Annotated in this window: 41 protein-coding genes and 2 tRNA genes (2 of these 43 running past the window's edge); 15 read left to right on the top strand and 28 right to left on the bottom strand. The window is 61.1% G+C overall.

Annotation, left to right across the window (positions count from 1 at the left end; translation table 11 throughout):
• Nucleotides 1-878, bottom strand: partial view of a Xaa-Pro peptidase family protein gene (locus A37A_RS0106505; protein ID WP_018290714.1) — the 5' portion only. Its footprint begins 226 nt before the window's first position; 878 of the gene's 1,104 nt are visible here — the first part of the coding sequence; it begins with the start codon at nucleotides 876-878; its stop codon lies beyond the left edge, outside the window.
• 6 nt (nucleotides 879-884) lie between these two features.
• A complete protein-coding gene (locus A37A_RS0106500) occupies nucleotides 885-2,561 on the bottom strand; it encodes an efflux transporter outer membrane subunit (protein ID WP_196799521.1) in 1,677 nt (558 codons plus the stop codon).
• Between the two features lie 258 nt (nucleotides 2,562-2,819).
• Here A37A_RS0106500 and uvrA point away from each other — a divergent pair, with 258 nt between their 5' ends.
• The 6 genes from uvrA (at nucleotide 2,820) to A37A_RS0106465 (ending at nucleotide 16,004) form a co-directional block, all read left to right on the top strand.
• Complete coding sequence (uvrA, locus tag A37A_RS0106495) at nucleotides 2,820-8,393, top strand: excinuclease ABC subunit UvrA (RefSeq protein WP_018290712.1); 5,574 nt, start codon at nucleotides 2,820-2,822, stop codon at nucleotides 8,391-8,393.
• A 60-nt stretch (nucleotides 8,394-8,453) separates the two neighbouring features.
• A complete protein-coding gene (locus A37A_RS0106490; RefSeq protein ID WP_018290711.1) occupies nucleotides 8,454-10,103 on the top strand; it encodes an alpha-keto acid decarboxylase family protein in 1,650 nt (549 codons plus the stop codon).
• 88 nt (nucleotides 10,104-10,191) lie between these two features.
• Complete coding sequence (locus tag A37A_RS0106485; protein ID WP_018290710.1) at nucleotides 10,192-10,878, top strand: response regulator transcription factor; 687 nt, start codon at nucleotides 10,192-10,194, stop codon at nucleotides 10,876-10,878.
• Nucleotides 10,875-11,843 (top strand): HAMP domain-containing sensor histidine kinase, encoded by a 969-nt coding sequence (locus A37A_RS0106480; protein WP_018290709.1) that lies wholly within the window; start codon nucleotides 10,875-10,877, stop codon nucleotides 11,841-11,843. Before A37A_RS0106485 ends, A37A_RS0106480 begins: the two co-directional genes overlap by 4 nt.
• Before the next feature lie 326 nt (nucleotides 11,844-12,169).
• Nucleotides 12,170-12,898, top strand: coding sequence for an energy transducer TonB (locus A37A_RS0106470; protein WP_018290708.1), 729 nt, complete (start codon nucleotides 12,170-12,172; stop codon nucleotides 12,896-12,898).
• 286 nt (nucleotides 12,899-13,184) lie between these two features.
• On the top strand, nucleotides 13,185-16,004 hold the full coding sequence (locus tag A37A_RS0106465) for a TonB-dependent siderophore receptor (protein WP_018290707.1): 2,820 nt from the start codon (nucleotides 13,185-13,187) through the stop codon (nucleotides 16,002-16,004).
• Nucleotides 16,005-16,054: 50 nt separating this feature from the next.
• Here the strand turns inward: A37A_RS0106465 and A37A_RS0106460 are convergent, their stop codons facing one another.
• Both A37A_RS0106460 and hpnE read right to left on the bottom strand, forming a co-directional pair.
• Nucleotides 16,055-16,588, bottom strand: a complete 534-nt coding sequence (locus A37A_RS0106460) for a hypothetical protein (protein ID WP_155996502.1) — start codon at nucleotides 16,586-16,588, stop codon at nucleotides 16,055-16,057.
• A 26-nt stretch (nucleotides 16,589-16,614) separates the two neighbouring features.
• Nucleotides 16,615-18,855, bottom strand: a complete 2,241-nt coding sequence (hpnE, locus tag A37A_RS18235; RefSeq protein WP_155996501.1) for a hydroxysqualene dehydroxylase HpnE — start codon at nucleotides 18,853-18,855, stop codon at nucleotides 16,615-16,617.
• Nucleotides 18,856-19,111: 256 nt separating this feature from the next.
• On the opposite strand from hpnE, the gene A37A_RS0106450 reads away from it, so the two are divergent.
• From A37A_RS0106450 to A37A_RS16185, 3 genes are all read left to right on the top strand, one after another.
• Nucleotides 19,112-20,083, top strand: coding sequence for a deoxyhypusine synthase family protein (locus tag A37A_RS0106450; RefSeq protein ID WP_018290704.1), 972 nt, complete (start codon nucleotides 19,112-19,114; stop codon nucleotides 20,081-20,083).
• A 25-nt stretch (nucleotides 20,084-20,108) separates the two neighbouring features.
• A complete protein-coding gene (locus tag A37A_RS0106445) occupies nucleotides 20,109-21,464 on the top strand; it encodes an MFS transporter (RefSeq protein ID WP_018290703.1) in 1,356 nt (451 codons plus the stop codon).
• Nucleotides 21,465-21,777: 313 nt separating this feature from the next.
• Nucleotides 21,778-22,569 (top strand): inositol monophosphatase family protein, encoded by a 792-nt coding sequence (locus A37A_RS16185; protein WP_018290701.1) that lies wholly within the window; start codon nucleotides 21,778-21,780, stop codon nucleotides 22,567-22,569.
• 48 nt (nucleotides 22,570-22,617) lie between these two features.
• Here A37A_RS16185 and tal read toward each other — a convergent pair whose 3' ends face one another.
• From tal to A37A_RS0106395, 9 genes are all read right to left on the bottom strand, one after another.
• Nucleotides 22,618-23,703: a transaldolase gene (tal, locus tag A37A_RS0106435; protein ID WP_020494110.1), complete on the bottom strand. Its 1,086-nt coding sequence runs from the start codon at nucleotides 23,701-23,703 to the stop codon at nucleotides 22,618-22,620.
• Nucleotides 23,704-23,879: 176 nt separating this feature from the next.
• Complete coding sequence (locus A37A_RS0106430; protein WP_018290699.1) at nucleotides 23,880-25,931, bottom strand: sodium-translocating pyrophosphatase; 2,052 nt, start codon at nucleotides 25,929-25,931, stop codon at nucleotides 23,880-23,882.
• Between the two features lie 73 nt (nucleotides 25,932-26,004).
• Nucleotides 26,005-26,076 (bottom strand) — tRNA-Val (locus A37A_RS0106425).
• 29 nt (nucleotides 26,077-26,105) lie between these two features.
• Entirely contained in the window at nucleotides 26,106-27,542 is a 1,437-nt protein-coding gene (locus A37A_RS0106420) for an NADH-quinone oxidoreductase subunit N (protein WP_018290698.1), read from the bottom strand.
• Between the two features lie 32 nt (nucleotides 27,543-27,574).
• Nucleotides 27,575-29,038 (bottom strand): NADH-quinone oxidoreductase subunit M, encoded by a 1,464-nt coding sequence (locus A37A_RS0106415; protein WP_020494109.1) that lies wholly within the window; start codon nucleotides 29,036-29,038, stop codon nucleotides 27,575-27,577.
• A 52-nt stretch (nucleotides 29,039-29,090) separates the two neighbouring features.
• On the bottom strand, nucleotides 29,091-30,866 hold the full coding sequence (gene nuoL / locus A37A_RS0106410) for an NADH-quinone oxidoreductase subunit L (protein WP_018290696.1): 1,776 nt from the start codon (nucleotides 30,864-30,866) through the stop codon (nucleotides 29,091-29,093).
• Between the two features lie 6 nt (nucleotides 30,867-30,872).
• The gene (gene nuoK / locus A37A_RS0106405; RefSeq protein WP_018290695.1) at nucleotides 30,873-31,181 is read right to left on the bottom strand and encodes an NADH-quinone oxidoreductase subunit NuoK; all 309 of its coding nucleotides are present in this window, start codon (nucleotides 31,179-31,181) and stop codon (nucleotides 30,873-30,875) included.
• 19 nt (nucleotides 31,182-31,200) lie between these two features.
• A complete protein-coding gene (locus A37A_RS0106400; RefSeq protein ID WP_018290694.1) occupies nucleotides 31,201-31,692 on the bottom strand; it encodes an NADH-quinone oxidoreductase subunit J in 492 nt (163 codons plus the stop codon).
• A 99-nt stretch (nucleotides 31,693-31,791) separates the two neighbouring features.
• Nucleotides 31,792-32,313, bottom strand: coding sequence for an NADH-quinone oxidoreductase subunit I (locus A37A_RS0106395; RefSeq protein ID WP_020494108.1), 522 nt, complete (start codon nucleotides 32,311-32,313; stop codon nucleotides 31,792-31,794).
• A 79-nt stretch (nucleotides 32,314-32,392) separates the two neighbouring features.
• On the opposite strand from A37A_RS0106395, the gene A37A_RS0106390 reads away from it, so the two are divergent.
• Complete coding sequence (locus A37A_RS0106390; RefSeq protein ID WP_018290692.1) at nucleotides 32,393-33,412, top strand: aldo/keto reductase; 1,020 nt, start codon at nucleotides 32,393-32,395, stop codon at nucleotides 33,410-33,412.
• Nucleotides 33,413-33,424: 12 nt separating this feature from the next.
• Here A37A_RS0106390 and A37A_RS16180 read toward each other — a convergent pair whose 3' ends face one another.
• The 3 genes from A37A_RS16180 to pgsA all read right to left on the bottom strand — a co-directional run bounded on the left by A37A_RS16180 (nucleotide 33,425) and on the right by pgsA (nucleotide 35,125).
• Nucleotides 33,425-33,796: a lipid-A-disaccharide synthase N-terminal domain-containing protein gene (locus A37A_RS16180; protein WP_051076276.1), complete on the bottom strand. Its 372-nt coding sequence runs from the start codon at nucleotides 33,794-33,796 to the stop codon at nucleotides 33,425-33,427.
• Between the two features lie 122 nt (nucleotides 33,797-33,918).
• A complete protein-coding gene (locus A37A_RS16175) occupies nucleotides 33,919-34,416 on the bottom strand; it encodes a DUF1802 family protein (protein ID WP_231363791.1) in 498 nt (165 codons plus the stop codon).
• 37 nt (nucleotides 34,417-34,453) lie between these two features.
• Nucleotides 34,454-35,125 (bottom strand): CDP-diacylglycerol--glycerol-3-phosphate 3-phosphatidyltransferase, encoded by a 672-nt coding sequence (gene pgsA, locus A37A_RS16170; protein ID WP_018290689.1) that lies wholly within the window; start codon nucleotides 35,123-35,125, stop codon nucleotides 34,454-34,456.
• Between the two features lie 106 nt (nucleotides 35,126-35,231).
• Between pgsA and A37A_RS0106370 the strand changes: the two genes are divergently transcribed.
• Nucleotides 35,232-35,810 (top strand): BsuPI-related putative proteinase inhibitor, encoded by a 579-nt coding sequence (locus tag A37A_RS0106370; protein WP_018290688.1) that lies wholly within the window; start codon nucleotides 35,232-35,234, stop codon nucleotides 35,808-35,810.
• An 80-nt stretch (nucleotides 35,811-35,890) separates the two neighbouring features.
• Here the strand turns inward: A37A_RS0106370 and A37A_RS0106365 are convergent.
• The 3 genes from A37A_RS0106365 to A37A_RS0106355 all read right to left on the bottom strand — a co-directional run bounded on the left by A37A_RS0106365 (nucleotide 35,891) and on the right by A37A_RS0106355 (nucleotide 40,478).
• Nucleotides 35,891-35,964 (bottom strand) — tRNA-Ile (locus A37A_RS0106365).
• A gap of 36 nt (nucleotides 35,965-36,000) precedes the next feature.
• The gene (locus tag A37A_RS0106360; RefSeq protein WP_231363883.1) at nucleotides 36,001-37,188 is read right to left on the bottom strand and encodes an efflux RND transporter periplasmic adaptor subunit; all 1,188 of its coding nucleotides are present in this window, start codon (nucleotides 37,186-37,188) and stop codon (nucleotides 36,001-36,003) included.
• 62 nt (nucleotides 37,189-37,250) lie between these two features.
• A complete protein-coding gene (locus A37A_RS0106355) occupies nucleotides 37,251-40,478 on the bottom strand; it encodes an efflux RND transporter permease subunit (protein WP_018290686.1) in 3,228 nt (1,075 codons plus the stop codon).
• A 673-nt stretch (nucleotides 40,479-41,151) separates the two neighbouring features.
• Here A37A_RS0106355 and A37A_RS0106350 point away from each other — a divergent pair.
• The 3 genes from A37A_RS0106350 to A37A_RS0106340 all read left to right on the top strand — a co-directional run bounded on the left by A37A_RS0106350 (nucleotide 41,152) and on the right by A37A_RS0106340 (nucleotide 45,234).
• Nucleotides 41,152-42,228, top strand: coding sequence for a hypothetical protein (locus A37A_RS0106350; protein WP_018290685.1), 1,077 nt, complete (start codon nucleotides 41,152-41,154; stop codon nucleotides 42,226-42,228).
• 612 nt (nucleotides 42,229-42,840) lie between these two features.
• Nucleotides 42,841-44,244 (top strand): hypothetical protein, encoded by a 1,404-nt coding sequence (locus tag A37A_RS0106345; protein ID WP_018290683.1) that lies wholly within the window; start codon nucleotides 42,841-42,843, stop codon nucleotides 44,242-44,244.
• 78 nt (nucleotides 44,245-44,322) lie between these two features.
• Complete coding sequence (locus tag A37A_RS0106340) at nucleotides 44,323-45,234, top strand: ChaN family lipoprotein (protein ID WP_020494103.1); 912 nt, start codon at nucleotides 44,323-44,325, stop codon at nucleotides 45,232-45,234.
• A gap of 56 nt (nucleotides 45,235-45,290) precedes the next feature.
• On the opposite strand, the gene A37A_RS0106335 is transcribed toward A37A_RS0106340, so the two are convergent.
• The 3 genes from A37A_RS0106335 to A37A_RS19055 form a co-directional block, all read right to left on the bottom strand.
• Complete coding sequence (locus tag A37A_RS0106335; RefSeq protein WP_018290681.1) at nucleotides 45,291-45,671, bottom strand: hypothetical protein; 381 nt, start codon at nucleotides 45,669-45,671, stop codon at nucleotides 45,291-45,293.
• A gap of 11 nt (nucleotides 45,672-45,682) precedes the next feature.
• Nucleotides 45,683-45,835: a small basic protein gene (locus tag A37A_RS19060; protein ID WP_018290680.1), complete on the bottom strand. Its 153-nt coding sequence runs from the start codon at nucleotides 45,833-45,835 to the stop codon at nucleotides 45,683-45,685.
• 133 nt (nucleotides 45,836-45,968) lie between these two features.
• Nucleotides 45,969-46,721 carry a L,D-transpeptidase gene (locus tag A37A_RS19055; RefSeq protein ID WP_231363789.1) on the bottom strand — a complete coding sequence of 251 codons (753 nt, stop codon included), beginning with the start codon at nucleotides 46,719-46,721 and terminating at the stop codon, nucleotides 45,969-45,971.
• A 191-nt stretch (nucleotides 46,722-46,912) separates the two neighbouring features.
• On the opposite strand from A37A_RS19055, the gene A37A_RS20015 reads away from it, so the two are divergent.
• Entirely contained in the window at nucleotides 46,913-48,046 is a 1,134-nt protein-coding gene (locus A37A_RS20015; RefSeq protein ID WP_018290678.1) for a hypothetical protein, read from the top strand.
• Nucleotides 48,047-49,439: 1,393 nt separating this feature from the next.
• Here A37A_RS20015 and A37A_RS0106305 read toward each other — a convergent pair.
• From A37A_RS0106305 to A37A_RS0106275, 6 genes are all read right to left on the bottom strand, one after another.
• A complete protein-coding gene (locus A37A_RS0106305; protein WP_018290677.1) occupies nucleotides 49,440-52,007 on the bottom strand; it encodes a BatD family protein in 2,568 nt (855 codons plus the stop codon).
• A gap of 2 nt (nucleotides 52,008-52,009) precedes the next feature.
• Nucleotides 52,010-53,752 carry a VWA domain-containing protein gene (locus tag A37A_RS18225; RefSeq protein WP_018290676.1) on the bottom strand — a complete coding sequence of 581 codons (1,743 nt, stop codon included), beginning with the start codon at nucleotides 53,750-53,752 and terminating at the stop codon, nucleotides 52,010-52,012.
• Between the two features lie 94 nt (nucleotides 53,753-53,846).
• The gene (locus A37A_RS16155) at nucleotides 53,847-55,193 is read right to left on the bottom strand and encodes a replication-associated recombination protein A (RefSeq protein WP_020494101.1); all 1,347 of its coding nucleotides are present in this window, start codon (nucleotides 55,191-55,193) and stop codon (nucleotides 53,847-53,849) included.
• 110 nt (nucleotides 55,194-55,303) lie between these two features.
• Nucleotides 55,304-55,849, bottom strand: coding sequence for an OmpA family protein (locus A37A_RS18220; RefSeq protein WP_018290673.1), 546 nt, complete (start codon nucleotides 55,847-55,849; stop codon nucleotides 55,304-55,306).
• A gap of 6 nt (nucleotides 55,850-55,855) precedes the next feature.
• Nucleotides 55,856-56,935, bottom strand: a complete 1,080-nt coding sequence (locus A37A_RS0106280) for a biopolymer transporter Tol (RefSeq protein WP_231363785.1) — start codon at nucleotides 56,933-56,935, stop codon at nucleotides 55,856-55,858.
• A gap of 88 nt (nucleotides 56,936-57,023) precedes the next feature.
• Nucleotides 57,024-57,671, bottom strand: partial view of a TonB family protein gene (locus A37A_RS0106275; protein WP_155996499.1) — the 3' portion only. The gene runs 204 nt beyond the window's last position; 648 of the gene's 852 nt are visible here — the last part of the coding sequence; its start codon lies off the right edge, out of view; the stop codon is at nucleotides 57,024-57,026.

Genomic DNA, 57,671 nt, shown 5'->3' with positions numbered 1-57,671 from the left:
CCTCCACGGCGCTCGGTAGGATAGCCCGCTTGGGCGAAGCGCCGGAGAAGTTGATGATGCATGACCCGCCCATTCACGCCTTCCCGCATCGTCTCCAATACCCACCGTTTGCCGGCCGCAACCGTGTCGTAAAGGCGTTGCAATGCTTCCGACGGCTCTCCTTTGACGAAGGTGCGGCTCAGATCCCCGTAATAGCCACTCGCCTGGCTCCGGGGAAAGAGGTCGATGACAACCGCCTCGCCGGCATGCAAGGGTCCGCTCCCCTGTTCATGGGGATCGCAGGCCTGCGTTCCGCCCGCAACGATCGACTGCTCGGCGATCCCGCCTCGCCGCGCGATCACCGCCTCGATCTCCCGCCGCAGCCGCTCCGAGGTCAGATCCTCCTCGTTCCATCGGAGCTGCCCCTTTGAGTCCGGACGGCTCTCTCGAAGAATTTCCCGCGCTCGCTCCATTCCCGCTTCGGCGGTTCGCAATGCTTCGGTGATCCACCCGATCTCCTCTTCGCTCTTCCGTTGACGCTCGGGGAAGAAAGATCCCTGCCGAACGCGGAGCCGCAACCCTTGCTTCCTGGCCCGATCGGCAACTCCCAAAGGAAAGGTTTCCGGGACCTCGGCAACCCGAAAACGAAGCCTCTGCGCCAAAGCCAAGAGAAGCTCCGCCGGATCCGACCGCTTCCCTTCCTCGGGAACGAGCTCTTCGGCCGGGATCAACTCATCCACGCGCGCCGTCCTGCGCGCGCGATCGATCTCCAAAGGACCAAGGACCGCGTAAGTCCGCCCGCCCTTCTCTGCCCAGAAAAACGGATCCGGAACCACTATGCGGACCGCATACCGAAGATCCGCCTCGCGCTCGCTGGAACCGTAAAGAACCCTTGCCATCCGCCGCTATCCGCTCTTCTTCCCCGCCGGATGAGTCTCTGAAGAGGAAGAAGGGACTTTCGGCTGCGCCGCCATAGCTCGCATCGAGTAATCCTTCCAGCCTCCGCCCAGAGCCCGAATCAGGGAGACGAGGGCGATATAGCGCGTGCCCAGGATCTGCACGTCGAGCAGTTGGGCGCTCAGCCAGACGCGCATCGTCGTGTCCACCTCGATGTAGTTGACCATCCCTTCCTTGAAGCGGATGAGCGACACGTCGTACTGCTGCTTGGCGAACGTGACGGTCCGGTTCTGCGCCTCCTGTTGATCGAGGAGAATCTTGATGGCCGCCAGGGCGTCTTCCGTTTCCTGGAAGGCGCTCAGCACCTGTTGCCGGTAGTTCGCCACCGCTGCCTGGTACGAGGCTCGTGCGAACTCGAGTCCGGCCACCAGCCGTCCCCCCTCGAAGAGCGGGACGTTGATGAAAGGGCCGATCGACCATAAGCGGCTCGATCCATTGAACAGGAGAGCAGCCGAATCGCTGAGGAGCGCGCCGACCGCGAAGAGATTCACCGACGGGAAAAATGCCCCGAGCGCCATCCCGATGGTCGCATTCGCGCGGGCCATCTGCCGCTCGGCTTGGGCCACGTCCGGGCGCCGCTGGAGGAGATCCGACGGGAGATAGGTGGGGAGGATCGGAGGGGCGTCCCGCAGGGCGTTGGGGGCCACCCGCACGGTGGAAGCCGGCTTGCCCAAAAGGGTCGCAATTGCGTTTTCGGTCTGGGCTCGCGTCTTCTGCAGGCCGATATACTGGGATTGGGCGGTCGCCAGGTCGGTCTTGGCTCGCGCCAGGTCGAGCTCGTTGGCCACCCCGCCGTCGTACCGGCTCTGAACCAAGTAGAGGTTATCCCGAAAGACATCGACCATGTATTTGTAGACGGCAAGCTGCGCATCGATGTAACGGATCAAGTAATATTGGATCGCGAGTTCCGCGTGTAGGGAAAGGATGACGGTTTCGTAAGCGGCCTGCGATGCCTGTGCGTTCGCCTTGGCCGACTCGAGTCCGCGTCGCAACTGGCCCCAGATATCCGCCTCATAGACGGCATAGCCCGGAATCGCGTACTCCTGCCAGGAAAGAGGCAGACCCACTTGGGTCTGGCCGACCACCTGCCCGTTCACCACAGTAGGTTGTTCGTGCTGGTGTAAGTAGAAAGGCTGATTCTGGGAAAAGCTGATGTTGGAATAAAAGGGAGCGGCTCCCACGGTCGGAAAGAAATTGGCGAGCGCCTGACCCACCTGCGCCCGAGAGCCCGTCGCCTGGGCGAAGGCCAGCTTGATCTGCTGGTTGCCGATGGAGAGCTGGCTTTCCAACTGGTCGAGGACCGGATCGCCGAAGAGCTTCCACCACTCCCCCTTGGCGATCACATCCTGGGGCAACGCTTTCCTCCAGCGGATATTATGGGAGACGCCTTCGGTTTGCGGCTGCGCCGACTGACCATTCTGGCCCGTGCGCACCTTCTCGCTAGCTGCGGACTCTCCCCACTTGAAGCTGGTCGGAGTCTCCACGGTCGGCCGTTTATAGTCGGGTCCGACCATGCAACCGCTGGAAAGGCCGAGTGCGGCCCAAAGAAGAGACGCCCGAAGAGCCGATCTCCGGATTCGTTCCTTCCTCTGGTTTTGATGATTCGGAAGTAAACGTTTACTCACAGGTTTTCCACCGGACTCATTCCCAGGAACATCGGCATATACGTTCCCGCAAGCAGCCGGGTCAAGCGGAAGCTTCCCTTGGCTCAGGCCCTTGGCCTTATTACGATGCCGCGCTATCTTCTCTAAAGCCAAGCCTCCCCTGTCAATGGCAGAATGCTCCTCGACTCTCTTCCCAGCAAACCTGCCCATGCCTTTGCACCTCGGCCGCCCCTGACCTTTTCCCCATGGTAAGCACTTCCCGATCCTGGACAAGCGCGGATGACCTCTAATTCGTCTGCCCCGCAAAGGTCGTCCATCTCCCTCCGCGGAGTTCGGGTCCACAACCTCCGTTCGATCAACCTGGAGATTCCTCGGAGCAAGCTCACGGTGATTACGGGACCTAGCGGCTCGGGGAAGTCGTCGCTGGCCTTCGACACGCTCTATGCCGAAGGCCAGCGACGCTACGTGGAAACGTTATCGCCCTACGTCCGTCAGTTCCTCGAACGGAGGGAAAAGCCGGAATGCGAGGCGATCGAAGGGATTCTCCCAGCAATCGCCATCGGTCAGAGTGGGGGCGCGACCACCTCGCGAAGCACGCTCGGAACGATGAGCGGCATCCTGGATTATCTCAAGTCGGTTTACGCCCGCGCGGGAAAGCTCCACTGCCCCCACTGCCAGCTACCCGTCGAAGAGGCCTCTTCCGCTACGATCGCGCAAAGGATTTCGGAAAAGTTTCCCGGCGAGGAGATCGGAATCGGGTTTCCGATCGAGTTTCCGGAGGGGATGCCCCGGCAGGAGGCCTTCTCCTTCCTGCGGTCTCAGGGCCTTCTGCGGGTATGGGAAAAAGAAAATCTCGTCCGCACGGATGAGGACTCCGGCGCGGGTGTCGTTGCCGACGGCCGACTACTCGTTGCACTGCGCCTGCTGCGTGTCGAAGAGAGGGAAAAAAGCCGTCTTGCCCAGGGAATCGAGGAAGCGATGCGGCTGGGCAAAGGAAAGGTAACGATCCGCACGGCGCGCGGCGAGAGCCTGACCTTCACCGACCGGCGGATCTGTCCCGGATGCGGAGAGGAATTTCCCTCACCGACCCCAGCTCTCTTCTCCTTCAACAATCCGCAGGGAGCTTGTCCGAACTGCCACGGTTTCGGACGGATCGTGGAGTTCGACTGGAACCGGGCGATTCCGGACCCGAGCCGATCGGTGAGAGGCGGAGCGATCCAGCCCTTTCGCTCAGAGTCGTTGTCATGGTGGCAAGGGAAGGTCGAGAAGATCTGCCGGCGCCGAGGGATTTCGATCGACACCCCGTTTTCCCGGCTCTCTCCCGCGGAGCAAGAGTTCCTCCGCGAGGGCGAGCGCCCCGAACAGGACGCGGAAGAAGCCGTGGAAGCCGGATTCTGGTGTGGCGTGCGTGGCTTTTTTTCCCTTCTCGAAAAGAAGGCCTACAAGACGCACGTCCGCGTCTTCCTCTCCCGTTACCGCGACTACCGCTCCTGCCCCGACTGCGCGGGAACCCGTTTTGCGGCCTTAGCGCGCGCCTACCGGCTCCCTTTTCCTTCCGGAGAACTTTCGATCGCGGAGTTCTGCGCGCGGCCCGTGCAAGAGGCGAGGCGGCGGCTCGCCTCCCTTTCGCTTCCGGCGGCCGATCTCGCCACCCGCCGCGCCTGGGAAGAGACCCTGATCCGTCTGCAGTACCTGGAGGAAATCGGACTCGGCTATCTTTCGCTCGACCGCGCGACCCGCTCGCTTTCGGGCGGAGAGATCCGGCGAGCGAACCTGACGATCTGCTTGGGGAACCGCTTGGCCAACACCCTCTTCGTCCTGGATGAGCCGACCATCGGACTCCACCCGCGGGACGTCGACCGGCTGCTTGGCGTGATGCGCCATCTGCGAGACCAAGGCAACACCGTCGTCGTCGTCGAGCACGAGGAGATCGTAATCCGAGGCGCCGATCATCTCGTCGAGCTCGGCCCGGGAAGGGGGTCGGAGGGAGGTGCCGTCGTCTTCGCCGGCTCGCCTGCCGAGATCCTCAATGCCTCCCGCTCCTTGACCGGCGCCTATCTTTCCGGACGAAAGACGATTCCTGTGCCCTCTTTTCGTCGACCGATCGATTCCGCACCTCGGCTTCGATTGTCGAGCGTCCGGGTGCACAACCTCCGCGATCTCTCCGTCGATCTTCCCCTCGGTTGCTTCGTGGCGGTCACTGGTGTCAGTGGCTCCGGTAAAAGCAGCCTCATCCACGACGCCCTCGCCTCGACGCTCCGCGCCGCCCTCTCCCATCCGGACAAGCCGGCGACCTTCCAAGGGGAGACGGCCGCCATTGCCGGATGGGAGGGAATTTCCGCTCTTTACGAGGTCGATCAATCTCCCCTCAGCCGGACCCCTCGGTCGAATCTCGCCCTTTACGCGAAGGCATGGGAGCCCATCCGTGGACTCTTCGCCCAGACTGAGGATGCCCTCTCTCGCGGTTTAACCCCTCTCTCGTTTTCCTTGAATGCGGGCGACGGCCGCTGCCCGCACTGCGAGGGATCCGGTGTCGAACGCGTCGAGATGCAATTTCTCGCCGATGTCTTTCTCCCCTGCCCGATTTGCCAGGGCAAACGCTTCCAGCCGCATGTCCTCGCCGTCCGCTTTCGGGGGAAAACCTTGGAAGAGTTTCTCTCCATGAGCGTAACCGAAGCGCTTCTCCTCCTCGGTCCGGAAGCCACGCGGTCCTTGTTAGAAGAAAAGCTCTGCCGCCAAACGGTTCGCAGACTCGAGGGCCTAGCGGAGATCGGCCTCGGCTATCTCCGTCTTGGCCATCCCTTGAGCCAGCTCTCCGGAGGGGAGAGCCAGCGCCTGAAGATCTTGAATCATCTGGCCGGTGGCATCGACGCCGCGAGCGAACGCACCCAGGCGCGAAGAAAGCGCGGCGGAAGCGCGACTGCCGCGCTTTTTCTTCTCGATGAGCCGACGACCGGCCTTCATGCCGACGATCTTCCCGCCCTCCTGCACCTTTTCCAGCGGATCGTCGATCGAGGAAATACCCTTGTCGTGGTCGAGCACAACCTCGATCTGATCCGCTGCGCCGATTGGGTGATTGAACTCGGGCCGGAAGGAGGTGCCGACGGCGGCAAGGTGGTGGCCGAGGGAAATCCCGATGCCATTGCCTCCCATCCGACGAGCCATACGGGCCGCTTCCTTCGCCAGCGGCTCGCGTGTAACGCGAAGAGGACGGCCCGACTCCGGGAAGGGCTTGCTTCGCCACCCCCGGCCACGGCTCCTGCGCGCCCGGATCGGCTTTCGATCCGAAACGCGCACCACCACAACTTGCAGTCGCTCTCCTTGGACATTGCGCTCGGCAGCTTCACGGTACTGACCGGGGTCAGCGGCTCCGGGAAGTCTACCCTTGCCTTCGACGTCCTTTTCACGGAGGGCCAGCGACGCTATCTCGACTGCCTGTCCGGCTATGCGCGCCAATTCGTCGAACAGATGGAGAAGCCCGACGTGGAGTCGGTGACCGGCCTGCCGCCGACCGTTGCCATCGAGCAGCGGCTCACCCGCCCGGGAACCAAGAGCACCGTCGCGACCGTCGCCGAAATCTTCCCATTTCTGCGCCTGCTTTACGCCCGGCTGGGAATTCCCGCCGATCCGGAAACCGGGGAGCGGGCCCAACGCCAATCCATGGAAGCCCTTCTCGCGGAAGTCGCCCGACGCCTGGTCGTTCCACAACGCCTGCTTGCGCCGCTGGTCCGGGGCCGGAAAGGAAACTATGCGGCACTCGCCCGCTGGGCGGAGCGCAAGAAGGTTCCCGGCCTGCGCGTCGATGGACGATGGGTCGATCCGCACCGCTTCCTGGGGACCCACCGCTACCGAACGCACTCGATCGACGTCTGGCTCGGAACACTTGTACCCGGCTCTCCGGATGCAGAGATCGAGCGTCTCGTGGCGGAAGCCCTCTCTCTGGGACGGGAGAGCGTTCTCTTGGTCGATCCGCAAGGAGCCGATTCGCTCCTTAGCACCCGTTACTTTTGTCCGGGCAGCGGGCGCTCGTTCGACGAACTCGAGCCGCTCCTCTTCTCCTTTCACTCCCCCTTCGGCTGGTGTCCGGCTTGCCAGGGTTACGGTTCGGCACCGGACAGAGAAAACGGGGACGCGGAAGAGGAGGCTCCCTGCCCGAGCTGCCGCGGAACCCGCCTCAATCCTGTCGCCACCTCCGTGCGTCTTCCCCTGGATTCGGGAAAGACCAGTACGGGGCCGACACTCCCCGAAATCTGCCGGCTTTCGGTCAAGGAAGCGACTCATCACTTCTCCCGGATTCGGGCCGTTGGCCGGGAAGCTCCCATTCTCGCCAAGATCGTTCCCGAAGTCATGACTCGCCTCCGCTTTCTCGAGCAGGCAGGACTTTCCTACCTGCAGCTCAACCGGTCGGCGTCGACTCTCTCCGCCGGCGAACTGCAACGCATTCACCTTGCCGCCCAACTGGGAAGCAATCTCCAAGGAGTCCTCTACGTGCTCGATGAGCCAACGATCGGGCTTCATGCGCAAGAGAATGCCCGTCTGCTCGACACGCTGGACGAGCTACGGGACAAGGGAAACACCTTGGTCGTCGTCGAACACGACGAAGAGACGATCCGGCGCGCGGACCGCGTGATCGATCTGGGGCCGGGGGCGGGACGATTCGGCGGCCGAATCGTTGCCGACGGGCCCTGGAGAAGCTTTGCCGGCGATCCTGCCTCGGTGACAGGCCGGCTTCTCGGGTGTCCGCTTCGCCATCCACTCGCCGGCAAGCGTAGACCCTGCGTCCGTTCCGAGAGCTGGCTGCGCATCGAAGGAATCCAGGCGCACAACCTGCGCGATCTCTCCCTCGCCATTCCTCTTGGCAAGCTCGTCGTCATTTGTGGCGTGAGCGGCTCAGGAAAGAGCACCCTCTTGCATCGGGTCCTCTTTCCGGTAGTCCACCGCGCCGTTGCGAGGAGCCAGCCGGATCGCAAGGTGCCGCTACGGCCATGCTGGAAAGCTCTTTCCGGAGTGAATCTTCTCTCCGCCTCCGTGCTGGTCGATCAATCTCCGATCGGCAAAACAAGCCGATCGACTCCAGCAACCTATCTGGGGGTGTTTGACCAGATCCGGGAACTCTTTGCCTCGCTCCCGACCGCCCGGGAGCGAGGCTATGGACCCGGACGCTTCTCCTACAACACCCCCGCAGGACGATGCCCTGCGTGCCAGGGGAACGGCACTCTCGCCGTCGAGCTCCCGCTTCTTCCCCTCTTCCGGATCCCTTGCGAAAGCTGCTCGGGGAGCCGCTACAACCCCCAAACCCTCGAGATCGAATACCGCGAAAAGACAATCGCGGAGATCTTGGAGATGACCGTGGAAGCTGCCGCATCCTTCTTTGCGGGCGTTCCCCGAATCCACCGATCCCTCGAGCTCGTTGCGGAAGCGGGCCTGGGCTATCTGACTCTCGGACAGCCAAGCCCCACCCTTTCCGGAGGCGAAGCGCAGCGGCTCAAGCTCGCCACCGAGCTTGCGGCCTCGCTCGTTCGCCCCCTCTCCCGATCCCTGGAACCCACGGCTCCGAGGGGCTGCCTCTACCTTTTGGAGGAACCGACCATCGGACTGCACCTCGCCGACGTGGAGAGGCTTCTCCGGCTCTCCCAGAGGTTGGTCGATCTCGGCCATACTGTCGTCATCGTCGAGCACCATCTCGATGTGATCGCTGAAGCCGACTATGTGATCGAGCTCGGTCCCGGAGCGGCGGAAGCCGGGGGCCGTGTCGTTGCCTGGGGGCCACCCGAGAAGATCGCCAGGACCAAGAGATCGCCGACCGCTCCCTTCCTGCGGCCCGTCCTGGATCGGGCGGACGCTCCGGGTTGAACAGTGGAACCGGCCCATTTTCGCATTTCCCGAACGGAGCCTTTTGGGCAAGATTATTTTATGAAAGAGTCGCCGAGCATCGCGGACTATTTGACCAGTCGTCTCAAGATCGAGGGAATCGAATATCTATTCGGAGTGCCGGGCGATTACGCCCTACCCCTCTTCTCCGCCTTTCGAAAGGGAGGCATCGAAACCATCAACACGTGCGACGAACAGGGCGCGGGCTTTGCAGCCGACGCCTATGCCCGTGTCCGAGGCATGGGAGCCGTCTGCGTCACCTACTGCGTCGGCGGCCTGAAAATCGTGAACGCGGTGGCGGAGGCATATGCGGAAAAATCGGCGGTGGTCGTCCTTAGCGGCGCCCCCGGGATGGCCGAGCGAAAGAAGGATTCGCTCCTCCATCACAAGGTGCGCAATTTCGAGACCCAGCGGAAGATCTTCGAGGAGATCACGGTCGGAGCGACCGTTCTCGACAATCCCGACACGGCGGCGTCCGAAATCGACCGGTTGCTCGATCTCGCGCGCCGCTACCATCGGCCGGTCTACATCGAGGTGCCGCGAGATCTCATGCTGGTGCCGTGTCGTCCTCCCTCGACGCGGCGGGAATCCGAAGCGAGCGATCCGCAAGCCCTGACGGAGGCATTGGAGGAGGCCCGGCAAATGCTCCTGGCTTCCCGCTGCCCCTTGATTCTGGCCGACGTAGAGCTCCACCGCTTCGGCCTGCAGAAGGAGTTGGTTCAACTTACGGAGACGACGGGAATCCCTGTGGCGGCCACCCTCCTGGGGAAATCGGTCATCGCGGAAACGCATCCCCATTACATCGGAGTCTACGAAGGAGCCACGGGGCGAGCCGAAGTCAACGACTATGTCGAGGCGAGTGACTGCCTCCTCCTCTTGGGAGTCTTTCTTACCGACATCACGGTAGGCGGCAGCTCGTCCTCGCTCGACATGAGCCGCTCCATCTATGCGACCAGCGAGAAGCTCTCCATTCGCCACCACTCGTTCGAAGGAGTCCGACTAGAAGACTTCGTTCGCGGTCTCTTGAAGCTCGGCATTCAAAAACGGGTGTTGCCGGGCATCGCTGCCCGCCGAACCGAGCCGACGACGAGGAGTTCGGCTCGCCCTCAAGACCGGATCACGGTCCAATCGCTCTTTGCGGAGATCAACCAGATCCTGAGCCCCGAAATCGTCGTCATCGCCGACGTCGGCGAGGCGCTCTTCGGCGCTTCGGACCTGGTCATTCGCGAACCGACCGAGTTCCTAAGTCCCGCCTACTACGCATCCTTGGGCTTCGCCATCCCCGCCTCGCTGGGAGCCGCCCTCGCCAATCCGCGGTTGCGTCCCCTCGTCCTCGTGGGAGACGGCGCCTTTCAAATGACGGGCATGGAACTCTCCACCGCAGCTCGCTTCGGCTTGAGCCCAATCGTCGTGCTGCTCAACAATCGCGGCTATTCCACTGAGAGACAGATTCTCGACGGGCCGTTCAACGATCTCCTGGAGTGGAACTACTGCCGGCTGCCTGAACTCTTGGGGACCGGCCGCGCCTGCCAGGTTCGCACCAACCAGGAGTTGGAAGAGACTCTTCAAGCCGCATTGAGCCAGAAAGATTCCTTTTGGCTGATCGAGGTGCGCCTGAACCCTCACGATCGCTCACCCGCCCTGGAACGGTTGGCGAAACGCCTCGCCCCGCAACAGCGGGCCGGCCATTAACGGTTGGGGAAGCGGCCGATCCGACCCTTGGTACGTCGCAGCATCCACCGCAACTCGAGCAGCCGGAAACCGATCCACGGATGGGAAGATGAGAATCCTGATTGCCGAAGACGATCGTAAGATCTGGAAGCATGTGAAGGCAGCCCTGCAGGCCGAGGGTTACACGGCCGAGGTAGCGGAGGACGGCGAAGAGGCTCTTTGGCTGGCGCAAAACTATCCCTTCGATCTGCTCATCCTGGATCTCATGCTCCCCGAGCGTGACGGCATCTCCGTGGTTCGCCAGTTGAGACGTTCCGGATCCCGACTGCCGGTGCTCTTTCTCACCGGTCGTGCAGACGTCGAAGACCGAGTGCGCGGCCTGGACGCGGGGGCCGACGATTACCTGGGGAAGCCCTTCTCCACCCAGGAGCTTCTTGCGCGCGTGCGCGCGCTCCTGCGTCGCCAGAGCCCGACCTTGACGAGCCGATTGCGCTTCGAGGACATCGAGATGGACCTAGTGGCCCGCACCGTCATCCGGGGCGACCAGCACATCGACCTGACCAATCGCGAGTTTGAACTGCTACGTCTCTTCATCGAACACGCGCCAAACCCCGTGAGCAAGGCACTCATTCTGGAGAAGATCTGGGATCGCTGCTTTGATTCGGAAACCACGCTGGTGAACGTCCACGTCAACCACCTGCGCCAAAAGCTCCATCTCCCGGGAAAGGCTCCCCTGCTTCAGACGATCCGTGGAATAGGGTTTGCCCTGCGGCCAGCGCCGTCCCCTTCGCCATGAACCGTCGATGGCTCACGGTGACGGCCGCATTCGGCTTAGGCTTCCTCGGCGTCTCCGCCGCCTTCCATTGGGCTGCCGCCGCGCGCGAGGCGCGCTTCCTGAAAACCGCGGAGCATCGGCGCGAGCTTGTCCGATGGGAAGCTGGCTATGCCCTCACCATGCTTGCGACCTTCCTTGGGATCGGGCTCTTAGTCGCCACCGCCGGTGGACGTCCGCTCCGGGCTCTTCGACGTCAGCTTTCCCTGCTCGATCCGCAAAGCCCCTGGCAGCGGGTCTATTCCGACGAACGGGATCCCGAGGTCGAGGCCTTGATCGAGGAAATCAACCGGCTTCTCGAGCGGGTCCAAGAGGTTCTGGCGGAAGTCGATCGTTCTTCCGCGCGGCTCGCCCATGAACTCAAGCTGCCTCTTACCCTGGCGCGCCTCCGGATGGAACGGGTCGTGGATCGAGTCGATCCAGCCATCGCCGAACAGATCGAGGCGGAGCTCGACCGGCTGGGACATCACCTGGAGCGCGCACTCCTCCTGGCGCGAGCGGAGAAAGGAGGCCTCGTCCTCCGTTGGGAACGGCTTCGCGTCGACGATCTCATGGAAGAACTCTTGGAGGGATTTCGGCTGCTGGCCGAAGCGGAAGGACGAACGCTGGAGCTCCGCACCGAACACGCGGAAGCCGAGGCTGACCCCACCTACCTCAAGCAAATCCTTTACAATCTGGTCTCGAACGCGCTGCACCATGGACGCGGCCCGATCTTCATCCGCCTCCGCTGCGCTCGCGGCCGCATCGTGATCCGCGTCGGCAACCAAATCAAGCGGAGCGGAGGAAAGGGATCCGGGCTCGGCGTGGGAAAACGGATCGTCGCCGCTCTTGTCCACAGCCACGGCAACATGAGGATCGCCTACCGCCTCTTTCGGCAGTGGCACTGCGCTCGGCTGTCGATCTTTCCGAAGACGAGCCGCCAAGGATGAACGGCGTATCGACCTTCCGCGGCATGAGCCAGCCTGCCTGTCTCACAAAGTCGTGCCCGAGGCGCGGCAAATGGGCCTGGATGCAAGGCGTAGGAGAACGCTTTTGAGACATGCCGGGTAGGACAGTCGACGGGACGGGACAGCGGACGACCCTGAAACTTGAAGAAAGGTTAAACTTGCCGCGCCTCCTTTCTTAAAGGGAGCTGTAGTAAGTTCGCCCCAGATTGAAAGAGTGCTCTGGGTGATTCTTGCGGGATCCGCCGGCCGGTTGTCGGTGCCTTCTCGGAGGATCGACGCCAAGCAGGAAAGCGGAAAGGAGAGTTGCCATGATCCTTCTCCAAGAGCGCAAGACTCAAGCAGTCTGGCATCGACTAGGAAGTCTTCCGTTGGAGCTTGCCGGTGCGGCGCCGCAAGCGGCTCTGCTGCCTGTTGCCTCCCTGCCGAAAAGCCGAGGGATCGATCCCTTCGAGGAAGATCCGACCGAGCGACGCGAGCGGACCGCCGGCTGGATGCTCTCTCTCCTTTTGCATGCAGCCCTCATTTTGAGTGCAGGGATTAGCTTAGCCCCCAAGATCAAGCAGGCGATGGTGCCCCTCTCCCCTCCGGCGTCGGTCGACCTAGTGGCGGCGCCGGAGCCGGTGAAGCAGACTGCCGCGGAGCCCCCGCCGGTGAAGCCCGGCGACATGGCGCAAGCAGTGGTGCGCAAGCCGCAACCGAAGAAAGTAGTCGTTGCGCCTAAGCCCAAGGCCGCTCCGGCAGCTGCGTCCGCCACGCGGCCAACCCAGCTCGCGCAACCCGACTACCTGCGGAATCCGCCGCCCGTCTATCCTGACGCTGCTCGGCAGAAGAAGGAGCAGGGGGTAGTCTACGTCTGGGTGAAGATTTCGCCGGTGGGCGGAGTGGAAACGGTGCGAGTGGTACGCAGCTCGGGCTTTTCGGACCTCGATCAATCGGCGGCGGTCGCCGTCGAGCATTGGCGCTTTCATCCCGCCCTGGCGGGAGTGAAGCCGGTCGAGTCCCAGGCGGTCGTGCCCGTTCGTTTCTACCTCCAGTAGCGGAGGCGACGATCTTAGAAGGGCTTCCTGAGCAGTAAGAATGGTTGACAAGGAAGCCCTTCCGGGCAAAGAGAGCCTTAAAAGCCGCGTGTCTTACAAAGTTCGTACCCGAGGCGCTGCGAATGGGCCTCGATGCAAGGCGGGGCGCAAGTTTTCCCCCGGAGCGGTATGACGACATACTGCGAGAAGGGGAAACCAAGTCCCAACGAAGCAGCGGTTCCATTTCGCAAGCCGCAGGAGAACGTTGGGGAGACATGCAGGTTAAGGCCGGCAACACGCTTCCGTTATGCCCACGCTCCGCTTATTGCCAGATGCGATCCCAGCGCTTCTCGCCATTCTTCTTCTTGTCGTGGGCTTCCCTACTGCTGCCTTGAGCGCCGAATCAGGCCCGAGCAGCCCGGCCGAGGCCCCGGCTCCTCCTGGCGGAGCAACCCAACCGGAAGCCGCACCGGTCCCTAGTTCTGACCAAGCCCCGGCGGAGACCTCCCCCAGCCCTCCCGGGGGAGCTCCGGAGGGGACCCAGGAAGGGGAACCGGCAGCGGCTCCGCCTTCCGGTGCCGCACCCGAGGCGCCCACCCCCGGACCGGAAGCTCCGCCCGCCGCCGCCACGCCCGAGACCGCCCCTCCCATCACCGTTCCCCAAGGTCCCCTGCCCGGGGGAGAGCTTCCCGCCGGGCTCGGCCCGGTGCTGGGCGAGGTCGACGTCTCGGGCGCTACCCCTTATGAGACGGTCGTCCCGGCCGAGGAGCCGGTTGGCGTGCTCGGGCCGGAAATGAGCGTCATGGAGACTCCTCGGACCGTCCAGGTGGTGAACAAGGAAGAGATTCAGACCATTAACGCCCAATCGGTCAACGATCTGGCCGCCTTTGTCCCCGGGATCAACCCGACGCAGATGACCGGGAGCCCCGTCTCGGAGCCGGTCATCCGGGGCCTTCCCGGGACAGCCTATCGGAACGGAATGCTCGTCGGCTTCAGCCAGTCGGCCCAGTGGGGCCCGCTCATGAACATGAACGCTTACGACAACCTCGACGTGGTCACCGGGCCGGTCAGCATCGTCTTCGGCCCCCAGGAGATGGCGGGGGGATTCGCCAACGAGGTCACCAAGCAGCCCTATTTCGATAAGTTCCGCGGAACCGCGAGCTACACGGGCGGCATGTATGACACAAACTTCTGGAACATCGACATCGGAGGACCCATCATCAAGGATAAACTCGCCTACCGGGCCGACTACTTCGGGCAGGACGGCTATGCCCCCTACAACTACTATGATGGAGCCTACCTCCAGCGCCAGTGCGCTCTCCTCGCCCTCTCCGCCAAGCCTTACGACAACCTGACGATCGACTTCAACACCGAGTTCGACGTCAATCACCTCAACACGGTCGCGGGCATCAATCGCCCCGACCAAGCCCTAATCAGCGACGGCCTTTATCAGACCGGCTCCCTCGTTGGCTGGTACGGCCCTCCGGGCGTCCTTCACCCGGGGCTGGGCACCGCCCCCCCCGGCGCAGGCTACGCGATGGACTGGGGGCCGCAGGAGCCGATCAGCCGCCGGTCCAACCTCTTCGCCAATTCCGAGAATTCGACCCAGCAGCTCTACTACGTCGCCCAGGCGGTCGAAACGCTCAAGATCGACGACGGCCTCTCGCTCGTGAACAACTCGATGTTCGAGTACTTCAGCACCTATATCGATCAGGCGATTCCGTCTACCTTCTGGGCCGTGCTGCCGGCGGGCTACGACTTCGACGACCGGCTGGAGATCCGGGCCTCTTTCGATACCCCGATCGGGAAGGGCAAGAAGTCCGCCCCCTCCTTGGACCAGACCGCGGAAGAAGAAAATTCCACCTGGAAATTCCACCATGCGATCGATGCGGGCCTCGAATTCCGGTTCTTCAGCGATACGGAATATTCCGGCGCCTGGCATTCGCCGACCAACATCTGGAACATGACCCAGCCGCTCACCTCGAGGGATTTTTCCCCTCTCGTCCCCTATTCCACGGCGATCGCGGCGCCCTATAGCAACCCGTATCTCACCGACATCCCGGTCCCCGGCTATCCGGGAGCCTACTACAACGTCTTCAACTACCTCTCGACCTCAGACACCTTTTATGAACTCTCGCCCTTCTACCAGCACAAGCTCGACTTCACCGATCAGTGGAGCCTGCTGCTCTCGGCAAGGATGAACGCCTACTTCATCCAAGCCTCCCCGCCGCCGGGAACCCCGAGCGATCTTTCGGCCATCGCCCCTTCTCTGGGCCTTCCGAGCTTGACCCCCACCTCGATGAGCATGGTCCAGCCCGAAGTCTCGATCAGTCCCAGTTATAAGCCCTTCCCGTGGATGACCAACTACTTCACCTTCTTCTACGGGCAGACCACCCTTCTGAGCCAATTCGGGAGCTTCGCTCCCTCCTATCCCTCTTCCTACTACCATCAGAACAATTTTCTCTACGAGTTGGGAACCAAACTCAACCTTCTGCACGACCGGCTCTTCCTGGGGTTTTCCGCCTACATGCAGAGCGGCTACATCCCCGCGCAGGTCATCCCCGGGGGGCCGATCGCCACCGCCCAAGCGGACATCAGCGGGATCCAGCTCAACGGCAGCTACCAGCCCAACCGGAACTTCTGGCTCAACTTCGGCTACGCCTACATCGCCGCACAGGAGCAGTGGGCAGGACTCTCCCAGGGTCCGTTGGCGGAGCAGCCCTATTCGACCGCGGTCGCACGTCAGTACAGCCTGCCCGTCGATCCGATGCTTAACATAGCGGCAGCCAACTACCAGTTCATCGGCTTCCCGACCAACTACGGCAACCTGATGGCGACCTACAAACTCGACAACGGCTTCGGCATCTCCCTCTGGGGGATCACCGAGAGCGGAAATTACATCTTCTACACCTATTCGACCCGAATTCCCACATGGTATACCCTGAATGCCCGCCTCTTCTATGCCACCAAGCGGTGGGAAGCGAGCCTCTATATCTACAATCTGACCAATGAGCAGTATTGGCTTCCCGGAGCTCCTGGTTTCAGCAACGCACGCTACTTGAACTACGACTACATCGTTGCCCAGCTCCCTTTCTGGATCCAGGGAACGGTTCAGATCAATTTTTGAGGGCTTCGCGCAGGCGGCCCCGGTGGCGGAGATCTTCTCCGTCTGCCGCGCTATTTACGGGAATGGTTTCCCGTAGCGTGCGCATCGGTGGCGGCTTCCTCATCGGCCTTCACGATGAGCTCGTCGAGCAGAGGCGCCATCGCGAGCTCCAAGCGGAGAAGGGAAGGCTTGCGCGGATCCCCTTCTCCGCAGCTCGACGTTCCGGCGAAGAGGTAAAAGGCGAGCTCCTCTCGGTCCGCCTCCGGAAGGGCGCGCAGCCCGCGCACGGCAAGAGCGGGATCCGCCGAAACCGCGTACGCGATCAGCATCGCGGCCTCCACATCCTCGATCGCCAACAGCTCTCTTGCTCCCAGAAGAACGCCGCGCATCGTCGCCTCGGCTTTGGGCCCACCCTCGACCAGCGAGGCCCGAACTTGACGCAAGAGCGGTCGAAGCCTCTGGTCGAGCAGGCCGGGATACTCGGGAAGCGGGGCTTGGCGCAGGGCAGCCCCCGCACTCTTGAGTTCCGATTCGAAATGGGAAGGATTCTCGGCCGCCCAGAGCGGGCCTCCGACCCAGGCGATCCCGCACAGGCCGATGCTCATCCATTGCTTCCTCATGGTCCCCTCCGCTATCGTCTCGCCTCCGCCATCCCCCATTCTCCGCTGGGGACCCGCGGCAATGCCTTCTCCTCTCCGCCAGCCCGGTTCATCGCCCGTACAGCCGAGATCCCACTCTGAACGGCACCTTCTATGGTGGCGGGAAGGCCTGTGTTTGTCCAATCTCCCGCAATCCAGAAGTTGCGCCACTCGGTCCATGGTCCAGGCCGCATCGCGCATGCCGCCGGGCTCAGGGAAGGAGTAGCTCCTTGCGCACGATAAAGAAAGGAATGAAGGAGCCGGGCCTTGGCGGCTTCCGGCAGCCGTCTCCGAATCTCCTCCACGACTCGATCCGCAACGGCCTCCCGCGAAAGCTCTTTCCACGACTGGGCGGCGCTGATCACCGCTGCGTAGGCATGGCCGCGAGTCGCCGCCCTCCCCAAGATCGCTTCGCGGCAAAAGAGCCAATGGACGGGCGAGTCGAGGAAGCCGACCACGGTCTCCCGGGTGAGCGGCCGATCCGTCCAGAGGTATAGGTTGAGGATCGGTTCCTCCCCGAGGGATCGGCAGATCTTTTGCAGTGCGCTTCCCTCGGGCAGGAGGGAGCGCAGAGCGTTCCACGGGAGGGCGCTGACCGCCTGGTCGACCTCCCAACGCGCTCCGCAGGAATTCCCGATGGCCTCCAGCCGGTCGCCGGAAAACAGGAGTCGGTTCACTGGGGAACGACAGGAGAGGCTCCCTCCGCAAAAGCGCAGAAGTCGTTCGCACTCCTTGGCCAAGAGCTCGCCGAGGTCGCGTCGGCAAAAGACCAGGGCCGAGTCCTTTCGGCTCCCCAAGAGAGACCGGCGGATGACGGCCTCCAGCATCCGGGCCGACGCGCGGGAAAGATCCTGGTTGCAAGCGGCCAGGCAGAGGGGTTCCCAAAGTGCCCGGACGATCCCTCGCGGCTGCTTCCTTCGCCGAAGCCAGCTTTCCGCGGTTTCTTCGCGGAGAGGAGCCCGCCCGAGAAGCAACGAGCCGATCAGCCGGACTGCGGCCCAGCGATCTTTCCACGAGATCTCCCGATAGCCGAGAAAGGCTCCCAGAAGATGCCAAGGAGAAGGGAGCCGCCAAGCTCCCAGGAGGCTTGCGCCCCCTGCACCGCGAAAAGGAATCCGGAGCGGATCGATCCAGAGCAACTTCTTCTCCGCACCCAAAGAACGGAGCAGACGGAGAGTTTCCCGGTAGCAGCCCATAAGGAGGTGTTGCCCGGTATCGAGCCTCTCGCCCGACTTTGCCTCGAGGAAGCTCCCCGCCCGTCCGCCGACTTGCGCCCGCGCCTCCCGCAACGCAACCCGATCTCCCGAGAGCGTCGCCTCCACTGCCGCCGCCATGCCCGCAACCCCGGCTCCCAAGACCATCACCTGCCGGGGAGGATTCCAGGAGAGGCGGCGCTGACGGGAAAACGCAAAGAGCGCCGCCGCCATCCTCCCGGCGCGCTCGAACTTTCCCATCCGGCCTGCACCGGAGAAGATCCGAAACTCCGCCTTGCGAATCTTCTCGAGGACGGACTCGTAGACCGCTCGCATCGCCTCGGAGGCGACGAGCCTCCGCTGATCCTCGGGATGAATCCACCGATGCGACCGAGCAAAATAGTGCTTGGCACGAAGGTATTGAAAGAGGCAGAGCTCTTGCATCTCTTGGCTCCACTTCCCGAGCAGCACATCCTCCACGCCGAGACCGAATTCGGCGAGTTCCTCCTCCGGCAGGTAAACCCGGCCGACGGCAGCATCCTTTTGAACGTCTCGGAGAATGTTCGTGAGCTGAAACGCCATGCCTAGGTCCTCGGCGTAGCAACGGCTCTCCGGCCTTCGGCAGCCGAAGATCTCGATGCTCACCAGGCCCACCGCACTCGCAACCCGCCGGCAATAGACTTCGAGCTCGGCAAAAGTGCGATACCGGCTCTGCCGGAGATCCATCTCCACGCCGTTCACGATCTCCTCGAGCGGTTCTCGAGCGATCCGGTAACGGCGAACGACCGAGGCAAGCTCTCTGCCGAGCGGGGAACGGGGGGCATCCCGGTAGGCCCGATCGATCTCGGCACGCCAAAACGCTAACCCCTCCTGCTTCTGGTCAAGGGAGAGAGAGGAAGAATCGGCCACGTCGTCCACGACCCGGCAGAAGCCATAGAAGACAGACATGGCCTGCCGCGTCTCCCGCGGGAGGCAGAAGAAAGAGGCAGCCAGGTTGGACCCGCTGCGTGCCGTTAACGCCTGTCCTGTCTCCGCTTCCATTGCTCGCGTCTCTTTCTTGGCTACTTCCGGGGCAATTCCGAGAACGGACTTCGGTTTACCCTCTTGGCGGTCGAAACGGAAGAAGAAGCCGATCGGTCGCTCCTCCCCCTTGACTGAAAAACGCCGCGCAAGCCGCAGAAGAACGCTTGGGAGACCGGGAGGCTGGACGCAAAGCTTGTATTTGTCTCCGCCAGGAGAATAATAAGCCGTGACTGCCGGGTGACCCCCCGCAGGAAGCAGGCTTCCGTTTAAGCCTATGGGACAGATTTCCGACTTCCTCGATCGAGAGTTCCGCCACTTCAACGCCGCCACGCTCGTCGACGCCGCACGCGCCTATCAAGCTCATCTCGCTGCGGGAGGCAAGATGTTGCTGGCCTTGGGAGGGGCGATGAGCACGGCGGAACTCGGGCTTTCCCTGGCGGAGATGATTCGGCAGGACAAGGTGCATGCCATCTCCTGCACGGGAGCCAACCTGGAGGAGGATCTTTTCAACCTGGTCGCTCACGACTCCTATATCCGCGTTCCCCACTACCGGGAGCTTTCTGCCGCAGACGAGGAAGACCTCTACCGCCGCCACCTCAACCGGGTCACCGACACCTGCATTCCGGAAGAGGAAGCGATGCGGCGGATCGAGGCGGTCGTTCTCGAAGAATGGGTCCATGCCGACCAGAAGGGCATACGCCTCTTTCCCCACGAATTCCTTTGGAATGTGCTCCGCTCCGGCCGGCTTCAGTCTTCCTTTCAGATCGAAGCGAAGAACAGCTGGCTTCTGGCCGCCATGGAGAAGGAGCTTTTTCTCATCGTTCCGGGCTGGGAGGACTCCACCTTAGGGAACATGTACGCGGGGCACTGCTTGAAGGGAAAGATCCGTGATCCCCGCACGGTCCGAAGCGGGATTGAGTACATGATGCAACTGGCTGGCTTCTATCAGCGCACGAGCGCACGCCATTCCCTGGGATTCTTTCAGATCGGCGGTGGCATTGCCGGCGATTTCCCGATCTGCGTCGTGCCGATGCTCCACCAAGACATGCAGGTGGAAGACGTCCCCTACTGGGGATACTTCTGCCAGATCAGCGACTCGACGACGAGCTACGGCTCCTACTCCGGAGCCGCTCCAAACGAGAAGATCACCTGGGGGAAACTGGCTTCCTCCACCCCCAAGTTCGTGATCGAGTCGGACGCCACGATCGTGGCTCCACTCGTCTTCGCCTACGTGCTCGGCCGATGATTCGGCCCTCCGCGCTTGTCGAGCCATGGTAACGACTTCCGGTTGGGACTTTCGGGCGACCACCCTGCGCGTCAACCTCTTTCAGCTCTTCAACACGGCCTCCTTTACGCTCGTCAACGGGGTGCCGATGATTCTCTTTTTCCGGGAGCTGGGAGCCTCGGATTTTTTGCTGGGGATCGTCGCGTCCCTTGGCCCCATACTCAATCTCCTGCAGATCCCGGCGACACGCTACCTGCCCCGGATCGGCTACCGCCGCCTGGTGGTCGGAGGCTGGTCGCTTCGCACCTCCTTTATCGCCGGCATGGCGCTTCTCCCCTGCGCGGTCCCTCTGCTGGGTGGCAAAGCCGTGTCGATGATCATGCTCCTCTTCCTCTTTGCCTACAACGCTTCTCGCGGGGCCTCTCTCTGCGGCTTTCTCCCCTGGATGACTTCTCTAGTGCCGGAGGCGTCTCGCGGCTGGTTTCTGGCCCGTGATCTCTTTTTCTCGGCCGCCGCAAGCGTGATCATCCTGGCCGCTTCCTTCCTCCTTTTCCGCGGTCATTCCTCCCTATCGGCCTTTTCCTGGACCTTCTGGGGGAGTTTTGCCGCCGGGCTCTGCAGCCTCTGGCTGCTCAAGCAGGTGCCCGACGTCCCGATTGCTGCAGCGGACCAGCCCCGGGGAAGGAGCGCCGGCAAGCTCAAAGGAGACCGCAGACTTTTCGATCTGATGGGCTTTAATCTTTTGACGGCGAGTTCCCTCTCCACGGGTGCCGTCTTCTGGGTACCTCTCTTGCAAGGAGAGCACCGGTGGACCCCTGCCGGCATTCTCGGACTTTTGGCCAGCCAAAGCGGGCTCGTCCTGCTCAGCCTGGTGTTCCTGCGCAACCTGATCGATCGGTTCGGCAATCGCCCCGCCCTTCTGGCCGCGATCCTGGCGATCACAACCAATTTCGGCCTCTGGCTCGCGATTGCCGCTCGCTTGCTCCCGATTCATCCGATCACCCTGACGCTCGTCGTCGCCTCCTGGGGGATCGGATTTTCCTGCTTTCAAGTCGGCAACGTCCATCTGGCGATGCAGCTTGCGCCTCGGGAAGGCCGGAGCGAATATTTTGCCCGCTTCAGCGTGGTCAACAGTCTCGCTCTAGGAGCAGGTCCTATCCTCTGGGGAGCCTTTCTCGGCTCCTTTCCGACTTGGAAGCTCCCCATCGGCTTCTGCGAAGCCAACCCCTACGCCTTTCTCTTTCTCTGCTTGAGCCTGCTCACGGGAGGCAGTCTCTTCTTCCTGGCAGGACTTTCCGTCCGAGGGAGCCGAGACAACTCCACGAGCGAGATCTCCGCACACGGCACGCCTGCCGCTGGCCGTCCGAGAGCGATGGATGGTTTTGGTCGCTCTGCATCCTGAGAGGAGGTTCCCGGCCGAGCCAGCGACTGGTAACGGCCACCCCTTTCTTGCATCGATGAGATGGCATATGCCTCTTGACGAAGCGAGCCAGTGTCTCCTTTTCCGCCTAATCCTTCATTCAGGAATTCTTCACCGTTCTTGATCCTCATCCATCATCGCCATACCGTGGCGGCTAGGTTCTATGGAGTGACGATGCCGGAACAGGATGTTTTTCGAGACCATTCGCTCTCTCCTCTCGCCGAGCAGTCGCTGCGAGAAGAACCGCAAGGACTCCGGTCGCGCTCCGGCTCCCCGACTTTTCTCTAGCCCTCCAATGAACCATCTTTCTGCCGAGCTTTCTGCACTCTCCGCCCGATGCTCTCGTACAGCCGTCGACGCCGCCTTGGTTGCCGGAGATCTCCTCCGGCGGAGTTTCGGGCAGCCGGTCGTCGTTTCCGAAGAGACCGACTACGACATCAAGATCCAAACCGATCGCCAGTGCCAGGAGTTGATCTGTCGCACGATCCTCCGCGACTTCCCCAATCATCGGATCTTGGGGGAAGAGGGTAGCGACGGGTCGCCGACGGGAGAGGTCGAATGGATCGTCGATCCACTCGACGGAACGGTGAACTTCGTCTACGGAATTCCGCACTTTTGCACCTCGATCGCAGTCCGAGTAGAAGGGGAGATCCTGGCGGGGGTGATCTACGATCCGATCCGGCAGGAGCTTTTCACGGCGGAACGGGATCGATCTTCCCGGCTCAACGGCAGACCCGTTACTGCGAGCAAACGCGCACGCCTCTCCGAAGCGATCTGCGTTGTGGGCTTCTCCCGAAGCGCGGCGGGAATCGAACAGGGCCTGCGCATCGTTCAGTACCTTGTGCCCCGAGTCCGAAAGGTTCGATTGACGGGTTCGGCCGCACTGGATCTAGCCTACGTAGCCGCCGGCAGGATCGACGCCTACTTGGAGCAGCAAATTCACCTCTGGGACATTGCCGCCGGCGTGCTGCTTCTTCAGCAAGCCGGGGGCCACACCCGCCAATTCCCTAACGCAGGCACCGATACGCTCCGTGTCACGGCGACCAACGGCCTGCTCGACTTGAGCGGACTGCCCGTCGCGGAATAGTTCGAGCCCGCTTCCTTCCTTTGTGCCTCCGGATTGGAGTATGCTTCTCTACGCGCGCTGCAGGAGCGTGCCCCGTTCCGCAAGCGAGCGAAGGAGGTCCTTCCAAGAGGCGACGAAGGCGTCGGCCCCCTCTCGCTGAAGTTGCTCCGCCAGCGCGTGAGGGTCGACCCCCGCCTTGCGGAATTCGCCAAGCACTGCGGCGGCATCGCCTCCGTCGGCGGGAAGCAGCTCTCCGATCTCGCCATGATCGGCGAAAGCGAGAAGGGTCTCCTCTGGCAGCGTGTTGATGGTCTGAGGGGCAGCGAGAGAACGAACGTAGAGGATGTCGGAGGCCTGCGGATCCTTCGTGCCGGTGCTGGCCCAAAGAAGCCGCTGCGGCTTGGCTCCCGCCTCCTCCAGCGAGCGCCAGCGATCCGAAGCGAGAATCTCCCGATAGGCCCGATAGGCCTGCTTGGCCACGGCAATTCCCAGCTTGTTCCTGAGGCGCGCGGGCACTTTGCCGATGATCGCCTTGTCCCACCGGCTGATGAATACGGAGGCGACCGAGGAAACCGCATCCAAGGGCAGTCCGGCCGCTTTCCGACGCTCGAGTCCGATCATGTAGCCGTCTGCAGCGGCGGAATAGTGATGCGCCGAGAAAAGCAGCGTGACGTTTACGGAAACCCCATCGGCAATCGAACCCGCGATTGCCGGCAGGCCTTCCTGGGTGCCCGGGATTTTAACCAGTAGGTTGGGACGATCCATCGCCCCGTGAATCCGCTTGGCTTCCTGTAGGGTACGATCCCCATCGTAAGCGAGCAGCGGCGAAACCTCCAGCGAGACCCACCCGTCGACCGCTTTGGTCTCGTCGTAGATGGGCCGGAAGAGGTCGGCTGCTCTCCGAAGATCCTCCATGGCCAATTCGAAAAAGAGGGCTTCCCCCTCGAGGCCTCGCGACAGTCCTTCTGCGATCGACTCGTCGTACCGGTGGCTCTTCGCGATCGCATGGTCGAAGATGGTCGGATTCGAGGTCAATCCGGTGACCGAGTACTCCCGGATATATTTTTCCAGGAGCCCCTCATCGAGCATCTGCCGCGAGATGTTGTCCACCCAGAGGCTTTGTCCGAGGTCGTGTAGTTTTTGCGTCGCTTTCATGGGGCTTTCCGTTGGGCGGGTTATTTTCGGGAAGTGGAGTTCCGTTTCGTCCCTTCCGGAACGAAGAATCCACCGGGGAATGTTACGCAGGATCGGGACGGGGGTCAATCTCGGGCTTCCCGGTCTGGATTGGGCCCGCTCTTTGCCCGCGCCTCCCATTCATTCCAAAAGCCGGACTAAAGGTTCCAGTACCGGGCGAAAATCCCGATGATCAGAATCGCCAAAACGTTCACGACTTTGATCATTGGGTTGATGGCTGGCCCGGCAGTATCCTTGTAGGGGTCCCCCACGGTGTCGCCCGTGACGGCCGCGGCATGCGCCTCCGATCCCTTGCCTCCGTAGTGCCCTTCCTCGATGTACTTCTTCGCATTATCCCATGCGCCTCCCCCAGAGGTCATGGAAATCGCCACGAAAAGACCGGTCACGATCGTCCCAATGAGAGCGCCCCCGAGAACAACGGGGCCAAGCCCGGGGATTGCCGCAATCGCAACAACAAGGAAGAGGGGAAGGAGCGCCGGGAAGATCATCTCGTGCAAGGCGGCTTTCGTCACAATATCGACGCATCTTCCGTAGAGAGGTCTCGCCGTTCCCTGAAGAAGACCGGGGATCTCCGCAATCTGCTTCCGAACTTCTTCGACGACGGCTCCCGCAGCGTTTCCCACCGCCGCCATGCTCCTGGCCGCAAAAAGATAGGGGAGGAGGGCTCCCAGGAAGAGACCGACAATCACTTTGGGATCCTGGAGTCGGAACTGCAGCCCCTCCGCCATTACGTGGGAACTGTAATGACGGAGCTCTTCCACGTAGGAACCGAAAAGAACAAGCGCCGCGAGCCCTGCGGATCCGATGGCATAACCCTTGGTGACGGCCTTCATCGTGTTGCCCACCGCATCGAGCTCGTCGGTCACCTGGCGCGCCCGCTTCGGCAGCCCGCTCATCACGGCAATTCCGCCCGCGTTGTCCGTGATCGGACCGAAGCTATCCAACGAAATGACCACTCCCGCCATGCTCAACATGCAGCGAACCGCGATGGCCACGCCGTAGAGATGATCAAGCCAGAACGTGACGAGCACGGCCAACGCGATAAAAAGCACCGGGAGTGCGGTCGCCTCCATCCCCAGAGCCAAGCCGGCAATGATGTTGGTCGCATGTCCGGTCTGGGAGGCTCGCGCGATCTGTTGCACGGGCTTTCCCGTTGTTTTCGTATAGTGATCGGTGATCATGACCATGGCGGCCGTCATGAGCACCCCGATGACGGAGCAGCTATACTCCTGGGCCCACCGATCGGGGAAAAGCCAGAGACAGAGCGGAAGAAACAGGATTGCCGCCACAACACCATTGGCGATGACTCCCCGGACCAAGGCCTTGCCCGCCGGAGCCTTCGAGTAGCTCACGTACCCGATCCCGCAGAGGGCACCCACAATGGTGATGCAACCGACGAGAAAAGGGTACATCATCGCGGCCGGATTGCCTCCGAGGCTGATCGCCGCGACGAGGACCGCGCCGATCAGGCTGACGACGTAGGTTTCGAAGACGTCGGCAGCCATCCCAGCGCAGTCGCCGACATTGTCGCCGACGTTGTCGGCGATCGTGGCTGGATTCCGAGGATCGTCCTCTTCCAGGCGCTGCTCAATCTTCCCGGTGAGGTCGGCACCCACGTCGGCCGCCTTCGTATAGATTCCTCCGCCCAGCCGCGCGAAGACGCTGATCAGGCTTGACCCCAGAGCCAAGCCAACGAGCGCGGATGTCGTTTCCCTAAGGCCTTGGTAGGAGATCGAAAGGAGGTAGAATGTGCCCACCGAAAAGAGCGCAAGCCCGACAACGAGCAATCCGGTCACCGCCCCACCCCGGAAGGCGACATGCATAGCTCGCCCCGCTCCCACCGTGGCTGCTTGTGCCGTCCGAACGTTTGCCTGTACGGCCACGCGCATGCCGATGAAACCTGCCAAGAAAGAACAGCCCGCACCCAGGAGGAATCCGCCTCCTGCCCACCAGCTCTTGAAAAACCCGATGAGAAGAAAGAGGACGACGGCGATTGCGGCGACCGTTCGCATCTGCCGGCTCAAGTATGCCGCCGCACCTTCTTCGATGGCGCTCGCGATCGAGCGCATCTTCTCGTTGCCGGAGTCCATCCTGCGCACTTGAAATGCCAAGCCTACCGCCGCAAGCACCCCTGCGAGGGCAAAGCCGATCGAGAGACCAAGAGCATGATCAATCAAAACCTGTTGCATAGCGAGTGCTTACAATAATCTGCTCGAAACGAAGAGTAATCTTTTTTCTTCTACCGATTCTTTTCGAATCGAATGGGCAGTGAGGGATTCGAACCCCCGGCCCTCTCGGTGTAAGCGAGACGCTCTGCCACTGAGCTAACTGCCCGCTTCTTCCTCGCGCCGCCAACGAAAGGACTATCCTCCAATCCCAGCCACAGCCCCGACGGCCAAGGAGAGAATCGGTTTTGCATAGAAACCGAAAAGGATGCTCCCGACATTCAATGCCACCAGCAACCCTCGTGTGGCCGGATGGAGGACAATCGGGCTGCGGTGGACGGGGTCGCTCCAAAACATCGCCCTGACCACTGAGACATAATAGTAGATTCCGGCAGCCGCTGCGGCCACCCCGATCATCACCAAAACGTGAAACCCGCTCTGCCAAGCGGCCAAGAAGACGAGAAGCTTCCCGAAAAAGCCCATAAGCGGCGGAATCCCGGCGAGTGAAATCATCGCCAGCGCCATCGACCAAGCCAAAAGGGGACTCCTCTGCCCGAGGCCGGACAGATCGGAAATCGTCTTCCCCTCCTTGTCCTGCTCCAGCAAGACAAGCACCAGGAACGCGGTGAAGGTCGCGACCAGATAGGCCAACAGATAATAGAGCATCGAGGCCAACCCGAGGAAGCTGTGCGACGCCAACCCAATCAGGAGAAAACCCGCGTGGCTGATGCTCGAATAGGCCAGGAGCCGCTTCAAGTTCCGCTGAGGAAGCGCAGCCAGGTTCCCGAGGACCACGGAAAGGGCCGCCAACAGAACGATCAAAGGCACCCAGTGACGCTGGCATGCCGTATTCCAAAATGGCAGCAGGAGCACCCGGATCAGCACCACGAAGCCCGCCGCCTTCGAACCGACGGAAAGGTAGGCCGTGATCGGAGTCGGTGCGCCTTGGTAGACATCCGGCGCCCAAATATGAAACGGAACGGCGGCTGCTTTGAACCCTAATCCAACCAAGAGGAAGGCCATGCCTAAGAGAAGCACCGGCCCCGCTCCCTGGCTTTCCGTGTAGCGCCGCACCTCATCAAACTGGGTTGAGCCCGTCGCTCCAAAGAGATAGGCGATCCCCATCACCAGAAACGCCGTCGCCAGCCCGCCGACGATCAGATACTTGGCGCCGGCTTCCAGGGACGCAGCGTCGGCCCGGCGATACGCCACCAGGATGAAGAGAGTGATGGTCACCAACTCGAGGGCGACGAAAAGGAGCACAAAATCCCGCACCGAACAGAGAAGGGCCATTCCGGCGGTGCAAAAGAGGGGGAGAATGTAAAATTCCGCACGCGCCGCAGGGATCCTGCCCTCCCCTTCCAGGCTTAGGTAGGTGACAAGCATGCCGGTCAGAAGAAAGAAGGCCTTCCCGGAAACCGCGAACCAGTCCCACGTGTACATGCCGCCCCAGAGCACTGCTCCGGTTGTCATGAAGGGAAGCATGCAGAGCCCGGCGATTAAGTAGACACCGAGCACCAGGACTCCGACGGCCTTGGACTCGAGCTTGACCAGAGACTCCGCCAGCAACAGAAGCACGCCGCCCACTACCAAGGTGACTTCCGGTGCCCCTATGATCCACAGCCCTTCCTGCATCGAGTCCCCTCCCGCTCCTTTCGGCTTCCTCGCTAATAGGGCGAGAGAACCCCTCTTACCCCAGGCCCAACGACTCCGAGGAGCGTTCCGGGCCATATGCCGAGAATCAACAAGGCGGCCATCAACAGTGCATACGGGATCCGCCTGAAGCCTTTCACGTCCATCGTTCCAGCCAGATGCTGCGGTAGGTCGCCGTAAAATACCGAGCGCACCGCCCGCAACTGGTAGACCGCCGAGATCACGATTCCCCAGACCACCACCGCAGTGAGAAGCGGCTGGCTTTTCCACGATCCGAAGAAGATGAGAAGTTCTCCAGGAAAATTCGCCAAGCCCGGAACGCCAACCGAGGCAAACGAGCCGACCAGGAAAGCCACCGCGACAAATGGCATCCGCTGGGCGAGGCCCCCGAGCTCGGCAAAACGGATTTCGCCAGCCCTCTCCCGCACCTCCCCCGCCACTGCGAAGAGCAGGGCGACACTCAAGCCGTGGGCGACCATGAGGAAGACCACCCCGCTGACGCCTAGCGTATTCCAGCATGCCAACCCGAGGAAGAGGTAACCCATGTGCATCACGCTCGAGAATCCGAGCATGGCGGGAAGTTCCTTCTGCGCAACCGTGGTAAGTCCGATAAAGAGAATGTTGCCCAGCAGCAAAGCAAGGATCCACGGCTTCCATGCCTCCGCTCCGCCGGGAAGCAGCGGCATCGCGACGCGCAGCAGACCGTAGAGGCCGAACTTCTTCAACACGCCAGCGTGGAGCATGGCGACCGGAGCCGGCGCGGAAGCATATCCCAACGGAGCCCACGAATGGAAGGGGAAGAGCGAAACAAGCGTGCCGAAGCCGGCGGTCAAGAGGGCGAATGGCACCAACTGCCGGCTGGCCGCGATTGGATTATCCCGCAGATACTCCGTCAGCCGGGGAATGTCGAAGGTTCGTGCTTCGACAGGCAGCACTCCCTCGAGCGCAATGATTCCCGCGAGGAGAACGAGGCTGCCCAAGCCAAGATAGAGCGTGAGCTGGAGGCTCGCGAATTGGCGATTCTCGCTTCCCCAGATCCCGATGAGGAGAAACGTCGGAATCAGCGCAAATTCATGAAAGACGTAAAAGAAAAATAGGTCGAGGGAAACGAAGGCACCCAGGGCGCCCAACGAGAGGAGGAGCAGGTAGGTATAAAACTCCGCGGCTCGTTTGATCTGGGCGGGCGCCACCCAGACCGCAGCCAGCGTGACGAGAGTCGTGAGGAGCACCAGCGGAAGGCTGATTCCATCGACAGCGACATGATACCGGATTTCGGGTAGCCCGCCGAGCGCGATCCAAGAGTGGTTCTCCACGAAATGCCAGCCGCCGCTGCCTGTGGGAAATTGCGCGTAGATCCAGAGGCTAATCAGGAAGTTGGTTGCCGCCGCAACGAACGAAACTCTTTTCGGAGAAGCGCCGAAGAGGATCAGCCCGATGGCGGAGGCTTCGACGACAAGCAAGAACGTCAAGGGTGACATAATCAGATTGGCCTGTGATCCTTCGATGATCCGATGTCGTTACCCGCTCGTTTTACCGGCCGAACAGCCAGAGCAGCACTCCCCCTGCCCCCAAGGCGAAGACAAAGGCGTATTCCCGTAAATTGCCCGCCTGGACAAGGCGCAGCATTTCCCCACCCAGGCTCACGGCGAAGGCTCCTCCGCGAACCAGGAGAAAACCGATGACCCACTGGTCGATCCAGGACAGGAGCCGAGCCGATTCTTCCTGCAATTTGAGAACGGTCCAATCGTAAATCTCGTCGAAATAGAACTTTCTTCGAAACAAGGGGATCGTCATTGGCTCCCGGATCGCCCGCCCATAGTGGATCGCTCCCGCTGCGAGGCCCAGAATCACCGCGATCAAGGAGACCGCTGGGACCAGCATGCTCTTTTCTCCGGCTTCCTGCCCGCCGAGGTAACGCATGATCCCAAAGAAGGGATAACCTGCGACGACCGCGAGCCCCGCCAGCACGATCAGCGGCAGCCCCATCACGAAAGGCGATTCCTTGGCATGCGTTACCACCTCGGTCCTCGGCTGCCCCAGAAAAGCGACCAAGGTGATCCGAGTCATGTAAAAGGCCGTCAACCCTGCGGTAAAAGCGGCAATCCAGAACAGCCCCGGCGCCCTGTGAGCCGCCACCTGGAGAATCTCCTCCTTGCTGAAAAACCCTGCCAGTCCGGGAATTCCGGCAAGCGCCGCCGCCCCGATCCCGAAAGTAACAAACGTCAGTGGCATCTTCCGGCCCACCCCGCCCATCCTCCAAATGTCCTGCTCGTGGTGGAGGGCGTGAAGGACGGAGCCAGCCCCCAGGAAGAGCAGGGCTTTGAAGAAGCCATGGGTCGTCAAATGAAACATGGCCGCCGTCGTGCTTGCACAGCCCACGGCGAGAACCATGTATCCCAGCTGAGACATCGTCGAATAGGCAAGCACCCGCTTGATATCGTCCTGCTGCGTCGCGATCAGAGCCGCCACCAGGGCGGTGATCCCGCCGGTCCAGGCAATCACCAAGAGGGCTTCCGGAGAAAGCTCCAGGACAAAAAAGATGCGGCAGAGCATATAAACACCGGCTGCGACCATCGTGGCGGCATGGATGAGAGCGGAAACCGGGGTTGGGCCCTCCATCGCATCTGGTAGCCAGACATGAAGGGGAATCTGGGCCGACTTCCCAACGCAACCGCAAAAAAGCAGAAGCGCTGTCATGGGGGCCAGCCAGTTTCCGGCCAATGCTCGGGCGGCCTCGGGATCAAACGCGACCGTCCCGCAGACAGACCAGAACGTCAGGATTCCCAAGAGGAACCCGAAGTCGCCGACGCGGTTAGCCAGGAATGCCTTCCGGGCGGCATCCGCTGCCGGGTTTTTCTCAAACCAGAAACCGATGAGGAGGTACGAACTCACTCCCACAAGCTCCCAGAAGACATACATCATCACAAAGTTCGTCGAGACGACGATCCCGATCATCGAGGCAAGGAAGAGGGAGAGCTCTCCGAAAAACCGGGCTCGACCGGGGTCTTCGGCCATATAGCCGAGTGAATAGACATGGATGAGGAACGCAACCCCAGTGACCATGAGCAGCATGAGTCGCGCCAAAGCATCCAGGGTCATTCCAATCTCCACCCGAAGCCCGGGCAGGTCGATCCAGGCCAGCGGGGCGGGGGCCTCGATCCTGCCCAGCACGATCCCGATCGCCGTCAAAAAAGCAATCAGGCTCGCGAGGATCGAAACCGCTTCGCTGGCCTGCGGATGACGCCGCAAAGCGACCCAAACCAACAAAGCGGAGGACAGGGGAGCAAAAAGGAGGAGCCAGGCCATAAGCAGTTAGAATTTCAGGGCGGTGATCTCCTCAGCCTTTGTCGTCCGCTTCATTCGATAGAGCGACACGAGGAGGGCCAGCCCGACCGCAACCTCGACCGCAGCTACCGTGATCACGAAGAAAACCAGCACTTGGCCTCGGACCTGTTGAGAGAAGCGGCTGAAGGCCACCAAGGAGAGGTTCGCGGCATTCAGCATGATTTCCAAGCACATGTACATGATCAGCAGATCTCGCCGAACGATGACCCCCGCAAGGCCGATGGTAAAGAGAAGCCCGCTGAGAACTAGGTAATGACCGAGAGTCGGAGTGCCCATACGTTACGCGTCCGGTTTCCTACACATCCCTTTTGCTCAAGACGATGACCCCGACCATCGCGACCAGCAGGAGAAATCCGACCGCCTCGAAGGGGAGAACGTAGGCACCAAAAAGCAGGTGCCCGATGCTCGCCGCATCATTGGAGACCGCAGCTCGCAGCCCATTTGCTTCCCAGGCGGAGGCCGGGATGGCATGCCAGATACCGACTCCAAGAAACAACACCAGGAACAGCCCCGCTCCCACGCCGAGCGCGCGAAGCGGCATGCCCTCTTCGGCCTTCAGATCGAGCAACATAATGATGAAGAGGAAGAGCACCATCACCGCCCCTGCGTAGACCCACACTTGGATGGCGGCCAGAAAATAGGCTCCCAGAAGTCCAAAAAGCCCGGCCAGCGCCAGAATCATGGTGACAAGGCTCAACGCCGAAGCGACAGGACTCCGATTGGTGATGACCGCCACGGCGCTGCCCAATAACACGAGGGCCAAAAACCAGAACAGAATCCCTTCCATCTCCTCCTTCCCGCTGCTCCGTGGTTAGCGACTCCCCACAGAAAATCAAGAGCGATTCTAAAAAACCCTGTGATTTCCAGGGGTTCGCTTCTCTCGGCCTTATTTGTTAGCCCACTTGCGAATCGGCAGGGGGAGCACGCCCCCCATTTCGTAGAGCTTGGCTTTATCGTGAAGAAGCTCTTCCCGGCTCCGACCGTTCAGGGAGTAGTGCTGCGGCAGAAGGAAGATCGCCTCCTCCGGACAGACCTCCTCGCAATATCCGCAGAAAATGCAGCGCGTCATGTCGATCCAAAATTCCTGCGGCGCCTTCTCCACCTTGGCATAAGGCGAATCCTCCGGAATCCCACCGGGCGCGATGCGGATCGCCCGCGGCGGACAAATGAATTCACAGAGCTGGCAACTCACGCATTTCTCTCGGCCCTCCTCATCCTTCACCAGGACAGGCGCCCCCCGATAGCCGGGAGGGATCGGCGGGCGTTCCTCTGGGTATTGCAGGGTGACACGCGTTTTTCCCGAGAGACGGGCCACAAAGTGGTGCCAGGTGACCTTCAATCCCTCCCAGAAACCAGGGAGGTAGAGCTGTTCCACCCACGAGAGATCCGGCCTGCGAACGACGATCATGGTCCCACTCTACAGGCGGCGTATTCTCTGTCAGCCTTTTTTGTTTTATTCCTGCAGAAGCCTGCTCCAAAATAGGGCCATGAAATATCGGCTGTTGCCCGAGACGGGACAAAGAGTTTCCGAGGTCGGCTTTGGCGTCTGGACGCTTTCGACCGGTTGGTGGGGGGAATATACCGAAGAGCAAGCCTTGGAGTTTCTACACCGCGCACTCGACTTGGGAATCAACTTTTTCGATACGGCCGACGTCTACGGCAATGGCTACGGAGAGGAATTGCTCGGCAAGGCCTTCGGCGGCACCAATAAGGAAGTCGTGGTGGCCACCAAGGTCGGATATGATTTTTCCGGACACTCGCGCGGTCGTGGACAGCGGGAGCTCCCCCAGGATTTTTCCGAAGGCTTCGTTCGAAAAGCCGTGGACAACTCCCTTCGCCGCCTCCGCCGCGAGGCGATCGACAATCTCCAGCTCCACAACATCCGCATGGAGCACGTCGAGGACGACCATCTCTGGGCGCTGCTCGAAGCTCTCCACCGGGAAGGCAAAATTCGCTCCTACGGCATCGCGCTCGGGCCTGCGATTGGCTGGCTTTACGAAGGGATCGAGGCTCTGCGCCGCCGTCGTCCCCACGTGATTCAGCATATCTACAACCTCCTGGAGCCATTCCCAGGGAGACCGCTCATGGACGAAGCTCCGGATCAGAACCCGCGCTTCCTGGTCCGCGTTCCTCACTCGAGCGGTCTGCTCGAGGGGAAATACACTGCCGCCACGACCTTCCCAAAAGGGGATCACCGCAGCCATCGGCCAGCCCATTGGCTTCCCAACGGCCTAAAGAAAGTCGAGCAGCTCCGCTTTCTCGAAGAGCCGAGGAGAACGCTTGGGCAGGCGGCTTTGCAGTGGATCCTCTGCGACCCCCGCATCCTCTCTTGTCTCCCCAACATCTACACCGTGGAGCAACTCGAGGAATTCGCCGCAGCGCCCGAAGCTCCTCCGCTCTCCCAGGAGGAGCTCGTCCGCATCAAGGAATTGATCGCCAGGAACTTTGGAATCGAAGAACCCCAAGAAGCCTATAAGGGGACCATGACCTGGGCGGCGTCGGCATAGCGCGACACCTCCTCATCCGCCCCGAGGAGCGACCGTCTTGGCTTTGGAAGAGGGATCGAGCGACCCGATCGATGAGACGATCTCCAGCCGACGTTCCCGATGGGCGAAATAGAGGTTCCGGGTGTAGGGGATCCACGTAAATAGGTAGGCAAAGACGAAGACCGAATCTCTTCGAGAAAGCGCGTAAATCAACAGAAGCAGCGAGCCCCCGAGGCTGCAATACCAGAAGGCCAACGGGACGACGACGGCTTTTTTGCGCTCCGAGGCCAGCCACTGGATGAGGAATCGAGAGAAGAAGAGCAGATTACCGGTCCAGCCGATGATCTTCATGATTCCCCAATGAACTCCCAACCAGGAGTTGTCCGCCAGAAAAAGTTCGCTCATTCCCTCTCTCCCTGTCTTCTTCTGGTTTTCCTGCTGCGCGGAAAGGAACAATCGCGGTGAGACCTCTTTCGCTATCTGCACTCCCGGCTCCCCTGCACGCCGGAAACTCGGGATCCTTTTCCTCAGCCGCCTGCGACGGCGGCGAGCGCCTCTCGCTCCCGCGCGCCGAATTGCCCATCGGAAAGCACAGGCACTAAGGCCTCGCTCCATGGATGCCGCAACGCCACCCAAGAACGACATCCGCCTAGGTCGCGCTTCCAGGGACAGATCACTTTCGCGCTCCTGTAGACTCGCAACATCAAGAGATGTAACCCTTCTTTTCCCCCGTAGGCAAATCTCTCCCGTAGCAATTCTTCCTCCCAGAGCTGCAAACGGCTTAGTCGACGGATCGGGGTCCAATCGGCGATCCATCGCGACCACACGAGCTTAGCCACATACTGGAGTTCCGCCGCTTCCGCTTTCGTTCCATCCCGCCCTTCCGCCAGGAAGCGGAACTCTGGGCGCATTTTTTCCGCCTGGGCATGGAAGCGGGTGGGCAAAAGCCAGAAATCGGCGTACCGCGTCGTGAAACCGCCACGCCTCTCCATAATGCCCCCCTTTCGGAGAATGATAGACTGCAATCCCTCTCCGAGCGCCCGGACGGCGGGCTCCGCCTCTTTAAGGGCGGGCCATTCGATTTTCAGAGCCGGATGAACAAGGTCGGCGACCAAGATCCTCTTCCCCTCCTCCCTCCTTACCTTCTCTAGAAAAAACCAGTGCGCGGCAACGATAAAAATAGAGGACGCCGGAAGCAAAGGTGATCCCGACCGCGACCCAGAGGAACACGGAAGCGGGAACCTCCAGCAGAGGAGCGGCGACTTGCTTTCCTCCCTTTCCTATCTCGACCAGGGCCATTTGAGTGAGCACCAACAGAACATAGAGCATTTGCGCGAAGGTCTTCCACTTCCCCGACGCGGCGGCAGCGAGAACCGCTCCTTGTGCGGCGGTCAGCGCCCGGAGTCCCGTTACCAGGAATTCGCGAGCGATGATGACAACCACCGCCCACAGGGGAACGACTCCGCGCTCGAGCAGGACCAAGAAGGCGGTGCTGATCAAGATCTTGTCCGCCAGGGGATCCAGGAGCTTTCCCAGGTCGCTGACGAGGTTCTGCCTCCGTGCGACCCATCCGTCGACCCAATCCGTCAGGCTTCCTACCGCGAAAAGAATGAGTGCCGTCGTGGCGGAGTAGGCCCATGGCACGCTGACATCCCCGACAAACAACCCGCAGATGCATAGCCTTCCCAGGCTGATCTTGTTCGGGAGGTTCCACTGTTTGGCAGTCGCCACCACTTCGGGAAATTAGCCCTCAACCCACCTCATCGAGCAAGAGAAACCTGCGGCGAAGCCCGGGAGAAATGGGTAGACGGCAGCCTCGGATGCGCTAAACTTTACGGAGGTGAAACGCGGCTGGTTCCTGGTCGTTTTCCTGCTCGGCCTGTCTCCGGCCTGGGCCATCGATGTAAGCCCAAGCAAGAATACGCATCCCAACATCATCGACGACACGCCGAGGAAACATTGGAGCCTCTTTTCCCTTCGCTTCGGCGATCCGAAAAGGATCGAGAAGGCCAATCAGGTGAATCTTCACAATCTGGAAGCCCGCCTGCAGGTGGAGCGCAACCCGTTCTCCCTCGCCTCGCTCCACGATCGGCTCGACACGGTTGCGCTTCGGCTCACGTTCCAGGTACTCAACAAGGGAAAGCGAACTTATGCGTTCCGCTTCCCCAATGCGCAACGTTACGATTTTGTCTTGCGGGATGCCGTCAATCAGCCGATCTACGTCTGGTCGGCGGACAAAGACTTCCTGCCGATCCAGGGGATGTCGATGCTCGACCCTGGCGATTGCCTTACCTTTACCGACGTTTTGCCGATCCAAGACCTGGACCATCCTCTCTCTCCGGGAGCCTACCGCGTCGAGATGACGTTGGCCGGCTACCCGGAAGTCACGGCAGCCACGTCCCTCACCGTGGTGCCCTAGCCTAGCCGCCATTTCTCACAAGCTTTCTCCTGCGGCTTGTCCCCCACGAGGCCGCCTTCCCGTCTCCTCCCTCGGGCGGGTGGGTCCGGCGGGAGTCGAACCCGCATCCAAGGGATTATGAGTCCCCTGCTCTAACCGATTGAGCTACAGACCCCCTTTCTCGCACGGTGGACGCTCAGGCCTTCTTTATTTATTTCCCTCGGACTTTGACCGAAGGGCTTTCTCGCCCCGAGACGACCGTGACGGCAGCCCCTTCCGCTTTCGCGCGGTCGGGGGGACTTAAGGCCACGCGTTCCCCTGCCTGAATGCCGGAAAGAATCTCTACCTTGTATCCGTCGTTGTTCCCGAGATCAACCTTCCGGAGATGACATCGATCGGACGCATCGACGACGACGATATAATGACCGTCGGGGCGATCGAAGACCGTGTTGACGGGCAGGGTGAAGGGAGCGCTGCTCGGTACTTGGAAAGTGACCCGCACGTAGAGCCCGGGCAAGAGTTTCTCATCGGGATTCGGCAAATCCACCTCCGTTAGCAGGGTCCGCGAGGCCGACTCGAGTCCCATCGAGGTGCGGACAACCCGGGCATCCCGAAGCGCATTCGACATCTCCGGAATCGCCACCTTCGCCGCCATCCCCTCATGAATCGCAAACGAGTAGGCTTGGGGAACGGCCACGTAGATCCGCAAAAGGGAGATTTGCGCCATCCGGTAGAGCTGTCGCATCGCCCCAAACGGGAACTCGCCTTGGCCCGCGACGAGGGTTCCAATGTCGATGTTTCGAGCAGTAATTACGCCCGAAAAGGGAGCGGTCACCTTTTCGAATTTCTGCCACGCGATCCAGCGGTTGAGCTCAGCCAGCGCCGAATCGTACCCGGTCCTCCGTACATCGTACTCCTCCTGGGATACCGCCCGGGTTCGCACGAGCGCCTTCCAACGCTCGTAGTTGATTCGGGCAATCTCCGCCTTTGCTCGTAAGTTAGCTACTGTCTGGTCGACTTCCGGAGCATCGATCGTGCAGAGCAGGTCTCCTTCCCTCACTCGCTCGCCAATGTCTCGATACCAGCTTTTCACATATCCGCTTACCCGTGCCCAAATCGGCGTCTCGTAGAAGCCCTGAGTGGTGCCCGGCAAGGCCAGCGGGATCGACGCAGGCGTCGGCTCGGGACGGACGAGCTCCACGTAGATCTGTTTGCTCTCCTCGATCAGGCGTTGGAGAGCCGCCCAGTCGAACGCGCGCTCGATCAGGCCCACACCCAACAAAAGGGCCAGAATTCCTCCCGCGATCCAAGCGGGATGCCGTTTCCGCGCCAAGTCCCACGTGGATTCCTTGATCCGGCCCCAAAGTCTCGGGATCTCTCCTGGCCGCAACCGAGGCACGAACCGCAAGAAGATCCGTCGAGAGAAAGCTGGCTCTTTTCGCAACTTTCCCTCCTTTCCGTCTACCGCTGCCTCGCCACCGCACGGCTTCGAATCGAAGCAAACACCGCGGGGACGAAGACAAGGGTGCCAACGGTCGCGAAGAGCAGCCCCCCGATGACCGCACGGCCCAAGGGCGCGTACTGCTCCCCTCCTTCTGCCACTCCCAAAGCCATGGGAAGCATGCCCACGATCATCGCCCCGGCTGTCATCAAGACAGGGCGAAGCCGAATCCTGCCGGCCTCCACAGCCGCATCGACCGCTGATAGTCCCTCCGCCATGCGCTGATTGGCAAAGGTGATCAACAGGATGCTGTTGGAGCTCGCCACCCCCACTGTCATGAGGGCGCCCATCAAGGCGGGAACGCTAAAAGTGGTACCCGACAAGAAGAGCATCCAGATGATCCCACATGCTCCGATGGGCAATACCGATAGGATGATGAAAGGCTCCCGCCACGATTGAAAATTCGTGACGAGCAGCAGGTAGACGAGCACAATCGCAAAGAGGACACCGACCCCGAGCTCGCGGAACGCATCGCCCATGCTGACCACCTGGCCCATGACGTCAGCTCGATAGAGGGGAGGCAGCTTGTGTCTGAAATCTCGCAGAATTTTTTCGATATCCTCCGCCAATCCACCTAAATCCCGGCCTTGAACGTTCGCCAACACGTCGAAGACCGGCTTCATCGTGGAGCGACTCATCATGGCCGGCTGGGATTCTTCCTTGAGCCGCACAACGTTTGCCAGCAACTCCGCATTCTGCACATTGCCAAGGAGAGTCTGCGTCGATGCGACCGGAGGGACCGTCTCCGTAGTCGTGGGGGCCAGCGTCACGTTGAGAAGATCGTTGATCGAGGAGATCTTTCGCTGCTGGGTGAAGACCAAAAAGGGATAGTTGATGGTCGTTCGCGTATCGACCCAATAGGTCGGGCTTACCATGAAGCTGGAAGAGAGATTGTTGAGGATATTGTTGGAGATATCCACCTGTTTCAATCCCATCTCGACCGCCCGGACCCGATCGACCTCAAGATGCAAGGTGGGATAATCGATCCGCTGGTGAATATGGACATCCACCGCCCCTGGCACCGATCGGACCCGATCGCGGATCTCGCTGGCGAACTTGTAGGCTAGGTCGAGGTCCAAGCCGCTCACGTGAATATCGATCGGAGCAGCAACTCCGAAATTGAGCACCTCGTTGACCATGTCCGCCGGCTGAAAAAAGAACTCGCAGCTCGGCAACCGCTGCGGGAGAAGCTCTCGCAGCCGCTTTGCGTATTGAGCGGTCGGATGGTGGTGCTCCCGGAGCTGGATCATGATCTCGCCATCGAAGACCCCTTCGTTCATCGAATCGGAAAGCGCCAAGGTCGCCATGAAGTAGATCGGAAGACCCATATTGTCGACGATCGTCTGCAGTTCTTCAGGCGGGACAACTTCTCGAATGACCTTTTCCACATCGGAGAAAATTTCTTCGGTGACCTCGATCCGAGTCCCGGTAGGGGCATAGACGTGGAGCCGCAGGATGCCGGCATCGGCAACCGGGAAGAAGTCACGCCCTATCCAGAGCGCCGCCACCAGAGTGACGAGGAAGAGAATGGCCGCGGTATCGAATACACGCCGACGGAGAACGAGAAAGGAACCGAGCATGCGTGCGTATCGTTCACGGAACGCGTCAAACGCTCGGTTGAACCTCTCGTTGAACCGCCCCAGTGCCGAGTCCCGTCCCTGTTCGGCGCCTTCGGATTCCCCGCGCAGCAAGAGTAGTGCCATCGCGGGAACGAGGGTCCGGGAAAGAAAATAGGAAAAAAGCATCGAAAAGACAACAGCCAACGCCATGGGGATGAACAGGAAGCGGGGCGGGCCTTCCAGGAAGATTACGGAAGTGAAGACAACGGAAATGGAAAGGGTCGCCATGAAAGCGGGCGCAGCGATCTCCTGGCTCCCATCCAGGATCGCCTGCCGAAAGGGCTTACCCAACTGGAGATTGCGATGAATATTCTCGATCGCCACGGTCGCGTCGTCCACCAGGATGCCGACGGCGAGCGCAAGCCCTCCAAGGGTCATCAGATTGAGGGTATGCCCGAGACTGCTGAGTGCGAACAAAGCAACAAGAATACAGAGCGGAATGGACGTTAGCACGATCAAGGTGGTTCGGAAGCTGCCAAGAAAGAGAAAGATCATGGCCCCGGTCAGCAAAGCCGCGCTCCCCGCCTCGCTGAGCACCCCATGGATCGCCGCCTTGACGTAGACGGACTGGTCGAAGAGCTCTCGGATCTCTATCTTGGGATTGGCCCGCCGAATTTCGGGCAGAAGCGCTTTGATCTGGTCGACGATCTGGATGGTGGAGCCCCCCGCAATCTTGAGCGCCGTCATCAGGACTCCGTGCCGTCCATTGAGGCGGACCAGATTCCATTGCGGCACGCCGCCATCATGAACATTGGCGACATCGCGCACATAGACGACCCGGTCGTTGATATTTTCTCGAACGATCGACGTATTAGGATCGGTCACCAGCTTCACCGGAAAGTTGTTCACCTCGAAGATGTCCTTTGGGACGTTGTTGAGAGTCACAAAATAATCCCGATCCCCGATCTTCACATCACCCGACGGATAGTCGATCACCTGCCCGTTGACGACGTTGAGCAAATCCTGCGCCGTCAGGCCCCGGGCCAAGAGCTGGTCGGGATTGCAATCCACGGTCATCCACCGGACGATTCCTCCCCATGGGGGAACGAGAAGAGTTCCGCGAACCGCCAGGAGGTCTCGACGGAGCTGCCAGACCGTATAGTCGTAGAGTTTCGCTTCCGAAAGGACGGGGCTGGAGACGGCGATCTGGACGACCGGCACGGATGAGGCATTGAAGCGAAAGATCAACGGAGGTGTGGTCCCCGGCGGCATTCGCTTAAGGAGCGGTTGGAGAACCGCCGTGATCTCGGCGACGGCCATGGCAATGTTGACGTGCGGCTGGAAATAGACCTTCGTGACCGAGAAGCCGAAAAAGACGTTCGACTCGACCCGCTTGACGCCATCGACAAAGTTGGCAATCTGATAGTCGCTGTAGGTCGTGACGTAGTTGGTCATGTCGGTCGGCACCAGGCCCAGGTATTGCCAAGCCACGATCACGACGGGAATATCGATCTCCGGGAAGATATCGGTGGGGGTTTTCCGGATGGAGAAAAACCCCAGAAAGACGATGAGGATCGCCAGCACCGCAACCGAATAAGGCTTCTGGAGGGCGGTGCGAACAAGCCACATACTCGACTCCCTACCTCATCGAGGCTGTCGCCTCGTCACCGCATCGTATGCGAACCAGTCATGAGCAACAAGCAACAATGGCAATTGCCATTCGCGCAAGCTTCTCGTCTCCCGTGGAGAGACTGCACCCTGCTCGACAGCCAGCCTGCCTGCCTCACAATATTCGCACCCCAGGCGCGGCGAATGGTCCTGGATCCAAGGCGGAGCACCGGTTTTCCCCCGGTGCGGCAGGACGATATCCTGCAAGGAGGGGCAAAAAACTCAAGTCTCAACGAGGTAGCGTCCGCTTTTTTGGGTAGTGTCCGCTATTTTGTGTGCGGGTCGATTTCGCAAACCGCAGAAGAACGCTTGTGAGCCATGCAGACTATCTCAACCCAGAGACTTCTGCCGTGTCCAACGCACTCTTCCTTCCGGCCATCCGTCGTAGGATCACTTCCTGCGCCTTCATCCCCACAATCCTTCCCCTCCTCTCCACCCATTCACGCCAAATTCCCACGAACGAGTCCACTCTCGAAACCAAAGCCGTCGCTTCCTCGCGCCCGCAATGGCTCCGTTCACCTGTTTGCGATATTTGCAGCACAGGGTAAAGAAAATCGGTTGACAAGCACCCACTGCTCGGATAGACGGAAAAATTATGGCCGATTCAATGTCTTCACCGCCGCAGCAGCCAGCAATGCCTGATTCCAAGTCTTCCGCACCGGAGAAACGAGCGTCATCGGATCCGTTCGCATGGCTCGACAAGTGGATTTCCGCAGAGGCCTTCGGGAAGGCCGCCGATTCCGCACGGGATAATCTCTATCGGCTCAACCCTCTGATCTACTCTGTCACCAAGCGGCCCGGTCTCGAGGTACAATGGAAAAACGAGCGTTGCTGGTGGGCCGCCCTTCCGGCAGAAAAAGGAGAGGTCAGCTTCCTTTCCGCGGCTGGCTCGCTTTTCAACCACACGCGTAAACCCTTTCGCCTGCTCGACCTTCGGCTGGTTTCCTCCCGTACTGGCTCTGCTCTCTGCTATCGCTCGATCCTCTCCTCCCACGAGCCGGCCAACCGAGAAATCGAGGTTCCGCCCCAAGGATCTGTCGATCTCTCCCTGGAGATCGGCATACGCGGCACACCTCCAGCGGCATCCACCGACTTCTGGATGGCCTCTACTTTGCAGGGCGAGGACAAGGACTCCCTCCCCATCCATCTGGTCGTTCGCCCACTGGCGACGATCCTCCGCGAGATTGAACCTCCGCACGAGCCCGGGTTTCAAATTTCCGACCCGATGGAAAAGAACATCGTCTCAGTGCTCCAATTTGAGTTCGCCGAGCTTCGTTCGCGCGGTTCCGAACACCTAGGAAACGTGTCGGCGCCTACCGAGAACGTCTCCTCCAACAGGGAGTCTCTGCTCCGCCTCCACTCGAGCCTGACCACCGATGAGGAGCGAGCGCGCTTTCGATCCACCCTCTGCCAGCGGCTCCAGGCTGAGCGTGGATACGGACCCGTTGCGTACCTGATCCTATCGGTTCTCTTTGCAATAGGATCCTTCTCCGAGGGATTAGCTGCTGTAGAAGCCAGCCTCTCCGGAGATTCCCTCGCTCTATTCGGCATACGCCGACTAATGGTTCTTTTGCTTCAGTCGGAGTGGCGGTCCTTTTCCGATAGCTTGCTTAACGACGTGGAGCGCTTTGTCTGCCAGCTAGGCGATCCCTTTCGGAGTGCGGAACGGATCGCCGAGATCCGCACGCTGCGCCTTTCCACGCCTGGCTAAGTTCCGCTATCCTGCTCTTGATGGGGAGCATTCGGAGGACTCTCGCCAGCTTGGGATCGCCTTCAGAAGAGGAAGCCATGTTCTCGCTTGGCTTCCTCTATTCTACCCAAGGCGCCCAGCCCGCCTAGCTCACAAAGCTCGTATCCGAGCTGCGGCGAATGGGCCTGGATGCCAGGTCGGGAGCCGGTTGTCCCCCGGAGCTGTATGACGACATCGCACGAGGAAAGCCAAAAGCCCACCCCCAATGAAGCAGTCGGGTCCAATTCGCAAAAGCCGCAGGAGAAAGCTTGTGAGACTTGCAGGTTGAGGCCATTCGGCTCCCATAAGTCAACTGCGGACACTTCTTTACGACATTTACGACATAAGGTGAGGGAAACCGATTGACAGACGAACATCGATCGGATAGCCGTGACACTCATGGGCGATTCACATTCGTCACGACCGAGGAAACCAGCAATGGATAATCCAAAGTTGTCACGTCCAAGGAAGCCATCCATGGGCAATCCAAAGTTGTCACGACCGAGGAAGGCAGCCATGGATAATCCAAAGTTGTCACGACCGAGGAAGCCAGCAATCGCCGAGTCTCAATCTTCACCGCAGGAGAACCCAGCCATGGATGAGTCCCAGTCGTCACCGCAGGAGAATCCTCCTATCACCGAAACCCAATCTTCGCCGGAAGAGAAGCCGGCAATCGCCGAATCCCAGGCGCCGCCGCGGGAGAATCCTCCTATCACCGAAACCCAATCTTCGCCGGAAGAGAAGCCGGCAGTCGCCGAATCGCAGACGCCGGCGCAGGAGAATCCTCCTATCACCGAATCCCAATCTTCGCCGGAAGAGAAGCCGGCAGTCGCCGAATCCCAGGCGTCGCCGCAGGAGAATCCACCAATGGGGGATTCCAAGCCTTCCGCGCCGGAGAGTCGAGCGTCATCGGATCCGTTCGCATGGCTCGACAAGTGTATCTCCGCAGAGGCCTTCGGGAAGGCCGTCGATTCGGCACGAGAAAATCTCTATCGCCTCAGCCCCCTAATCTACACGGTTACCAAGCGGCCCGGCCTTGAGGTAAAATGGAAAAAAGAGCGTTGCTGGTGGACCGCGCTTCCACCAGAAAAACCAGGGCTCAGCTATCTTTGCGCGGCTGCCTCGCTTCTCAACCACACACGCAAACCCTTCAGGCTGCATGACCTTCGCTTGATTTCCTCTAGTACTGGCTCCGCTCTCTGCTATCACTCGATCCTCTCCTCCCAAGGGCCGGCCAACCGAGAAATCGAGGTTCTGCCGCAAGAAGCGGTCGATCTCTCCTTGGAGATCGGCATACGCGCTAGACCGCCAGCGGCCATCGACTTCTGGATGGCCTGTACTTTGCAGGGCGAGGACAAGGACTCCCTTCCCATCCATCTGGTGCTTCGTCCACTGGCGACGATCCTCGGCGAGATTGCACCTCCGCACGAGCCCGGGTTTCAAATTTCCGACCCGATGGAAAAACAAATCGTCTCGGTGCTCCACTCTGAGTTCGCCGAGCTTCGCTCACGCGGTCCTGAACACCTGGGAAGCGTGGCGGCGCCAAGCGAGAATGAACGGGAGCCGGGTTCGGAGCAGCCGCAACTCCGAGCCAATTCCGGGCGACAGGTCGTCTCCCCCAACGGGGAGTCTCTGCTCCGCCTCTACTCGAGCCTGACCACCGCGGAGGAGCGTCCGCGCTTTCGAGCAGCCCTTTGTCAGCGGCTCCGGGCGGAGAGTGGATACGGACCCGTTGCGTACCTGATCCTGTGGGTTCTCTTTGGCATGGGATCTCTCTCCGAGGGATTGGCTGCTGCAGAAGCCAACCTCTCGGGCGATTCCCTCGCTCTATTCGGCATACGCCGATTAATGGTTCTTTTGCTTCAGTGGGAGTGGCGTTCCTTTTCCGATAGCTTGCTTGACGACGTGGAGCGCTTTGTCTGCCAGCTAGGCGATCCCTTTCGGAGTGCGGAACGGATCGCGGCGATCCGGACGCTGCGCCTTTCCACGCCCGGCTAAACGTCCGCTCCCCTCCACTTGAGGGGAAGCATTCGGAGGAGTATCGCCCGCCTGGTTCCTCTTCCAAAAGCGGTAGCCTTGCTCTCGCTTGGTTTCCACTTTTGCGTCCAAGGAGCTATAGGTGAGTCATGGTTCGATCTGCTGGCCGGAGAGCCTGTTTCCCAAACAGCCCTCCTCTCCGACCTGCGGAGAGTCCGGGTCATCTACGTCGGGGAGAAGCATACCGCCCGCTCCCATCACGAGGTGGAATCAGAACTCCTCTCTCAGCTCGTCGCCGGAGAAGAGCCCGTCTCCCTTTTTCTTGAGGCCCTGGAATCAAAGGACGAACCGATCCTTTCCTGTTTCCTGGCGGGCGATCTCTCCTTCGACCAACTCGCGAGGCAAATCGATTGGTCAACAAAGTGGAGCAACTACCAAGACTACCGGGGTCTCTGCCTTTTGGCCCGCGAAAAGCGGGTTCGGATCTTTGGGCTCGACGGCCCCGCTCCCCTGTTTCACTGGATTGCTCGGCGAGGGTGGAAATCGCTGCCGAGCGCAGAAAAGACGCGCTTGCGCTTGGATCACGTACGTTTCGACCCGGACTATCAGCGCCTGCTCCGACTCTTCTTACCGATTCACCCAGGGATGGGACATGCTTGGCTCCGCCAAGCCGCCGAAGCCCAAGAAGTCCGCGACGACTGGATGGCCCAGCGTATCGCCCGGGCCATGTCCGAGAGTCGGCAAAAAGAGGGTCGTGCGCTGGTCGTTTGCGGAGCGGGTCATCTGCGTTTCGGGCTGGGCCTGCCCGAGCACGTGAATTGGCGATTGCCCATCCCTCGGCGGATTCTCCTGCTGGCTCCTCCTCCGGAAACGAGAAGAAAGTCCGACCTTTTCGTCGCCGGGAGCCCGGGTCACTCTCTGTCCCTCCCCCACTCCGCGCTCGAATTCGTCGACCGTCCGCTCGCCGACTACGTATGGTTGCCCTCTAATCGCTCCGGCCCCCCCCAATAGGGAGTTAGCCGCCACTTCTCACAAGCGTTCTCCTGTGGCTTGCGAAATGGACCCGGCTAGCGCGGCTTCTCCTGGCGGACGTCGTCGACCAGCGCCATCGACGCTACGAGTTGATTCGTCTTGCGCTCAAAAATCAGCACCCAGGTACGGAGTTGCTTGTGCCCCCGGCTGGGGAGGGGAACAGGGTGGCCCATGACTTCCGAGATTCCGTAAGCCTCGATGAAGACGCTTTCCGTTTCCACTGAGGCGATAGGATTGCCGAGAGCGGCTTCCACCTCGCGCAGGTTCATGCCCGCAGCAATCTTGTGCCCCCAGACGTTGATCGCCCTGACTTTCGCGGCATTGGCCTCCGCCAAGGCGAAAAGGAAGAGGACAATAAAAAGCGCGACCGCTCCGCACCGACAAGGCGAGAGGCTTTTCCGGCACGGGTCTCTCATCCCGACGCGGTTTACACGGGACGGGTCTTCGGAAGACCAAAGACGCGCATCCCATCTTTCCATCGGCCTCGCTTTTTAAGAAGCGCGATCCGTTCCAACCGTTTCAACACATTCCTCTTTGCTGCGAGCAGCGAACCGCTGCGAAGACTCCGATGTTGCGACATGCCCTTCTCCGTTCAGGAAGTTTGAGGATGGCTTCTTCGCAAAGGGAGAAGAAATTGTCACGCAAAAACGGAGGGAAAGAAACAGCCTCACAAGGTGACGCAGCCCGCAGACGAGAAGCCTGCAAGGACGCTCCTAATCGGTTTTGCGAGTGGAGGTCTTGGCAATGTGCTTGCCTCGAAGCGCATGAGCGACGCGAGGATGCTGTCGGTGGCGAACGCGGTGGGCGACCGCTCGACTTTGAGCGTTTCTGGAGGAAACGGACGGCCGTCGCGGTGTGGGAGGCGAAGAAGGGCGCGGTGCCGGGCTGGACTCGACTGGGAGTGCTTTCGGAGGAACCGGGGCAGAATCAGTGGTCGCTCGGGATTGTGGGCTAGAGACGGCCGGCCCCCTCACCGCGGTAGCGGCGACGGCGCGGGGCGCGGGAGGAAGGGGATCGAGCTGGATGACGACCAGGCTTCCTAGAGGCACGATATCGTAAACCGCAAGAACGTCCCGGTTCCGCATGCGAATGCAACCATAGCTTGCGGGCTGGCCGACCAGGACTTCCTGGTTCGTGCCATGAATGTAGATTCCCCGGCTATAGGCGTTGCGGTTCCTCTCTTCCAGACCGCGCAGCCAGAGGATTCGAGTCAGGAGGCTGTCATGGGCAGCTGCGGCACCGTGTTCGAGGTCAACTCGTTCCCCCGTATAGCGCCGATGAAAAAACTTGCCGCCCAATGGAACGCCGTCGCCGATCTTGTTCTGGACGACGAATCGTCCCAATGGCGTTCGAAAGCTGTTCGGTTGGTCGCCCAAGCCGAACCGAGAGGTGGAGACCGGGAAACGATGTATCGGAGCTCCGTCCCTCACGACTTCAAGAGCTTGGTCATGCACGCTGACCCTCACGAGAGTGGTGGGCCTGTAGTTCGTCGTAGTGACGCAACCGGAGAGAAGGATCGCTAGGGCGCAGATACAAAGCTTGCCGCCAAGGCCTACGCGTCGCATGAAATGGGAGTAACTCTAACGAGAAGAAAGCCCCTGCGAAAAGCATTTTTTGGACGGCAGCGAATCGATTCGACGCGGAGGGGAAGAAGGGAATGAGCGCTAAGGCGGTGATCACGACGGCGTTTGCCCGATATCCACAGAACTCGGCGGGCGTCACCTGGGCATTCCTCCAATGGGCACTCGGCTTTCGCTCGGCGGGCTGGGATACGTGGCTCGTCGAAGAACTGCCGGCCTCGGCTTGCGTGGATGCCGCCGGCGAGCAAACCCCTCCGGACCGGGCCATCAATGTGGAACGCTGGCAAAAGGCGATTCAAGAGTTCGGATGGAGTGGGAAAGCTACCCTTTTTCGGGAAGGCATGGAGGAGGAATGGGACGCATTGCGCGATTACGCCCAAGAAGCCGACTTGCTTTTGAACATCTCGGGCGTTTTGCGGCGGCGGGAACTCTTGGATCTGCCGCGACGGCGCATCTACCTCGACCTCGATCCGGCCTTCACGTCGGTCTGGGCGGGGAAGTACGGCTGCGATCTCGGTCTCGACGGCCACGATCTTTTTCTGACCGTGGGGCTCCGCATGGACTCGCCCCGAATTCACGCTCCGTCGCTAGGGGTGCGCTGGCTGCCCACCCTGCCCCCGGTTGCGCTTGAATACTGGACTGGGCTGCCGAGAGACGGAAAGAGTTGGACTACCGTCACACATTGGCGAGCGTATCCGGAAGTCCGCTGGGGCAGATGGACATTTGCGAACAAGGCTCCGGAATGGGAACAGTTCATCGATCTGCCTCGGATCACCGGCGTCCCCTTCTGCATCGCCTGCGATCTCGAAGAAGAAGATGTCTCCGAAAGATTTCGTTCCGCAGGTTGGGAACTGGTTCCCAGCAGGGGCATCGCGAACGATTGGAAAACGTACCGCGATTTTTTATGGAGGAGCCGCGGGGAATTTTCCGTCGTGAAGGGTGGATATCGAGTCTCCCGTTGCGGCTGGTTCAGCGATCGAAGCGCCTGCTACCTCTCCCTGGGGAAGCCAGTCGTTCTCCAGGAGACCGGATGGGGGGCGCTCCTGAGGCCGCCGCACGGCCTCCATCCCTTTTTCTCCGTGGGGGAGGCGGCACGAGCCATCGAAAGGGTAGAAAGCCACTACGAGGAAGAAAGCGCGGGCGCGCGCGCCTTTGCGGAAGAAGCGCTGGATGCGAGAAAGGTGGTCGGCCGCCTCTTGGAACGGCTCTGACCTGCCTGTCTCACACGCAAGGGAGGTTGTAGGCGTGCCGCCACTCTCCGTTCTCGCTCCTTCCGACGTTTCCCTTGAACTAAGGCCCCTTCCCTCCCTCGGACTTTCTCCGAGCTCACAGGTGTCGGGTCGGAGGAGGCGCCCATTGAAGAGCTTGCCTCCGTCCGCCGCACAAACTGGACGTGCGGTTTTCCCGCATCCAGCTTTCATGAAAGGGCTTTCGCGATCTGGAGAGAGGGTATAAGCGAGAGTGGACCTTCTGCTCCCGACCTTCGAGAACCAGATGATCGGATAGTCTCCTCGAAGCGTGACGTTCGGGTTTTTCACATAGGGAACTTTCCATCTTCACGCTTCTTGCTCACCTATCTCGATGTATCCTGCCTCGATCCTTTCACGAACGTCCTTCCTCGGACCACTCGCAGTCCGCCATTGCTGGTCACGCGAGTTGTTCGTCTCGCGCTTCCGGTACTATTACGTTCTCCGACTCCTGGCTGTGCCTCGCTTCCCACTTCGCTTGCGCTTATAGGGTCGCTTACCCGCTTGTTGGCCGGGACACGGTCAGGTCTCCTGGGGTCACACATGAATCTTCCGTATCGTGCCGCCAGCAAACACCTTGGTACGATGGGTGAATGAGTAACGCCTTCGCCCCCTTACTGCGGGCTCGACCTTGCCCCATCTTTGGCCGACCTGTTCATCCTCGAGGTTGCCCTCATTGATTACAGCCCAATACTTCTCCTCAAACCCTTCGGATTCCGGATCGCTCCGGACACACTGTCCTCCAACGCCTTACGCCGGTGGCCAGCGAGGCATTACCCCCGCTTTTGGATACGGCGCCCCTCATTCGAGCGCCGGAGGGACTTAAACCCTCCTGATTCATCGCGCTGCCCAGCGCACGACATAGTATGGACCTATCCGACTCCCACCTGGTCCCGCGCTTCGGCCCCCTCGCAGGGCAGCGGGTCGGTCCGCTCGGGGCCAGCCCGAGCTCCCGGCCAGATGGGGCCTCCCCGTGTTGATGCATCGTCCTTTGCCCGCATGCCCTCGCCCAATACCCCGGCGGCTCTCCCCAGTGCACGTATTGCTCTCCTTCCCAGGGAGACAACGGCCTTCGCTTCTCTCTCACGAGCTCGGCGTCCGCATTGCCCGTTTCGAGCCTTTGTTCAGCGTTCACTTGCCTTAGGGCCTGCTTGCTCGCTGACCCGCTTCCCGGGCCTTTTCCCCCAGAGGCTTCGACCGCTGGCGTTACCACCAGTAGCCGCTCCGAGTGCTTCCGGCTGGAGCAATCGTTGCCGGGTGGAGATCACTCCCTCCACACTGGGCGATGCACCCTTTTCACGGCGCACGAGAGATGCAGGCTTATCCTTCTGGCCCTCCCTCAACGCCGCCCTGCAAGCTATGGACCAGAAGCCGCAGGAAGCGCTGTCTCTCCGCCGGTAGCCGCTGCAGAAGCAGGGGGCGGGCCAAGGGCAAATGGTGGGCGAAAAAGGGGCACAATGGTCTCTGCACGCAGCCATCCCGCTCGGGAGTCCGAAAGGCATGCCTGGACCCAATGGAGGAACGGCTTCCCGACGACGACTAAGGTTGTAGCGAAGACCGGACTGCTCTGCTGCTCGACATCTGTTGGTACCGACCGAAGGAGCGACCCTCCAGTCACCAGACCGGCCCGCGGATTGGCCATCGGTCCGTAGAGCCCCACCGCGGTTGCAGCGACGCTAATGGCGCCCAGGCCGAGCGCAAGGAGGGCCCTGCGCAGGGACGTAGCGACTTGGGCGCAGCGGTAGCGGGAAAGAAGCAGGAGGAGCGCCCAGAAAAAGAGAGCCAAAAGCCCGATCGCAAGAAGGATTTGCCATTCCGCAGGGGAGCCGATGCTGATCCAGCGGAACCAGAGCGGCCCGTTGTCCAAGGCGGCCAGCCTTGCGTCAACGCCTGGGCAATGGAAAATCGCGAGCGCGAAGTTCCAGCGGACATCCGCGTCTCGGGGAGCCAGGAGGAAGGCGGAGGACCATTGGGCAAGCGCCTCCCCCCAACGCCCTTCCTGAGAGAGTGCAGCGCCATAGTTGGTGCGCGCGATCCAGTCGGTGGGAGACCGCTGCAGGATTCGTTCCCAGAGATGGCTCGACTCCGCAAATCGACCCGAGCGATAGGCGTCCAAGGCCTGGATACTCCAGGACGAAGAAAGGAGGAGGCTCGAGACCGTCAGGACGGGAAAGAAGTGACGAAGCGCGAATGTCCTTTTCCAAGATTGTCGAGGAATTCGGATGCGGCGTGCCTGCTCCTGGGATCGTTCGACCCAATCCGCAGGAAGAGGCGCCTCTCGCGCGTAGAGATGAACCTCTGCCTCCTGCCAGAGAGTCATCCAAGCCCTGAGCACGCTTTGGTCGACCTGAGCCCGTTCCAGGGCAGCCCGCAGCTCCGCCAGTTCCGGCGTGGCAGGGACGAGGAGCCAGGCATCCCGAATCGCCGATTGCCAGCGAAAGAGTTGTCGCTGCCCTTCCTCCTCCGAACGCGAACGAAGAATCTCTCGATGAATCCGACGTAGGCGGCGCAATCCGACTCGTCTGCGCTGCAAGGGGTCTGCCAGGCGCGCATGCCGTAGCGCCAGAATGAGCCAAAGGACAAGAAGCGCTATGCCACCGCCGCACGCTTCGGTCAAGAGCCAGCGGTTCTCTAGCGGAGCGAGGCCACGGGCGGACCCGGAAAGGGGGGCTTTCGGCAGCCGCTTCTTTGGGACCAATTCGGAGGGCTGGGTCGTCGGCAAGCTGGAGGAAGAACCATCCAATGGCAAACCAGCGGAAGAGGAGCGTGGGGTTACGGTCAAGACGGTGGAGCGGGCCAGAGCCGTCCGGTAGGTGCCGGCCAGGGGGTCGAAGTAGGTGAATCGATAGGGAGGGATCACGTATCGGCCCGGCCGTTCGGCGACGAGGATGCGTTCGATGACCAAAGAGCCACAAAAGAGAGAATCCGGATCATTTTGCTGTTGCGGCGTCGGCTCGATGACGCGTAGACCCGAAGGAATCGCCGGAGTCGGGAGATTCCAAGGGGTCGTCCAGTTGCCCATTCCCTGGATTCGAAGCGTCCATGTGGCCGGCTCACCCACGTGCGCATCCGAAGGGGACATCTGGCTGACTAGGTCAAACGTGCCCACGGCCTGGCTAAAGCCATCCTTAGGTGGCGCCGGCAACGGCTTCACGTACAGGGAAAGCGCCGCGGAGCGTAGCACCAGAGGGCGAATGATTGCTTGGGAAAAAAGGCCATGCCCGATATTCCCCGTCTCCATGTTCACGTGTTGGCTGACGGAAGGAAGGGAGAGCCTTCCCGGAGTCAGCGCGATCGCGAGCGCGGAGTAACGCAGGCCGCTGAAGAAGGCTCCGCGCCATTCCCCACTCACTCTCTCCGGGCGGCTCCACCGGTCAACGAGCAGATCTGCGGGCGTCCACTCCGGTTGCCCGGTGATTTCCAGGAACGCGCCGGCATGGGCCAGAAGCCGGTACTCGACGGGGAAGGGCTCCCCCTGCCAGACCTCGTTCCGGAAAAGAGTAAGCGAAGCATCTGCCGACGAGGCGAAGGAAGGAGAGAAGGAGGGTTCGCCGACCCAAAACGTAAATGCCGGTACAGAGACCATGCCACGATCCGTAGCCAAGGGAAACGCGGGAATCGCATGAGGACCGGCCCGAAGAGGGTGCAGGGTATACCTGTACGCAACGGAAGGGCCGCTCGCGCTCCCAGGATTGGCGGAAGACTCCCTCTTTGCCGAACTCGCCTCAACGTAGGGAATCGCGGGAAGCTCCGGATCTGACTGGGGAATTCCGCCTTCGACGATCAACTCCACTCGGTAAGGCGTACCCAGGGTGGCGCTGCTTTCCAGAGGAAGCCAATGGGCGCTTTGGGCGCGGAGAAGGGCACAAGGAAAGCAAGCGGCAGATAGAAGAAGACCAAAAAGAAGACGTAAAAAGCGGTTCACCCTCACCAATCCATCGGTTCCGGCGGAACATCCACCTGTTCTGCCTCCTTTTGCCTCATGCGCTCGAAGAGGAGGGCCGGCCGGTCCAGGCGCTCGACCTGACGCAAGCGCGCCTTGGCTCCGTTCTGCGCATTCGGCGGCCGCTGCCCCGCATGAGAATCCATCCGATCCTTGTGCGTCGAGGAATCCGGCAAGGATCCGGAAGGCGAAGATTGAGCCTTCTCTGCGGGAACTCCAGGAGAAGGGTGTTGCCACAGCCCGCTGCCGGATTGTAGCGGGGGACCGCCCGTTGCCGAGCGGAACCGGGATCGGTTGCCGGCAGACGGGCCATGATTCCGAGAAAGCGAAGAGGAACCTTCCAAGGGAGCTTCCGGGGACCGCGCCGCCTTGAGGTAGGCCTCAAGCTCCTGGCGCAACTTCTCCCAAGGAAGAAGGCGGGGATTCAGGCGCTCGCCCTGGTCGACAGCAACCAGCCCATCCTCGATCACCCCAACGGACAATCCCGACTCCTGCCCGATCCGGCACCAAGAAATCGTTTCCTGGGCAAGGGTTCCGTAATCGGACGCAGAGAGCCGCTCTTTTTGCGCAAGGGCCTGAACGCAGCGGATGAGCGCATCCTTTGTTCCGCTGCCGGAAGCCAAAGCCGCATCCGGCTGCGCGTGGGAAAAGCCAACAAAGGAAAACAGCCCCCCCAGCCCGAGGAGCAGGAGCAGAGGAACCTTCGAGCCAGCGACAGAGAGGCGAGAGGAAGGCGGCGACGTGGAGGAGCGAAACGCGGGCAGTTCCCAGAGAAGACCAGCACACCAGCAGAGAACGGCGGGTAGGAGGAAATAGGTGAAGCGTTCCGCCTGACCGAAGGTCTGCTCCAATCGGGCCGCATTTGCGTGGGAATCGAAGCCGAGGATCTCGGCCAAGGTCACCCAACGGTCTCCCCGGAAATACCGCCCGCCAGTTGCCGAGGCCAACGCGCGCAAGGCTTCCGGCTGCAAGTGCGAGAGGATCGGATGTCCTCCCTCATCCTTGAGGAAGCCTCCTCTGGGATCGGGAATCAACCCTCCCCGACCTGTGCCAAGGCCGATCGCATTGACGCGTACCCCGAGCCTCGCCAATCGAGAAAGTTTTTCCTTCCAGCTGCCTCCGTGATCTTCGCCATCGCTCAGAATGAGGAGAATCCGATGAGCGGAATCACTCTGGGAAAAAGTATCCAATGCCTCGTCCAGGAGGGCGGCGAAATCGGTTCCCGCCTCGGGGAGGCTAGCCGGAGTCAGCTCGCTCAAGAGATCCTCCAGCGCTCCGTAATCCGTGGTCAGGGGTACGGCTATCTGGGCTGAGTTGGAAAAGACCAGGAGTCCGATCCGTTGTCCCGCGGCTTCCTGGAGAAACGCCCGAATCAGCAACTTAGCCCGATCGAGCCGAGAGGGGGCTAGGTCCTGTGCGGTCATGCTCCGGGAGAGATCCAAGGCGATGACTAGGTCGGCCGATGGACGGAGCAGCTGCCGGGGGTTTTGCCCCCATTGGGGTCCGGCCAGTGCCAAGACGACCAAAAAGCCAGCCAGAAGGAAGAGCCACGGAGGACGATTCAGAACAGATCGGCCAGGGCGGATCGCCCAGTGACCCTCCTTCGGAACCAGGCGGAGGAAGGGTCTCCCCATGGGGAGGTTCCTTCTCGACTGCCGGAGGAGAATCGCCGCCACAGCCAAGAGAGGAAGTCCAAGGATAAACCAGGAAGGAGAGCGCCAGGTCATAGGCGCAAATTCGCGCGGATCGAACCATCTTCGGCGAGCAGGACCCGATCGACCAAGAAAAAAGTCGAGTCGGGACCGGAGGGTTGCATGCGGATTATTGGTTTTGGGAGGAAGACGGGGTCCCCGCAGGCTCCCGGGGAGCGGCCGAGCGAAGTGCCCTCCACCGCTTCAACCTCTCCGAAATCTCCTTCTCCCCGCCACGATTCGTGGGCTGGTAGAAGCGGCCTGGAACGACGCCGAAGTCTTGGGGAGAGATCGCCTCGGGAAAGTCATGGCTGTATTGGTAGCCAACTCCGCGGCCCAGCCCAGCCGCGACAGCGTAGTGAGCATCGCGCAGAGAGGGCGGAACAGGGATACTCTCTCCTTTTTCCACCGCCTCGATCGCCCGATGGATAGCCGAATACGCAGAGTTGCTCTTCGGCAAAGTCGCCAGATAGACCGCCGCTTCGGCCAGGGGGATTCGGCCTTCCGGCATTCCAATCTGCTCGATCGCATGGCAGGCGGCGACCGCGAGGGACAGGGCCGATGGCTCGGCAAGTCCGATGTCTTCTGCGGCCAAGATCACGAGTCTGCGGGCAATGAATCGCGGATCCTCTCCGGCCACCAGCATCTTCGCAAGCCAGTAGAGGCTCGAATCGGGATCTCCCCCCCGGACCGACTTGATGAACGCAGAAATCGTGTCGTAGTGCTCGTCCTGGTCCCGATCGTAGCGAGGCATCTTCTTGCGACACGAATGCTCGGCGGCCTCGACGTCGATCTCGATGATCCCCTCCGGAGAAGGCGGGGTGGAAAGAATGGCCACTTCCAGGGCATTGAGGAGCCGTCGGGCATCCCCCTCCGCTGTGGCAAGGAAGTGTTGTCGGGCCAGCGGATCGAGGCGGCAGCGAAACCGGCCGAGGCCGCGCTCGGAATCTTCCAGAGCTCGGGAGAGGATCCGATCCAGCTGAGCCGGAGCCAGCGGGGCGAACTCGAAAACGCGCGATCGGGAAAGAAGAGGAGCGCTGAGAGCGAAGCACGGGTTGTGCGTCGTCGCCCCGATCAGCCAAATCGCCCCTCCTTCCACTCCGGAAAGCAGGGCGTCCTGCTGGGCGCGATTGAATCGATGGATTTCGTCCAGAAAGAAGACCGTCGGCTCTCCCCGCCTGGAGTAATGGAGGGAAGCGCGCTCCAGGATCCTTCGAAGCTCGGGTACGCCGGAATCGGCGGCGTTGAGCCGCTCGAAAGGCCGGCTCGTCGCGCGCGCAACCGCTTCGGCAAAAGACGTTTTACCGCTGCCTGGAGGCCCGAAAAGAATCACCGAGCCGAGCCGGTCGGCATCGACCAAGCGGCGCAACGGCTTCCCGGGGGCGAGCAGAGACTCCTGCCCTACGATCTCCTCAAGGCTCTGCGGCCGCAGCCGTACCGCCAAAGGCGCGGTCTGCGCCACGGGGGATGCCGTCATGCTCGCAATCGGGAAGAGCTCGTCCACCCTCGTAGGATACCGCAAGTCGGCGCGCGTGACAAAGATTGCGGCATCCCCCTGGCAGCGGGGGGAGCAGCGAGAAAAAGGAGCTATTTTTCAATGACGCCCATCTCGACCCGCCGATTCCGAACATAATCGGCTTCGCTGTGGCCGGAGGACGCCGGCCTGTCTTTTCCGTAACTGATCGTATGAAGTCGCTGGGGCGAGATACCGAGGCCGATGAGATACTCGCGGACGGCGAGCGCCCGCCGCTCTCCCAGACCTCGATTGTATTCCTCCGTGCCCCGCTCGTCACAATGGCCGGCCAAGAGAAGCGACCTGTCCGGATTTTCGCCCATCCACTGAGCCACCTTTTCCAGCTTTCCGCGCTCTCCGCTCGGAATGGCCGAGCTATCGAAGGAGAAGTAGACGGTCTCGGCGTGAAGCGGAGCGTAGTTGACATCCGTCTCCGGATTAAAGTCCCCACGGCTGGGAAGCGGAGAGGTGGTGAGCGATTCCTCCTCCGGCGCCGCCACTCCTCCATCTTTCTTCGGCTTGGCGCAGCCGGCGATGGAAACGAGAAGCACCAGCGAAAGAGAGAGTCCGGCGATCTGGTTCGCGCGGCCCAGGCGGCAAGGGAGTGGCAATAAATTCATGGGAATTCAGGGGGAGACAGATGGTTCGGAGCAGCGGGAAAGGCCAGCGGGAAGGAGAACGATCTGCCTGGTCACCGAATCCATGAGATAGAGAGACCCTTTGCGGGCAAACACCAGGTGGCGGGAGTTCCTCGTCCAGGACGGATCTTCCCCTCCCTCGCTGCCCAGCACGACCGCTGTCGCCGCGGAAGGCGCATACTCTCCGATTTGGAATTCGCCGGCGATCCGGGCGGCATAGGCGATTTGTTTTCCGTCCGGAGACCAGTCGGGCTCGGAGCTATACGCATTGCCGGTCAACAGGCGGCGAGCCGATCCGCCTTCGGCGGAAATCACGAAAAGCTGCACGCTTCCACGCTCGTCCGAGGTGTAGACAATCTCCTTGCCGTCGGGAGACCAGCAAGGAGAGGTGTTCGTTGCCCGATTGCGCGTCAGGCGATGAGGAGCCCCACCGTCTACCGGCATGAGGTAGATTTCCGGATTGCCATCCTTGCTAAGGGTCAGCGCCAGAGTCAGGTCGTCCGGAGAAAAAGCCGCGCCGGAATTGATGCCGGGGAAGAATGCGACTCGGCTTCGCGTTCGTTTGTCGAGTTTTACGATATAGACATCAGGATAGCCACTCCGATAGGAGGTGTAAACCAGACGAGCGCCGTCGTGACTCCAGCGAGGATGGGCGCTGATCGACCGGTCTGCCGTGAGGCGTTGGGCGTTGGCTCCGTCTATATCCACAACATAGAGCTCCTTATAGCCGGTTTCCTGTGAAATGAAGGCAACGCGGCTGGTCGCGAAGCCGGAAACGCCGGTGACTTGCTGCGTAACCATGTCGGAAAACTCATGGGCGATCCTGCGCAGATTCCCGACAAACGTGCGCTCCATTGGTGGCGTCTTCTGATGGCGGTCGACGATTCGGCCGGTGAGTGATCCGCTGCTGACCGTGGCGGATGCTTCGAAGCGCTCGCGCCCGCCCGAAGTCACCTGAATGAGCAGAGTCCGGGTTAAATCGGCGCTCACGATGGCATGGGCTTTGGGCCCCTCCGGGCCGCTGAAGGGAAGCAGGGCGACGGCTACCTTGCCGCCGGTGACCTCCACTTGACTCCAGGCTGAAGAGAGGGGCAAAACCAACCGGAGGAGGAAGAGGGCTCCCCACGCAGCTCCCAACCTTCGAAGACGGATCGAATCAGTGCACCATGCGAAACGTGACCGTAACGGCTTCGGCCACGCCGGGCGGACGGGGTTCTCCCACCGTTTCGACCTGGCGGGCCGCGGCCAGAACGGTGCGGTCGAACTCCTCATTGTCGGATGAGTTAAGAAGGACAGGTTTAGAGATGCGGCCATCCTTGGCAACGAAAATCTGAACCTTGGCAACAAGGTTTTGGCTCGAAAGGTGGAGAGGTTGATCCCAAGCGGCGTAAAGACGGTCTCGGATGAGGGCATAGTACCAGTTCGGCCCAAGCGATGGAGAATTCGAGGAGGAGGACCCAGCTCCCTCTCCGCTTCCGAGCGGCCCGGTTTGGGATTGGCTCCGTTCCGCTGAGGGCTCGACGCCGCGCTGAGTCACCGGAGGCGGCTTCGCCGCAGCCGCCTCCGCGGGAAGGGTGCGACTCACTTCTACCAGGTTAGGGCGAATGGATGGTTTCCGGAGGGGCTCGCCATGCTTTTTCATCGCCGGGCCGGAGGGCACCGACTTCACGGGAGGGCGGGAGGGGTTGCTCAGAGAAGATGCGGGTTTCGTCGGCGGCTCGGCTCGAGCGGCCGGGGAAGGCGTTCTACTTTCGGCAGGGGAGGGCGAAGAATCGGAACGAGCCTGCGGCGGAGAATAGTTGCC

The sequence above is a fragment of the Verrucomicrobium sp. 3C genome, assembly GCF_000379365.1.
In the GTDB taxonomy this organism is placed as follows: domain Bacteria; phylum Verrucomicrobiota; class Verrucomicrobiia; order Methylacidiphilales; family Methylacidiphilaceae; genus Methylacidimicrobium.
The sequence above is the reverse complement of the archived record's forward strand: the minus strand, read 5'-3'. Positions and strand labels throughout refer to the sequence as shown.

Excerpts from the sequence above, each read along its gene's own strand:
- A37A_RS0106350 (WP_018290685.1), top strand. The coding sequence starts at position 41,152 with ATGCCTGATTCCAAGTCTTCCGCACCGGAGAAACGAGCGTCATCGGAT.
- A37A_RS0106460 (WP_155996502.1), bottom strand. The coding sequence starts at position 16,588 with ATGAGCATCGGCCTGTGCGGGATCGCCTGGGTCGGAGGCCCGCTCTGG.
- A37A_RS16180 (WP_051076276.1), bottom strand. The coding sequence starts at position 33,796 with ATGAGCGAACTTTTTCTGGCGGACAACTCCTGGTTGGGAGTTCATTGG.
- A37A_RS0106490 (WP_018290711.1), top strand. The coding sequence starts at position 8,454 with ATGAAAGAGTCGCCGAGCATCGCGGACTATTTGACCAGTCGTCTCAAG.
- A37A_RS16185 (WP_018290701.1), top strand. The coding sequence starts at position 21,778 with ATGAACCATCTTTCTGCCGAGCTTTCTGCACTCTCCGCCCGATGCTCT.
- A37A_RS0106485 (WP_018290710.1), top strand. The coding sequence starts at position 10,192 with ATGAGAATCCTGATTGCCGAAGACGATCGTAAGATCTGGAAGCATGTG.
- A37A_RS0106465 (WP_018290707.1), top strand. The coding sequence starts at position 13,185 with ATGCCCACGCTCCGCTTATTGCCAGATGCGATCCCAGCGCTTCTCGCC.
- A37A_RS18225 (WP_018290676.1), bottom strand. The coding sequence starts at position 53,752 with ATGACCTGGCGCTCTCCTTCCTGGTTTATCCTTGGACTTCCTCTCTTG.
- A37A_RS0106420 (WP_018290698.1), bottom strand. The coding sequence starts at position 27,542 with ATGCAGGAAGGGCTGTGGATCATAGGGGCACCGGAAGTCACCTTGGTA.
- A37A_RS0106345 (WP_018290683.1), top strand. The coding sequence starts at position 42,841 with ATGGATGAGTCCCAGTCGTCACCGCAGGAGAATCCTCCTATCACCGAA.
- A37A_RS0106480 (WP_018290709.1), top strand. The coding sequence starts at position 10,875 with ATGAACCGTCGATGGCTCACGGTGACGGCCGCATTCGGCTTAGGCTTC.
- A37A_RS0106470 (WP_018290708.1), top strand. The coding sequence starts at position 12,170 with ATGATCCTTCTCCAAGAGCGCAAGACTCAAGCAGTCTGGCATCGACTA.
- A37A_RS18220 (WP_018290673.1), bottom strand. The coding sequence starts at position 55,849 with ATGAATTTATTGCCACTCCCTTGCCGCCTGGGCCGCGCGAACCAGATC.
- A37A_RS0106415 (WP_020494109.1), bottom strand. The coding sequence starts at position 29,038 with ATGTCACCCTTGACGTTCTTGCTTGTCGTCGAAGCCTCCGCCATCGGG.
- A37A_RS0106400 (WP_018290694.1), bottom strand. The coding sequence starts at position 31,692 with ATGGAAGGGATTCTGTTCTGGTTTTTGGCCCTCGTGTTATTGGGCAGC.
- A37A_RS16155 (WP_020494101.1), bottom strand. The coding sequence starts at position 55,193 with ATGACGGCATCCCCCGTGGCGCAGACCGCGCCTTTGGCGGTACGGCTG.
- hpnE (WP_155996501.1), bottom strand. The coding sequence starts at position 18,855 with ATGGAAGCGGAGACAGGACAGGCGTTAACGGCACGCAGCGGGTCCAAC.
- A37A_RS0106335 (WP_018290681.1), bottom strand. The coding sequence starts at position 45,671 with ATGAGAGACCCGTGCCGGAAAAGCCTCTCGCCTTGTCGGTGCGGAGCG.
- A37A_RS0106430 (WP_018290699.1), bottom strand. The coding sequence starts at position 25,931 with ATGCAACAGGTTTTGATTGATCATGCTCTTGGTCTCTCGATCGGCTTT.
- A37A_RS0106450 (WP_018290704.1), top strand. The coding sequence starts at position 19,112 with ATGGGACAGATTTCCGACTTCCTCGATCGAGAGTTCCGCCACTTCAAC.
- nuoL (WP_018290696.1), bottom strand. The coding sequence starts at position 30,866 with ATGGCCTGGCTCCTCCTTTTTGCTCCCCTGTCCTCCGCTTTGTTGGTT.
- tal (WP_020494110.1), bottom strand. The coding sequence starts at position 23,703 with ATGAAAGCGACGCAAAAACTACACGACCTCGGACAAAGCCTCTGGGTG.
- A37A_RS20015 (WP_018290678.1), top strand. The coding sequence starts at position 46,913 with ATGAGCGCTAAGGCGGTGATCACGACGGCGTTTGCCCGATATCCACAG.
- A37A_RS0106395 (WP_020494108.1), bottom strand. The coding sequence starts at position 32,313 with ATGATCGTCGTTCGCAGGCCGGATCTCTCGTGGGTGGAACAGCTCTAC.
- A37A_RS0106445 (WP_018290703.1), top strand. The coding sequence starts at position 20,109 with ATGGTAACGACTTCCGGTTGGGACTTTCGGGCGACCACCCTGCGCGTC.
- A37A_RS19060 (WP_018290680.1), bottom strand. The coding sequence starts at position 45,835 with ATGTCGCAACATCGGAGTCTTCGCAGCGGTTCGCTGCTCGCAGCAAAG.
- A37A_RS0106355 (WP_018290686.1), bottom strand. The coding sequence starts at position 40,478 with ATGTGGCTTGTTCGCACCGCCCTCCAGAAGCCTTATTCGGTTGCGGTG.
- nuoK (WP_018290695.1), bottom strand. The coding sequence starts at position 31,181 with ATGGGCACTCCGACTCTCGGTCATTACCTAGTTCTCAGCGGGCTTCTC.
- A37A_RS0106390 (WP_018290692.1), top strand. The coding sequence starts at position 32,393 with ATGAAATATCGGCTGTTGCCCGAGACGGGACAAAGAGTTTCCGAGGTC.
- uvrA (WP_018290712.1), top strand. The coding sequence starts at position 2,820 with ATGACCTCTAATTCGTCTGCCCCGCAAAGGTCGTCCATCTCCCTCCGC.